48 protein-coding genes, 17 tRNA genes and 1 rRNA gene (1 of these 66 running past the window's edge) are annotated in these 57,671 nt (G+C 48.3%); 20 read left to right on the top strand and 46 right to left on the bottom strand.

The genetic code is table 11. The features are described from left to right. On the bottom strand, positions 1 to 15 hold the beginning of the coding sequence (locus ACFTRD_RS24375; protein WP_379385228.1) for a DUF6359 domain-containing protein. 1,491 nt of this gene lie to the left of the window's left edge; only the first 15 of its 1,506 coding nucleotides appear in the window; it begins with the start codon at positions 13 to 15; its stop codon lies off the left edge, out of view. A gap of 219 nt (positions 16 to 234) precedes the next feature. On the opposite strand from ACFTRD_RS24375, the gene ACFTRD_RS24370 reads away from it, so the two are divergent. The 3 genes from ACFTRD_RS24370 to ACFTRD_RS24360 all read left to right on the top strand — a co-directional run bounded on the left by ACFTRD_RS24370 (position 235) and on the right by ACFTRD_RS24360 (position 1,454). Next, on the top strand, positions 235 to 528 hold the full coding sequence (locus ACFTRD_RS24370) for a hypothetical protein (protein WP_379384557.1): 294 nt from the start codon (positions 235 to 237) through the stop codon (positions 526 to 528). A gap of 153 nt (positions 529 to 681) precedes the next feature. Next, on the top strand, positions 682 to 828 hold the full coding sequence (locus ACFTRD_RS24365) for a hypothetical protein (RefSeq protein WP_379384555.1): 147 nt from the start codon (positions 682 to 684) through the stop codon (positions 826 to 828). A 95-nt stretch (positions 829 to 923) separates the two neighbouring features. Further along, on the top strand, positions 924 to 1,454 hold the full coding sequence (locus tag ACFTRD_RS24360) for a GNAT family N-acetyltransferase (RefSeq protein ID WP_379384553.1): 531 nt from the start codon (positions 924 to 926) through the stop codon (positions 1,452 to 1,454). A 173-nt stretch (positions 1,455 to 1,627) separates the two neighbouring features. On the opposite strand, the gene ACFTRD_RS24355 is transcribed toward ACFTRD_RS24360, so the two are convergent. Then, the gene (locus tag ACFTRD_RS24355) at positions 1,628 to 2,404 is read right to left on the bottom strand and encodes a Crp/Fnr family transcriptional regulator (RefSeq protein WP_228469040.1); all 777 of its coding nucleotides are present in this window, start codon (positions 2,402 to 2,404) and stop codon (positions 1,628 to 1,630) included. A 376-nt stretch (positions 2,405 to 2,780) separates the two neighbouring features. Here ACFTRD_RS24355 and ACFTRD_RS24350 point away from each other — a divergent pair, with 376 nt between their 5' ends. From ACFTRD_RS24350 to chrA, 6 genes are all read left to right on the top strand, one after another. Then, positions 2,781 to 3,212, top strand: a complete 432-nt coding sequence (locus ACFTRD_RS24350; protein ID WP_379384550.1) for a GAF domain-containing protein — start codon at positions 2,781 to 2,783, stop codon at positions 3,210 to 3,212. A gap of 160 nt (positions 3,213 to 3,372) precedes the next feature. Next, positions 3,373 to 4,023, top strand: coding sequence for a response regulator (locus ACFTRD_RS24345; protein WP_379384549.1), 651 nt, complete (start codon positions 3,373 to 3,375; stop codon positions 4,021 to 4,023). Continuing rightward, positions 4,016 to 5,128 carry a PAS domain-containing sensor histidine kinase gene (locus tag ACFTRD_RS24340; protein WP_379384547.1) on the top strand — a complete coding sequence of 371 codons (1,113 nt, stop codon included), beginning with the start codon at positions 4,016 to 4,018 and terminating at the stop codon, positions 5,126 to 5,128. Before ACFTRD_RS24345 ends, ACFTRD_RS24340 begins: the two co-directional genes overlap by 8 nt. A 321-nt stretch (positions 5,129 to 5,449) precedes the next feature. Next, a complete protein-coding gene (gene chrS / locus ACFTRD_RS24335) occupies positions 5,450 to 5,944 on the top strand; it encodes a chromate efflux transcriptional regulator ChrS (RefSeq protein ID WP_192262543.1) in 495 nt (164 codons plus the stop codon). 11 nt (positions 5,945 to 5,955) lie between these two features. Next, positions 5,956 to 6,543 (top strand): chromate efflux transporter ChrB, encoded by a 588-nt coding sequence (chrB, locus tag ACFTRD_RS24330; protein WP_379384545.1) that lies wholly within the window; start codon positions 5,956 to 5,958, stop codon positions 6,541 to 6,543. A 3-nt stretch (positions 6,544 to 6,546) separates the two neighbouring features. Next, positions 6,547 to 7,092, top strand: a complete 546-nt coding sequence (gene chrA, locus ACFTRD_RS24325) for a chromate efflux transporter ChrA (RefSeq protein ID WP_062322378.1) — start codon at positions 6,547 to 6,549, stop codon at positions 7,090 to 7,092. Positions 7,093 to 7,298: 206 nt separating this feature from the next. Here chrA and ACFTRD_RS24320 read toward each other — a convergent pair whose 3' ends face one another. The 4 genes from ACFTRD_RS24320 to ACFTRD_RS24305 all read right to left on the bottom strand — a co-directional run bounded on the left by ACFTRD_RS24320 (position 7,299) and on the right by ACFTRD_RS24305 (position 15,189). Beyond that, complete coding sequence (locus tag ACFTRD_RS24320; protein ID WP_379384543.1) at positions 7,299 to 9,671, bottom strand: Ig-like domain-containing protein; 2,373 nt, start codon at positions 9,669 to 9,671, stop codon at positions 7,299 to 7,301. A 424-nt stretch (positions 9,672 to 10,095) separates the two neighbouring features. Continuing rightward, entirely contained in the window at positions 10,096 to 11,238 is a 1,143-nt protein-coding gene (locus tag ACFTRD_RS24315; protein WP_192262537.1) for a glycoside hydrolase family 88 protein, read from the bottom strand. 12 nt (positions 11,239 to 11,250) lie between these two features. After that, positions 11,251 to 13,146, bottom strand: coding sequence for a glycosyl hydrolase (locus ACFTRD_RS24310; RefSeq protein ID WP_379384540.1), 1,896 nt, complete (start codon positions 13,144 to 13,146; stop codon positions 11,251 to 11,253). A gap of 114 nt (positions 13,147 to 13,260) precedes the next feature. Beyond that, on the bottom strand, positions 13,261 to 15,189 hold the full coding sequence (locus tag ACFTRD_RS24305; protein WP_379384538.1) for a heparinase II/III domain-containing protein: 1,929 nt from the start codon (positions 15,187 to 15,189) through the stop codon (positions 13,261 to 13,263). Positions 15,190 to 15,520: 331 nt separating this feature from the next. Between ACFTRD_RS24305 and ACFTRD_RS24300 the strand changes: the two genes are divergently transcribed. Beyond that, entirely contained in the window at positions 15,521 to 15,838 is a 318-nt protein-coding gene (locus tag ACFTRD_RS24300) for a hypothetical protein (protein WP_379384536.1), read from the top strand. 109 nt (positions 15,839 to 15,947) lie between these two features. Here the strand turns inward: ACFTRD_RS24300 and ACFTRD_RS24295 are convergent, their stop codons facing one another. The 5 genes from ACFTRD_RS24295 to ACFTRD_RS24275 all read right to left on the bottom strand — a co-directional run bounded on the left by ACFTRD_RS24295 (position 15,948) and on the right by ACFTRD_RS24275 (position 19,143). Further along, positions 15,948 to 16,235: a KGG domain-containing protein gene (locus ACFTRD_RS24295; RefSeq protein WP_379384534.1), complete on the bottom strand. Its 288-nt coding sequence runs from the start codon at positions 16,233 to 16,235 to the stop codon at positions 15,948 to 15,950. 175 nt (positions 16,236 to 16,410) lie between these two features. Next, a complete protein-coding gene (locus ACFTRD_RS24290; RefSeq protein WP_379384532.1) occupies positions 16,411 to 17,067 on the bottom strand; it encodes an SGNH/GDSL hydrolase family protein in 657 nt (218 codons plus the stop codon). A 182-nt stretch (positions 17,068 to 17,249) separates the two neighbouring features. Then, on the bottom strand, positions 17,250 to 18,053 hold the full coding sequence (locus tag ACFTRD_RS24285) for an NAD-dependent epimerase/dehydratase family protein (RefSeq protein ID WP_192262528.1): 804 nt from the start codon (positions 18,051 to 18,053) through the stop codon (positions 17,250 to 17,252). Positions 18,054 to 18,148: 95 nt separating this feature from the next. After that, on the bottom strand, positions 18,149 to 18,478 hold the full coding sequence (locus tag ACFTRD_RS24280) for an AzlD domain-containing protein (protein WP_192262527.1): 330 nt from the start codon (positions 18,476 to 18,478) through the stop codon (positions 18,149 to 18,151). Beyond that, on the bottom strand, positions 18,469 to 19,143 hold the full coding sequence (locus ACFTRD_RS24275; RefSeq protein WP_053780112.1) for an AzlC family ABC transporter permease: 675 nt from the start codon (positions 19,141 to 19,143) through the stop codon (positions 18,469 to 18,471). The genes ACFTRD_RS24280 and ACFTRD_RS24275 overlap by 10 nt, the downstream gene beginning before the upstream one ends. Positions 19,144 to 19,561: 418 nt before the next feature. On the opposite strand from ACFTRD_RS24275, the gene ACFTRD_RS24270 reads away from it, so the two are divergent. Then, positions 19,562 to 21,562: a methyl-accepting chemotaxis protein gene (locus ACFTRD_RS24270; RefSeq protein ID WP_379384529.1), complete on the top strand. Its 2,001-nt coding sequence runs from the start codon at positions 19,562 to 19,564 to the stop codon at positions 21,560 to 21,562. 67 nt (positions 21,563 to 21,629) lie between these two features. Here the strand turns inward: ACFTRD_RS24270 and ACFTRD_RS24265 are convergent, their stop codons facing one another. Both ACFTRD_RS24265 and ACFTRD_RS24260 read right to left on the bottom strand, forming a co-directional pair. After that, positions 21,630 to 22,847, bottom strand: a complete 1,218-nt coding sequence (locus ACFTRD_RS24265) for a DUF2087 domain-containing protein (RefSeq protein WP_379384527.1) — start codon at positions 22,845 to 22,847, stop codon at positions 21,630 to 21,632. 362 nt (positions 22,848 to 23,209) lie between these two features. Further along, positions 23,210 to 25,183 (bottom strand): methyl-accepting chemotaxis protein, encoded by a 1,974-nt coding sequence (locus ACFTRD_RS24260; protein WP_379384525.1) that lies wholly within the window; start codon positions 25,181 to 25,183, stop codon positions 23,210 to 23,212. A gap of 208 nt (positions 25,184 to 25,391) precedes the next feature. Between ACFTRD_RS24260 and ACFTRD_RS24255 the strand changes: the two genes are divergently transcribed. Then, complete coding sequence (locus ACFTRD_RS24255; protein ID WP_379385226.1) at positions 25,392 to 26,849, top strand: serine hydrolase domain-containing protein; 1,458 nt, start codon at positions 25,392 to 25,394, stop codon at positions 26,847 to 26,849. A 442-nt stretch (positions 26,850 to 27,291) separates the two neighbouring features. Here ACFTRD_RS24255 and nagZ read toward each other — a convergent pair whose 3' ends face one another. The 7 genes from nagZ to ACFTRD_RS24220 form a co-directional block, all read right to left on the bottom strand. After that, positions 27,292 to 28,977 (bottom strand): beta-N-acetylhexosaminidase, encoded by a 1,686-nt coding sequence (gene nagZ, locus ACFTRD_RS24250; protein ID WP_379384523.1) that lies wholly within the window; start codon positions 28,975 to 28,977, stop codon positions 27,292 to 27,294. A 68-nt stretch (positions 28,978 to 29,045) separates the two neighbouring features. Next, the gene (locus ACFTRD_RS24245; RefSeq protein WP_379384521.1) at positions 29,046 to 30,212 is read right to left on the bottom strand and encodes an exo-beta-N-acetylmuramidase NamZ family protein; all 1,167 of its coding nucleotides are present in this window, start codon (positions 30,210 to 30,212) and stop codon (positions 29,046 to 29,048) included. Next, entirely contained in the window at positions 30,212 to 30,922 is a 711-nt protein-coding gene (locus tag ACFTRD_RS24240; RefSeq protein ID WP_379384519.1) for a hypothetical protein, read from the bottom strand. Before ACFTRD_RS24240 ends, ACFTRD_RS24245 begins: the two co-directional genes overlap by 1 nt. Positions 30,923 to 31,324: 402 nt before the next feature. Beyond that, on the bottom strand, positions 31,325 to 32,434 hold the full coding sequence (locus ACFTRD_RS24235) for an ABC transporter ATP-binding protein (protein WP_379384517.1): 1,110 nt from the start codon (positions 32,432 to 32,434) through the stop codon (positions 31,325 to 31,327). A 51-nt stretch (positions 32,435 to 32,485) separates the two neighbouring features. After that, positions 32,486 to 33,319 (bottom strand): carbohydrate ABC transporter permease, encoded by an 834-nt coding sequence (locus tag ACFTRD_RS24230; RefSeq protein ID WP_379384515.1) that lies wholly within the window; start codon positions 33,317 to 33,319, stop codon positions 32,486 to 32,488. A 261-nt stretch (positions 33,320 to 33,580) separates the two neighbouring features. Beyond that, entirely contained in the window at positions 33,581 to 34,504 is a 924-nt protein-coding gene (locus ACFTRD_RS24225; protein ID WP_192262486.1) for a carbohydrate ABC transporter permease, read from the bottom strand. Between the two features lie 55 nt (positions 34,505 to 34,559). After that, the gene (locus ACFTRD_RS24220) at positions 34,560 to 35,912 is read right to left on the bottom strand and encodes an ABC transporter substrate-binding protein (protein WP_379384512.1); all 1,353 of its coding nucleotides are present in this window, start codon (positions 35,910 to 35,912) and stop codon (positions 34,560 to 34,562) included. Positions 35,913 to 36,272: 360 nt separating this feature from the next. Here ACFTRD_RS24220 and ACFTRD_RS24215 point away from each other — a divergent pair, with 360 nt between their 5' ends. From ACFTRD_RS24215 to ACFTRD_RS24205, 3 genes are all read left to right on the top strand, one after another. Continuing rightward, the gene (locus ACFTRD_RS24215) at positions 36,273 to 37,235 is read left to right on the top strand and encodes an N-acetylglucosamine kinase (protein ID WP_379384510.1); all 963 of its coding nucleotides are present in this window, start codon (positions 36,273 to 36,275) and stop codon (positions 37,233 to 37,235) included. A gap of 22 nt (positions 37,236 to 37,257) precedes the next feature. After that, positions 37,258 to 38,163, top strand: coding sequence for an N-acetylmuramic acid 6-phosphate etherase (gene murQ, locus ACFTRD_RS24210; RefSeq protein WP_379384508.1), 906 nt, complete (start codon positions 37,258 to 37,260; stop codon positions 38,161 to 38,163). A gap of 368 nt (positions 38,164 to 38,531) precedes the next feature. Continuing rightward, positions 38,532 to 39,635: a hypothetical protein gene (locus ACFTRD_RS24205; RefSeq protein WP_379384506.1), complete on the top strand. Its 1,104-nt coding sequence runs from the start codon at positions 38,532 to 38,534 to the stop codon at positions 39,633 to 39,635. Between the two features lie 812 nt (positions 39,636 to 40,447). Here the strand turns inward: ACFTRD_RS24205 and ACFTRD_RS24200 are convergent. Beyond that, complete coding sequence (locus tag ACFTRD_RS24200; RefSeq protein WP_379385224.1) at positions 40,448 to 41,287, bottom strand: MurR/RpiR family transcriptional regulator; 840 nt, start codon at positions 41,285 to 41,287, stop codon at positions 40,448 to 40,450. 123 nt (positions 41,288 to 41,410) lie between these two features. Further along, positions 41,411 to 42,640, bottom strand: coding sequence for an anhydro-N-acetylmuramic acid kinase (locus ACFTRD_RS24195; protein WP_379384504.1), 1,230 nt, complete (start codon positions 42,638 to 42,640; stop codon positions 41,411 to 41,413). Between the two features lie 295 nt (positions 42,641 to 42,935). Between ACFTRD_RS24195 and ACFTRD_RS24190 the strand changes: the two genes are divergently transcribed. Genes ACFTRD_RS24190 through ACFTRD_RS24180 form a run of 3 tightly spaced genes read left to right on the top strand, consistent with a single transcriptional unit; the run spans position 42,936 to position 45,796 of the window. Continuing rightward, positions 42,936 to 43,760 (top strand): hypothetical protein, encoded by an 825-nt coding sequence (locus ACFTRD_RS24190; protein WP_379384502.1) that lies wholly within the window; start codon positions 42,936 to 42,938, stop codon positions 43,758 to 43,760. Positions 43,761 to 43,784: 24 nt separating this feature from the next. After that, entirely contained in the window at positions 43,785 to 45,200 is a 1,416-nt protein-coding gene (locus ACFTRD_RS24185) for an N-acetylmuramoyl-L-alanine amidase family protein (RefSeq protein ID WP_379384501.1), read from the top strand. Between the two features lie 41 nt (positions 45,201 to 45,241). Beyond that, complete coding sequence (locus ACFTRD_RS24180) at positions 45,242 to 45,796, top strand: GerMN domain-containing protein (protein ID WP_379384499.1); 555 nt, start codon at positions 45,242 to 45,244, stop codon at positions 45,794 to 45,796. 157 nt (positions 45,797 to 45,953) lie between these two features. On the opposite strand, the gene ACFTRD_RS24175 is transcribed toward ACFTRD_RS24180, so the two are convergent. From ACFTRD_RS24175 to ACFTRD_RS24160, 4 genes are all read right to left on the bottom strand, one after another. Then, positions 45,954 to 47,516 (bottom strand): MBL fold metallo-hydrolase, encoded by a 1,563-nt coding sequence (locus ACFTRD_RS24175; RefSeq protein WP_379384497.1) that lies wholly within the window; start codon positions 47,514 to 47,516, stop codon positions 45,954 to 45,956. Continuing rightward, positions 47,513 to 49,198 carry an ABC transporter permease gene (locus tag ACFTRD_RS24170; protein WP_379384495.1) on the bottom strand — a complete coding sequence of 562 codons (1,686 nt, stop codon included), beginning with the start codon at positions 49,196 to 49,198 and terminating at the stop codon, positions 47,513 to 47,515. The genes ACFTRD_RS24175 and ACFTRD_RS24170 overlap by 4 nt, the downstream gene beginning before the upstream one ends. Positions 49,199 to 49,313: 115 nt before the next feature. Continuing rightward, positions 49,314 to 50,390: an ABC transporter substrate-binding protein gene (locus ACFTRD_RS24165; protein ID WP_192272603.1), complete on the bottom strand. Its 1,077-nt coding sequence runs from the start codon at positions 50,388 to 50,390 to the stop codon at positions 49,314 to 49,316. 266 nt (positions 50,391 to 50,656) lie between these two features. Further along, positions 50,657 to 51,673 (bottom strand): ABC transporter ATP-binding protein, encoded by a 1,017-nt coding sequence (locus ACFTRD_RS24160; RefSeq protein ID WP_379384492.1) that lies wholly within the window; start codon positions 51,671 to 51,673, stop codon positions 50,657 to 50,659. 361 nt (positions 51,674 to 52,034) lie between these two features. Here ACFTRD_RS24160 and ACFTRD_RS24155 point away from each other — a divergent pair, with 361 nt between their 5' ends. After that, a complete protein-coding gene (locus tag ACFTRD_RS24155; protein ID WP_379384490.1) occupies positions 52,035 to 52,943 on the top strand; it encodes a LysR family transcriptional regulator in 909 nt (302 codons plus the stop codon). Positions 52,944 to 53,088: 145 nt separating this feature from the next. After that, a complete protein-coding gene (locus ACFTRD_RS24150; protein WP_379384488.1) occupies positions 53,089 to 53,949 on the top strand; it encodes a CYTH domain-containing protein in 861 nt (286 codons plus the stop codon). 174 nt (positions 53,950 to 54,123) lie between these two features. Here the strand turns inward: ACFTRD_RS24150 and ACFTRD_RS24145 are convergent, their stop codons facing one another. The 20 genes from ACFTRD_RS24145 to rrf form a co-directional block, all read right to left on the bottom strand. After that, positions 54,124 to 54,729, bottom strand: a complete 606-nt coding sequence (locus ACFTRD_RS24145; protein WP_379385222.1) for a short chain dehydrogenase — start codon at positions 54,727 to 54,729, stop codon at positions 54,124 to 54,126. Between the two features lie 341 nt (positions 54,730 to 55,070). Next, complete coding sequence (locus tag ACFTRD_RS24140; RefSeq protein WP_379384486.1) at positions 55,071 to 55,709, bottom strand: pentapeptide repeat-containing protein; 639 nt, start codon at positions 55,707 to 55,709, stop codon at positions 55,071 to 55,073. 87 nt (positions 55,710 to 55,796) lie between these two features. Next, positions 55,797 to 55,867, bottom strand: a tRNA-Gly gene (locus ACFTRD_RS24135). A gap of 9 nt (positions 55,868 to 55,876) precedes the next feature. Continuing rightward, a tRNA-Pro gene (locus tag ACFTRD_RS24130) sits at positions 55,877 to 55,950 on the bottom strand. 16 nt (positions 55,951 to 55,966) lie between these two features. Next, a tRNA-Arg gene (locus ACFTRD_RS24125) sits at positions 55,967 to 56,043 on the bottom strand. 6 nt (positions 56,044 to 56,049) lie between these two features. Next, a tRNA-Gly gene (locus ACFTRD_RS24120) sits at positions 56,050 to 56,124 on the bottom strand. A gap of 9 nt (positions 56,125 to 56,133) precedes the next feature. Continuing rightward, positions 56,134 to 56,220, bottom strand: a tRNA-Leu gene (locus ACFTRD_RS24115). Between the two features lie 9 nt (positions 56,221 to 56,229). Beyond that, a tRNA-Lys gene (locus tag ACFTRD_RS24110) sits at positions 56,230 to 56,305 on the bottom strand. 9 nt (positions 56,306 to 56,314) lie between these two features. After that, a tRNA-Gln gene (locus ACFTRD_RS24105) sits at positions 56,315 to 56,389 on the bottom strand. An 11-nt stretch (positions 56,390 to 56,400) separates the two neighbouring features. Further along, positions 56,401 to 56,476: transfer RNA gene (locus ACFTRD_RS24100), tRNA-His, on the bottom strand. Positions 56,477 to 56,573: 97 nt separating this feature from the next. Then, positions 56,574 to 56,649: transfer RNA gene (locus ACFTRD_RS24095), tRNA-Thr, on the bottom strand. A gap of 29 nt (positions 56,650 to 56,678) precedes the next feature. After that, a tRNA-Asp gene (locus tag ACFTRD_RS24090) sits at positions 56,679 to 56,756 on the bottom strand. A 27-nt stretch (positions 56,757 to 56,783) separates the two neighbouring features. After that, positions 56,784 to 56,857: transfer RNA gene (locus tag ACFTRD_RS24085), tRNA-Met, on the bottom strand. Positions 56,858 to 56,877: 20 nt separating this feature from the next. Next, positions 56,878 to 56,953 (bottom strand) — tRNA-Val (locus ACFTRD_RS24080). Positions 56,954 to 57,078: 125 nt separating this feature from the next. Next, positions 57,079 to 57,150, bottom strand: a tRNA-Glu gene (locus tag ACFTRD_RS24075). 17 nt (positions 57,151 to 57,167) lie between these two features. Continuing rightward, positions 57,168 to 57,259: transfer RNA gene (locus ACFTRD_RS24070), tRNA-Ser, on the bottom strand. A gap of 3 nt (positions 57,260 to 57,262) precedes the next feature. After that, positions 57,263 to 57,338: transfer RNA gene (locus tag ACFTRD_RS24065), tRNA-Asn, on the bottom strand. Between the two features lies 1 nt (position 57,339). Then, positions 57,340 to 57,415: transfer RNA gene (locus ACFTRD_RS24060), tRNA-Ala, on the bottom strand. A 28-nt stretch (positions 57,416 to 57,443) separates the two neighbouring features. Further along, positions 57,444 to 57,517 (bottom strand) — tRNA-Ile (locus tag ACFTRD_RS24055). Positions 57,518 to 57,576: 59 nt separating this feature from the next. Next, positions 57,577 to 57,671: ribosomal RNA gene (gene rrf / locus ACFTRD_RS24050) — 5S ribosomal RNA — on the bottom strand; the annotation flags it as partial.

Here is a 57,671-nt window from a genome sequence, read left to right as displayed (position 1 = left end):
CAATGCCGTTGCCATCAGGATAAAGACCAGGAATGCCCCGATCCAATGCTGCCATATCGCTTTCTTCATACGTCCCTTCTCCTCCTCATAATTACCTGATAATGGGTTATCTCCTTTAATTTAATCCTTCATATGATGAATTCCTCTTTCTTTTTGTAAAATGTTTGAAAAAACTTTTGGAACTTCCATGACTTGCCCATACTGGTTAACAAAAGTATCCCAAAGGAGACCTGTATGATGAAGCTTCTATTTCTTCTGCTCCTGCTGATTGTTCCACTTATTATGGCTTTTGTTGCGCTTCGTTCCCGGGTGGTGACCCGCATTTTCCATGTACTTGCCCTGCTCTGCTTTTATAGTGCGGCCACTGTCATTGCAGGCGACGTATATGCTACAAACGCCCATATGACGACATTCACCACAGAAATTCACCATTTCCTGCTGAATGGGTGGTTCCTTTATCCTTCCGCATATCTAGGGGTGTACATTCCCTATGTATTGTGGATGAGCCTTTTTTCGAAAAAAAGTTAAATTCATTCGAGCCTTAGCATTGCATTTTGCCATCGTTCGTTGCATAATGAACATATAACTATGATAATGATTATCATTATTGAGCTTGTCTCTCATCTTCTGTTTACTGTACATGACTTAACGATTTTATAGATAAAGGGGAACGAACATCAAATGAATACAACTCTGCAAAAGGCTGATCTGCAGCTCGACGATTACTTGGATCTTCTGAACCTGGCTACCAATCTGGGTGATACGAAATGGCAAAAGGAAATTATCCGCAAGCTCGCTTATACTTATCCCGCAGTTAAATGTAAATAATCACAATAACATCACTATATGTAGATAGCCCAATAACCCATTCTTTACATGAATCGGTTAATGGGCTATTTTTGTTTTATTAGGAGGGAATAGCTATGCAATTGGAGACCGAACGACTCATCATCCGGGATATTCGGGAGACAGACCAGGAACGTATACATACCTACACATCCATGACAGAGGTTACGCAGCATACCGCATGGGGACCGAATACGGAAGAAGATACGCGGGCTTATGTGGAATATGTACTGAATTTACAGCAAACACAACCACGAGAGGGCTTTGAACTGGCGATATGCTTGAAAAAGGAGGGCCTCCTGATCGGCGGTGTTGGCCTCCATATGGAGAATACGAACGCAGAGATCGGTTATGTTCTTAATCCAATTTACCAGGGAAAAGGATATGCTGCCGAAGCAGCCCGAGCAATGCTTGGTTTTGGATTTAACACACTCGGCGTACATCGTATTTATGCGAAATGCCGCCCGAATAACAAGGCTTCCGAGAAGGTAATGCAGAAGATTGGCATGCGGCGTGAAGGTCTGATGCGAGAGCATTGGTTTTACAAAGGGAAATATCATGATTCGTGTCTATATTCCATTCTTGCAAAGGAATATGCAGGTGAGTGAATGCCCCTCGGCATGATTGCTTCCAATATTTTTTTACCTGTAGGGTCTATCATATAAATGTTAACCACGCCAAAAAAGCTGACCCCGAGTAAATCGGACGTCAGCTTTTGATTTCTCCGTAACGACCCCAATCGCCATCGAAGGTGTTTCCTTCCCTATTCAACTTGCTTTCATTACAATCGGCACAGCTCTACCGGGCAGCTTGGAAATGTGGGACATCCGCACATACAGCGCAAGGCTGCCAGGTCCCGAATCATCAATTTCCCGTCCATGGTGTCCAGCGTCCCCTGTTCTTTCCAGGCTCCCAACATACGCGTCACACTCTCACGCGTTGCACCAATCATCTCTGATAACTCGGTATGATTCAGCTTCATGTCCAGCACGATGCCATCCGGTGTCACTCTGCCGTACGAGTTGCTGGCGCGAATCAGCGTCGATGCGAGCGCCCCTGCCTTGCCGTAGAGCAGCAGGTCACGGAACCTTGACTGGGTTATACGCTGGGCAAGCGCCATCCATTGCAGGAATTTCAAGGCAAGATCACCATGTTTGCTCAGCACGCTTTCCAAATCACTGAGCGAGATGATCCCCAACTCCCCTTTGCCTGACATCTCGGCACTATAGCTATGGGTCAATCCGCCGATGCCGCCAAACTCTCCGATCAGATCCCCGGTTTGCTGAATCGACAAAATGATTTCTTTGCCGTCCTCGGTCGACTTGGTCAGCTTCACTCTTCCCGAGCGAATGTAGTACAGATATCCGGCTTCATCACCTTCCAGAAAGAGACTGTACCCCGACTTTACCCGTTTCGGTTGCATCTTGGCCTCGATCAACCCCCACTGTTCAGCTGTAACAAACGAAAGGATTCCACCTGTTTCTCGTGTCATCTTGCTCGCCTCCGTCTGTTCTTGTTGTGCCGCCTGGGTTGTTCTTTCTGTGAATACCGTACTCATTACCATCGTCCCCCTCGGTGTTCCTTATGTATCTATCATACCGCGAATATAGCTTGGGGGTTATCGGGGGATTACCTGAACCTGAGCGGGAAACTCCCTGAATTTGCTGTGAGATAAGTCACACTTATGAGCTCCCTCTACGACTCCTTAATCGAAAAAAACCTTGGCATTGCTGGCCTGAGGGCCTGTTTATACACAGGATCAGCAAATTGCAGAACGGAAATAGGGGTTTTCCCTGAATTACAATGCGAGGGAAAGAGGCTACAATAGAAACAACAGCGTAATACCCTTATATTAAGATGTTCCCTGACCACAGGATAATGATATGGATTAGAACGTAACGTACCGTATGATCCCAAAAAGGAAGTGTCCTCTCATGCATGATGAACTGCCATCTGGCATTCAGGAGGTAATCGACAGCCTGCGCCTGAACACCTCAAGCGATTTTTGTGGACTGGCTTGTCTGTCCGGGACGATGCTGCGTTGGAAGTATACCTCCGGTGCCAGCAACGAACGGGTGAAACGCATGGAAATGCGTCCAGGACAAGATTTGGTAGGCACAGCGCTCCGAACCGGGCGAACCGTTCTGACTGATGTACAATCCACCGGAGAACATACACCTGGCAGATGCCCGCTAATGCTGGCAGAGCGGCTGGTTTGTGCCGTAGCGGTCCCTGTGTTTCAGGATGGAAGTGTGCCTGGCGCCATTCTGCTCGTTGGCAGCAGACTGCCTTGCACCTTCTCACCGGAGAAAATCCGGCAGGCCGAGCAGGTTGCTATACAGTTGGAATCGAAAGTATATGGATAAAGATATCTTCTGTAAAACTCTAAGAAGTCTTGTTATTTCCATATGGAAGTAGCAGGACTTTTTACAATGAATCTAAGCCATTCAGAGATTAACCTCTGAATGGCTTTCTTTTTTGGTATGATAAAGAAAGAATGGTTGAAGCGGACAGGAGGAAGATGATGTGATTCAATTATTAGTTGTCGACGACCATGTTGTCGTACGCTCCGGGCTGATCGCCCTGCTCGACGGAAAGAATGATATTCATATTGTTGGAGACGCGGCAGATGGAGACGAAGCTATTGCCAAGGCACAAGAATTGAACCCCGATGTGGTCCTGATGGATTTCAGCATGCCGCCAGGCAAGGACGGCTTGACAGCTACCGCTGAATTGAAGAAATTGATGCCGGATGTCTCCATTTTGATACTGACCATGCATGATGATGAAGAATATCTGTTCCGCGCCATCCACGCGGGAGCTTCAGGATATATCCTTAAGAGCGCGCCGCACGAAGAATTGCTCGCCGCTATTCGCTCCGTAGCAGAGGGAAGCGCCTATCTGTACCCAAGTGCGACCAAGCGGCTGATGAGTGAATATTTAGACAAAGCCAAGCAGGAGAACGCCGGACCCTATGACACGTTATCCGAGCGGGAGAAAGAGATATTGTCCTGGATCGCCAAAGGATATGCCAACAAGGAAATTGCTGAACATCTGGTCATCAGTGTCAAAACGGTCGAATCTCACAAGAGCAATCTGATGGAGAAGCTCGGCCTGCGTACCCGACCGGAATTGGTGAAGTTTGCAATGAAAAAGGGGTTGTTAAACTTTGAGTAGCACACGCGAAAACAGACTTAGCGGATTTGCTGATCAGCCTGTGCGTCAGTTACTGAAGGATATTGACGGTCACATTACGGATACAGAATTCCGCAGCAGGCTGAAAGGTTCTCTGCATCAGCTTAGTGACCTGAAGTTTGCCCTGGATGAGTCGTCCATTGTTGCCCTCACGGATCGTAAAGGAAAGATCCAGTACGTGAACGATAAATTTTGCGAAATCTCACAATATAATCGGGAAGAATTAATTGGTCAGGATCACCGGATCATTAATTCCGGTTATCACGGCAAACATTTTATGAAAACGTTGTGGGAAACCATCTCTTCCGGACGAGTCTGGAATGGAGAGATCCGTAATCGCGCCAAGGATGGCAGCCATTATTGGGTGAATACCACCATAGTACCCTTCCTCGATAATGATGGAGAGCCTTATCAATATTTGGCAGTACGGAGTGAGGTCACCAAGCTGAAACAGGTTGAAGGCGAGTTGCAGACGATGATGACCCAAGTGATGAATATTCAGGAAGAGGAACGGCGTCGCATTTCCCGCGAGCTGCATGACGGCATTGGGCAGAGCCTCTTCTCCCTCGTTATTCAGATGGATCGGCTGCTGGCGGACCAGCCTCAACCTGGTGTAGAGGCACTGCGGAAACAGGTGACGGGCATTATGGAGGATGTACGCGGCATGGCTTGGGAGCTCAGGCCGTCTGTACTGGATGATCTGGGCGTTGTTCCCGCCATTCGTACCTACATTGAGAACTACACCCGCCATTATGGAATTGAAGTGGAATTGGAATGCAACCTGCGAAAACGACTGGATATGAATCGGGAGATCGCCATGTACCGTATTATTCAGGAGGCGTTAACCAATGTGGCCAAGTATGCCGATGTGTCAGAAGCCCTTGTGACGGTGGAAGATTCGGAAGAGACCACCGTTGTGAAAATCGAGGACCACGGCGCAGGGTTCAACAGTGCGACGGCTGGTAACGGTGTTGGTCTATTCAGTATGGAGGAGCGAGCCCGCGGAGCCGGAGGTACACTAACCATCTCTTCGGAGCCAGGGGAAGGAACTGTCGTTACCCTTTGCCTACCCAAATCTGTTCATTAACTTGATGATGTACGGGAAACTGAATCCCCCGCTCGTCGTGTTGCCATTATAGACTTCAGCATCCCTGCAAAAAGACTGCTTACGGAGGTACTCGTGAGTAGTCTTTTTTTCAATTCAAGTCTGCAGCCCACTTTCGTTCCTCGTATCCGTTTGGCTTAAATGACAAAATGAAAGCTTGGAATCAGATAAATTCAACATTCACGATAAATCTATTGACTCCCATTACGATTCGTCATTAGAATATGAATGCCACATACCAATTGTATGTATCTTCAATCGTAATACCTCATTCTATATAGTGAAAGAAAAGGATGGTTAACCATGTCAGAGAAACGCTCCTCCAAGGGTGGAGAAATTCCGCAAATGTACAATCTGGACGAGATGGATCGCAAAATCATTGCCGCGCTTCATCAGAATAGCCGGATATCCTACACCGATCTGGGTACGCAGATTGGCTTGTCACGTGTGGCCGTTCAGGCCCGCATTAATGCTTTATCCGAAAAGGGAATTATTGAACGATTCACCGTGGTCATCAATCCGGGCAAGGTCGGACTCCAGGTCTCTGCTTTTTTTAATGTCGATGTAGAACCGCTATTTCTGGACGAAGTGGCCGCTAAACTGGACGAAGAGCCAGCGGTGACCAGCCTCTATCATATGACAGGCCCCAGTACCCTGCACATGCATGGTATTTTTGCAGATATGGAAGAGATGGAGCAGTTCCTGCTGGAAAAGCTCTACAAGATGCCGGGCATCGTCAAGGTAGAGTCACAGCTGTTGTTAAAACGATATAAAAGCCGAATGGGCATGAGACTCTAGGAGGAAACAGCATGAGTTGGAGAGATTACAACGGTCTCGTCATTGGAATGGTACGAACCGGAGTTTTGGGATATGGGGGCGGCCCTTCGGTTATTCCACTGATCCGTTACGAAGCCGTTACCCGTTATAAGTGGGTCAGCGATGAGGAGTTTGGTGAGATTTTGGCCATTGCCAATGCCCTGCCTGGTCCCATCGCGACCAAGATGGCCGCGTATCTCGGGTATAAAACCAAGGGCGTGCTGGGCGCTATTGTGTCTGTACTGGCCCACATTTTGCCAACGAGCATTGCCATCATTGCGCTCCTTGGTTCCATGTACGCACTGCGCGAATCTAAAGTCGTAGCAGGCATGGTCGCAGCCGTACGCCCGGTCATTTTCGTCATGCTCGGCATGATGGCTTACGAATTCGCCAAGAAAGCATGGAAGGGACTCGGCTCGACCTTTGCCACCCTGTTCGGTGTCCTTGCGTTTGTGCTATTGCAGCTGCTGGACATTCACCCCGGTATTGTGATTGCCGTCTTCCTCGGATATGGCGTCTTTCATCTGGATATGGTCCAGCGTTTTAAATCCAGGGGCAATTCCGACAAGGGGGTGTCCTAAGCGATGCTTCAGACATGGTGGGAATTGTTTTGGGGATTTTTTGTAGCCAACATCCTGGGATATGGGGGCGGCCCTGCCTCCATCCCGTTAATGCAGGAAGAAGTGGTGAACCACTACAAGTGGATGACCACCGAACAATTTGGTGATGTACTCGCCATCGGCAATGCACTTCCCGGTCCGATCGCGACCAAAATTGCGGCATTTGTTGGCTATCAGGTGGCTGGCTGGTTTGGCGCATTCATTGCCAGTTTTGCCACGATTGTGCCCTCAGCCGCTGCACTGATCCTCCTGCTCCGTTTGCTGAACAAGCATCGTACTTCACCCAAGGTGAAGGGCATGACCTTGCTCGTACAGCCAGTAATCGCTGTACTCATGATTCTGCTTACCTGGGAGTTCGGTCAGGTATCCACCGATTCCATCGGTATCTGGCAGACACTGATTATTGCAGGGATCTCATTATGGGTCATGACAAAAACCAAGCTGCATCCCGCTATTTTAATTGTCATTGCTTTTGCATACGGTGCGCTGGTTCTGTCTCACACGATGTAATTCATCCGTCATCACATTCGAGGAACGGCCTGGAACAACGTTGATGTACATTCTTTGCAATTTGCGAAGGTATGCACAAGTTCTGGGGCGTTTTTCCCCTATTCAAGGGATGAATGCTATTCCAATAAAAAAAAACGGTGATGCCAGCATTTAAGCTGTCATCACCGTACATAAAATTGCTAGTTTTACCTGCTTACTTGAAGATATTACTTCGCTTCAACAACTACAGTTACTTTGGTTTTCACACCTGCATAAGACACGGTAATCGTCGCTTTTCCTTTACCGTTGGCCTGGATAATACCATCCTTCACCGATGCTGTCGCAATACGGGAAGATTTCCATAGCGCCGGTTTGGATACGTTCTCTTCACTGCCATCCACATAAGTTGCCGTGGCAACGACCGTTACTTTGTCCCCAGGCTTCATGGTGAGGGTTACTTTATCGGTTTGCAAATATTTCAGCATATCTACATCTACAGCAATGGTTACAGACTTGCTGCCATACTTGGCTGTAATTTTCGCTTTGCCTGAACCTGTAGCTTTCACTTTGCCTTTGGTTACCTGAGCTACTTTGTAACTGTTGGTTTTCCATTCCGCTTTATCCGTGACATCACGCTCACTGCCATCGCTCAGATACGCAGTAACCGTAAGATCAGCGGTATCCCCTGATTTCAGGGAAAGCACCGGCTCGGATGCTTCAATACGTGAAATGACATCCACTTCAACCTGAATGGTCACTTTCTTGGAACCATATTCAGCCGTAATGTTGGCTTTACCGCTGCCGACCGCAGTAATAATCCCTTTTTTCACATCTGCTACACGTGAATTGCTTGATTTCCATGTTGCTTCGGAGGATACATCCTGGGACAAACCATCTTCATCCGTTGCTGTAAGTACAATTTGCTGTGTTTCCTTGGAGGACAACACCACAAAGTTTACGTCCGCCTCAAGCCCACTAGCCATGCCTACTTCAACAGGCAGAGTTAATGTTTTGCCTTCGATTTTCGCTGTAATGGTAACTTTACCTGTTGCAATACCCGTTACAATACCCTTGCTGTCCACTTCAGCGATTTTCTCACTGCTGCTGCTCCACGCTGCATCTTCGGATACATCTTTGGACGTATCACCGTAGACAGCCAGCACTTTTACAGACAATGTACCCTTAACAGCTACCGAGGCTTTTTTCTTGTCCATTTCATACTTGTCCGGTACGTCCACATTCACTGTAAATTTGACGGTTTTGCCGCCGTATGCCGCAGTGATCGTAGCTGTTCCCGATTTATATGCAATCAGTTCACCGCCAGATACATATACAACATCCGCATTGCTGGACGTCCATGTTGCTTTGGAGGTTACGTCTTCTTTGCTTCCGTCAATATATTCAGCATTAGTTACCAGTTTCTTGGTTTTGTTATCACCCGTAACACTCATGGACAGTTTATCATCGATACCCGCAATATCCAGGTATCTTGCCGTATCCACATCGACAGCGATTTCCACTGTTTTGCCGCTATACGCTGCCTTGATTGTTGTAGAACCCGCGCCAATCGCTGTAACTTGTCCCTTGAATACTGTCGCTACCTTCTCATTGCTGGATGTCCATGTCGCTTGATCCGTTACATTCACATCAGCGCTGTTCGGGTAAGAGGCAGTTAACACTACATTTGCTGTTTTGCTGGACTCGCTTAGACGGAAGAAAATGCTCTGTTTCTCCACACTCAGTTTGCTTGTCAGATCGACATCCACATCTACGGATACGGACTTCGTTCCATATTTGGCTGTGATCTTGGCAGAACCTGCCGAGTATCCTGTGATCTCACCTTTTAACACATCTGCTACTTTTTCGTTACTTGACGTCCACTCGGCCAGATCCGTTACATCTTTGGTTGTGCCATCTGGATAGGTGGCTGTCAATTTCACACTTTCGCTTTTGTTCAATAACAGATTGACTGTTTTCTTGTCTACATCCACACGTTTAACAACCTCAACGTTCACATCCACAGTCACACTTTGGCTGCCTACTTTACCTGTAATAACGGCCGTACCGGCACTCTGTCCCGTCACTTTACCATTCACAACCGTTGCCACTTTCTCGTCATCGGATGACCACTCGGCAACTTTGGAGGCTTCGGCATTCGTCGTGTTATCACTGTAGGTTGCCGTCAAAATAATGTCTTTGCTATCTCCTGTACGCAAGTCCAGCGACTGCACGTTTTTGGACAGGGCTTTGACCTTTTTGGTTACATTCACCTGAACCGTCTGACTCTGAGTCAGATACGAAATTGTAATGGTTGCTGTCCCTTCCTTTTTGGCAGTAATGGCACCATTATATACAGTCGCTATCGAAGTATCACTGCTACTCCAGGATGAACTGATCGTTACGTTTGCCGATGTATTATCGGTATATACTCCTGTCACCGTGACCGAACTGGAATCACCCACTTCGAGCGACAACTCATTTTTGGAAACTACAATTTTGGACAGTTCTTTATCTGCCGCAGCGGCCAAGCCTACGTTGGAAATACTCAGCACCAATACCAGCATCATCACCATGTACTTGGTCAATCTTGGCTTTAACATCATTTCCCTCCGATTCTTTTCATTTATTTCTTAGGTTTAATGTCGGCAAGTTCTTTCCAGATGTTTAGACTTTCAGGTCATTTTCAGGAAAAATAGTGGAAATCTGTTCCGCTATCTGGCTGATTTTAATCGATTCATACCCGCATTTATTCCGCATAATCTATGTATAGCCACTATATTGAATTGCATTTCATATGATCGGAGGACCCCAATGACTCCTTTGGTCAGAAAATACAGCATCTAGTCTAACGATCTGTAATCTTTATACTGAAGTGTGCTCCGCCTCCAACAAAGGAATGTGAATTCCAACATGGAGGCAGGCACACTCGGACAGTTGTACCGTTGTAAGGCAAATGGCATACTCAGGCCCGCGCATATACACTATCCGGTGGTGCTGTGTGTGAAGTTCCTGTTCTCAATCCGCTTAAAATAAACCTGGACGGCCACGCAGCTTCGCCAAGGCCTCCATATAGAAATAATCGCCATAGATAATCGGCACATTTAAGCCACGACCCTCTGGATAGTGAACGGTACCCTGCATGATCAGTCCTTCCTCCGCTGCCGTGTCACCGGAGCTGTAGTTCTCATGCAGCCCGCGGAGGATACGCTCTGCCGCGGCTGCATATTCTTCACCGCGCGGCGACAGCTTCGCCAACTCCAACAGGCCGCTTGCGGCAATCGCCGAAGCGGACGAGTCCCACGCCACCTGATGTTCTGCAGGTGCGCGGAAATCCCACACCGGCACGATCTCTTCGCCAAGCATGGCGAGGAAGAAATCGGCCGCCCGCTCCGCTGTCTCCAGATAACGGGCTTCGCCCGTATACCGGAAAGACAGCGCAAACCCGTGCAACGCCCAGGCGGTACCCCGCGCCCAGGCAGAACCTGGAGCATGGCCTTGCCCGCCATGCTCCCGCAGCTTCTGCCCCGTGAGTGGATCGAACTCCACCACGTGGCAGATGGACCCGTCAGCGCGGACGAATTCGCGCGCCACGGTGTCCGCGTGCGCTTCCGCCAGCCAGCGGAAGCGAGGGTCGCCGCTCTGCTCGGATGCCCAGTAGAGCAGCGGCAGATTCATCATGCTGTCAATGATGGCTACGCCGCGCGTATCCATCGTTGACGAGCTGAAGTTCCAGGCGCGGATGAATTCACCGCGCACGTTGAAGCGGGCAGCGAGCAGATTCGCAGCGAGCATTCCTCGCCGCCGGCCATCCGCGCTGCCTGTCTGGCGGTAGTTGGCTACGCCGCTAAGCAGCCAGATGAACCCGAGATCGTGATCGACCGATTCGGGATCACGCAGACAGCCCTCCAATTGCCGCTCACAACTTTCGGCATAACGGTATAACGGAGCGACAGCTTCGCTCTTTGGCGACTCACCATAGACAAGCCATAACAATCCCGGCCAGAAGCCTGCTGTCCACCATTCGGGATCATTCTGATCATACGTGCCCTGCGAAGCTGTGTGCGGAAATGTATCCTTGATGCGCTGCGCATTGCGAATGATTTTGGCTGCTCCTTGCCGCCATGCTTCTTCAACCCATGTTACCGATGTCGATGTATTCACGAGCATTGCCTCCTCTTTTCAAATCCTGCCCAGACGAACCGTAAACGTAATCCTCTGACTGCCGCTCACTATCATCCGTACTTCCTTTAATAAACCATTGCGAGAAGCCACGTTATAATCTTGAAGGTGAACTTCCCCTCCTTTATCAAGCACGGTCGATTCCACGTAAGCTCCACAATATTCACAGCGAACATGATCACCGGAGACCGTGATGACAGCCTGTTCCTCACCATCGCTGTACATCAGCGGGATCACAGCCCCAGCCGCTTTAATCTCTCCCTCGAACTCATATGTGACCGTTAACAAACCCGGCTGCTGCGTATAATACGTCCGAAGTGCCTTTAATCCGACCAGTGGGCCCACCCAGTCCACTGTGAATGTGTTGGTCGCCTGCCCCTGATCCTCCGCTACGTTAAAGACGACTGCTCCCCCTCCATCAGAAGGGTTGATTCCGGCATCCCGATTATATTCAACTCCGCAAGGAATACCTGCAGCCAGGCTGTGCCACTGCCCATCCGGTGTCCGCCAGGCCGGACAATAACTGATCGCCTTCGTCTCACCCTCCGAAAATTCAGTGAATCCAGACTCGGCATGCCCAGCAGCAGCGGGACCAATGAGTCCCGGAAGCCCCTGCTGATGAATCCGCACTAAACCGGGTACTGTATATGGGTCATTCAGAGCCGTATGTAACACGATTTGCTGGCCCGGTGCTGAAGCCGTGATGGTCTCAAACCAGCCATCCATTTGAAGGACTCGACTACCAATCTCGGACGGAATGGGCAATTCAGCCACTTCATCCCCGGGATCGCACAGATACGCATTGGCTAGTGCCGCAACCGTCCACAGGCTATAACACGTATGGTTGGTATAGATCTCGTATCCGTGGCGAACGGCCGGAGCATACCGATTCCGAACGATATTCAAACGGCCGTCCTCCATTTTCCACCGGTCCACGGCTGCAAAACACAGATTGGCCGCACGCGCAAATACGCCTGACATCACAAGATCACCGATCTGCTTTGCAGCTGAGGCATGACTGGAGAACACGTATGCAGCTGCAGCTTCATTCCATTGATGCTGTGAGCTGCGTCCTCGCGGAGGAATCTCGCCCAGCGGAGATAGCGTCAGGAGCGAAGTGAATGCCCCGCGCCGAATGTACTCAGCCAGGGAAGACGCACAGCTACCGTCATATCCGGCATCCAGCATAACACCCAAGTGATAGCGGGTAGCGATATCATACGCGAGCGGACTGTTTGGCCGATCCAGTGGACCATCCTGATACAGGCCAAGTGCTGTAAAACGCGGCAGGTGGAAGCTCTCCAGGTACTGATCCATCCATTCGATCCCTTCACTCGCCAGCTGCTCGCGGTAGCGAAGGTATTCTCCCGAGATCATGATGGCATTCCAGTTAATCATCCGGTTCGGGTTATTCATTTTGGACATTGTAAATACATAGGTTTCTTCCGGTTGAATCCGTTCCAGCTCTGCTGCCCATTGAGTCGCTTGCTCTGGCAATAGCGGCTGGAGCAGCATATAGGCTCTCAACATAAGTATGGGGAAAAAGTCGGCATGATTGTCCGGAACCTCGCCACGAACAACCAATGAGATGCTGTGAGTCAGAGCTGCTGCAGCCGAGGAGAGCAGATCGGTCCGCCCGTTCTTGACCAGAACCGCAGCTGCAAATGCATAAGCGGGCGTTGAATAGTAGCGCTCCCGATCAGAAAAGGGGTCCATAATGGCACCATTCTCCTGCTGATATACCGAGTAGGCACATACAATGTCTTCGATCAGTGCTATTTTGCGAGATCGATCCCATCCGCTAGGTTCTGCAAGTTTGGCCTGCGCTGCGTCGGTTCGGAACCTTTCCAGTTCACTTTTCCATGGATATGCTGAATCCGATGTATACGCTAACAAAGCAAATCACCCTCATTTCTGATCCCGACTTCCATCTGGGATTGAATTGGTTCGAGTCGTTTCTGGTTCCTGCTGCATTAATCCGTATTCACCGTTACTTCCGATTTTTTGTTCTTACTTTGGATGGATGGAGAATTTCAATCTGCACCATGTCTCTTTTACGGAGTGATTCCGGGAATTCCCCTCTTCATTTGCCGTTTGCCGCAAGAATAATGCCGTCCGATAAAATGTCAGGGGCAGGTGATCGTGATCCACCGTCTCTACCTCTTCCACCTGTGCATCCCAGAGGTCAGCATCATAATGCATCGTCACTACGGCCTTTCTCCCTTCCCACTGGACCCATGCTTCCTGTACTACAGGATGAATTCGACTCATAAAATGCTCAACGACTGGCGGCTTTTCGGTCAGGTGCTCTTCTCCACACGTATCAGAAGGTTGCTGCCACTGATAATAGTCTTCAAGGAAAAGCTCCGCTTCGGAGACTTTCGGCGGACAGTTCCAACTTAATCGCCGGGTATACTTCGCGAGTGTTGGAGCATCTGGGTAAGCCGACGTCAAATCAAATGCGGCCTCTAGTCCCTGCAATGATGATCGCTTGATGTGCAGCACCTTCGCCTCAGCTTGCTGTCCGGATTGCTGACTTGCTCCTTCGATGACCGGAACACTATGCCCCTGGGATCCAATTTGAAAAATACTTTCCCGTCCAGGTGCAAAATAGGCCTGAGTATACTTGCCTGAACCCGGGTCACAGAGAATATTTTCACCTCCGCCATGAAGAATAAAGTGTCCCAGATCATTATGATTATGGGGCTCTGCGTTATGACCGCCCTTTACGGCAAAGGCTACAGTCATTTCATTTTGTTCTCCCGTTGCCAGTACTCCTCGGGCCACCCCCCATGACAGGTCCTCCAGATAAACTGGGGCTGCCGGCAACTTCCTTTCACTTCCTCTTTTATATCCAGCAGGATTACTCCAAAGTATATTACGCAAAACATGGGCCCATCGGCGGCAGGGGTCCTCTGTCAGAAGCGGTATACGATGCTCCAAATCGACTTCAACCTGCTGTCGCTCGGCCAAAAGAGAAAGCAGGCCAGGCGGAATGGTCTCCCGCTCGCGACTGTCCGAAAAATTGACAAATACCCCGCCTGACAGGTGAATATTTCCGGGGAAAGCAGCGATCGCTCTCGTATGGGGATCGGATAGCATATCCAGTTTTCCTGAACTGAATATTCGCAGCATCTCTGCAAAATACGTATAAAAACCAAACCCGTAAACCCAGTAACCTACACCTTCAGCACATCCCCCATCCATCCCATACCCCTTCAAGAAAGCATTCATGGAATGAATAGTCTGCTGTACGGCCTTGGCCCTAAGATGCTCATCTTCCAACAGAAGGAGAGCCGCAATTCCACAGCCGCCGCTGCACACCGCTGACCAATTGTGCTCTGCGTTCTCCCAGCCGTATATCCGCTGCTCCCGGTACAATGGGGTGACTATCCTGCACTCGATCTCAGCCCGCACCATCCGCACCACACGTTGATCCAAAACGTCATTTAACATGATGATCATCTCTGCGAGCGTTTGCGCTGTTTCTGCAGCGAACAGGTCAATGTGTTCTCTTGCGCCCGCTTCTTTCCCTTCAGGTACATGAGCGGACAGACACCAGGTTGGTTCGTTACAGACACTCCAGATCAGGTCTTCCAGTAATTGCAGACGCTCAGCTGATGGCGATGCCGCAGCAAGTAATCCCAGTGCAGCGAGTCTCCCGCGCCGCTCGAAATATGCCAGCTCATACGCTTGGCGTTCACCTGTCTCCCTGAATTGGCGATATAGGGAAAAAGATAACTCAGGCAGGTTCTCCGTACTCGCTTTCTGCTCATATACTTTTAGATCTGACCAGAAGGAGGCATAGTCGGGATCATTCAATGTGTTAGCCAATCTATCTTTCCAACGGCAGATGTACTTCAAACCACTACCTGCATCATGCCTCATGGCCATCTCGATATCATCAGCCGTCCAATTCCATCCAGGGTGAATCGTCATGAGAATTCCTCCCTAATTTTGTAACCGATTTCATTTTAGCCCATCGTCTAGTAAAAATGAAGGGAGTTCCAATTAATGTTGTATAAAAAAATAAATAATGAAAATAAATGAAACTTTTCAAAGGTTTTTCTCGTAAAAGGGTTGTCGGACTCATAGCAAATGTAGTTCATTCCATTATGAGGACAGGTGAACCATACTGAATACTGAATTATTTAATCAGGCTGTAACTGAACTGCTGCATCGCTCCAATAGCCGTGTGTTTGTCCAGGTTGAGCCCCATTTTCCAGATAGTCGTCTCGTCGGTGGTAAATATCACATGGGAAGCCACACCGTGTATCTATATAAAAAAGAAATTGTGGAGCAATGCCGAATGCTGTTTGGCTCGCTCGCTCCATTAAAGGCCTATATTTATGTCATTCTGGCTCATGAACTGGGACATGCCGAGGATGTAGAATTGGTGGATTTGTCTAACCTTCTGGATGGACCCCATACGGCTCCTGAGCAAGCTAAAATTCGGCTGCGTATCGAAGAAAATGCTTGGCGTTATGCAGAATCCCTGCTCTTTGATATAGATCCCATTTTCTTGCGTACCATCATTGACGAATCCCTATACAGTTATCGTCAAGCGATCGAACCACATATTGCCTGACCTGTTAGTGCAACAACTCTCATAAAAAAACAAGGCCAGACTCACCCTTTTCCACAGGTGAGATCTGGCCTTGTTTGCTTGGACTATACAGTGTTCCTATATCAATGAATTAATTGTTCTGATTACGGGACCGAGCTTGTCCGCCCTTGCGTCCTGCCTCTTCACGGCTCATTTTGCCATCTTGATCATTGTTCCCATCATTGTTGTCACGGGCGCTTCCACCCTCCCGGCCAATCTCTTGATAGAATTCACGGTCGTGGGATTTCGATGTTGCTTCCCCGCCCTTGCTGCCAATCTCCTGGTAGAACTCCTGATCATGATTCCTGGAGGTTGTTTCTCCACCCTTACGTCCTGCTTCTTCACGGCTCATTTTTCCGTTTTGGTTATTCTGTGCCATTTTGAATTCACTCCTTATCGGGTATTGAATATAGTGTGCTACGCTTTTTAATTACCCTCTTATTTGGGATTAAAACATATATATTCTAAATATGTAATTTTTAATAAGATCATTTCTTTGTTATTTCGCTATATAAAAAAGAGCACAGGATCTGTACAGACCCCGTGCTCCATTTTTATTGAACTTTAAGTGGACTATCCTGTACTACAGACAACCACTGACGTGCGATAAGCTCATGACCCGCTGCCGTTGGATGCACACCATCCCACAACCAGTAAGCAGCGTCAGCCTTTTCAGTGGCCTGATTAAACACATCCTGCAATGGAACCAGCACAGCACCGAATTCTGTGGCAAGTTCACCAACAAGGCGCTGATACTGCCCGATACGCTCCTGCCAAGTGTCCCAACGCTCCACTGTAGCTCCGGTTTTAAGAATGAACGGCTCCATTAAAACCAGCCCGGTATTCGGCATCACTTCGCGTGTTTCCTCCAGCAAATGACGATATGCACGTCCAAGACGATCCGTCACTCCACTGGGTTCACCATTTATGGTGCGCCAGGCATCATTCACACCGATCAGAATGCTGATCAGATCCGGCTTCAAGCTGATAGTATCCTCGTTCCAGCGTGCATACAGATCGGAAGCGCGATCTCCGCTAATTCCTCTGTTGTAGAACGTTGGCTGCTTGGCTGCCAGTTCCACACCCAGTTTGCTTGAGATCAGATACGCATAGCCATGCCCGAGAAAATGATTCGGATCATCATTACGCGATCTTCCCCCGTCTGTAATGGAGTCTCCCTGAAAAAGTATAACGGATGAATGTGTACTCATAACCAAAACCGTTCCTTCCTGTATGTAAAATGAAAACCTCAACCCTTGTGTCTCCATTTTATCCCTTTCGGACGCAATAGAAAATAGCGTTTTCAGAACGAAACTTTTTCAGTTAACTCTCCGCGTTGTACTTCCTGCAATGTCACCTACAGTTCTCCGCGTCTATAAGACGTTTCAGATCTTTAAGATTTTGGTTCCTTCGCGACATATCCTCCACCCTGATATTCCGTCTCATCCTGCTTATCCGGCGCTCCCTTGCGCTTCGCCTCGTCCCATAACTCTGCTGCATCGTCCTCCGGGCGGTACCCAATCTTCTGTTCCAGATATCCAATATCATAATAATTATCCGTATTGGCTGAAGTCCCATATAGATTAACATATTTCATGCTTGAATCTGCCTCAATGCAGCACTCGGCAAGCTGCACCATGTCCCTTGGCGAAATCCAAATGTGTGCAGAACGCTCAGAATGCGGATGCGCATCGCCCGAGAAGTTGCCAATTCGAATATTGAATGACGACAGATCATATTTATCCACGTAATATCGTCCAAGCAGCTCTATATAACATTTGCTGAGTCCATAAAAACTGTCTGGCCGATAGGGATCATCCACTTTGATATCCTCCCCTGTTGGATAGAACCCTGTCGCATGATTTGAACTCGCAAAAATGACCCGCTGTACACCGTTCAAGCGTGCAGCTTCATACACATGGTAGGCCCCTGTTACGTTGATGGGCAGGACTTTGCCCAGAAAATCTTCTTCATCCTTGGCCCATGCAATGTGCAGCACCGTCTGAACACCCTGCATCAGCTCTTTCAGTCGTTCTCCGTCTGTCACATCCATTGCGACAATGCCTGCTTGAGGGTCATCATGAAGATCAGCAGCCACGATCTCATACTTGCCCTTTTCTCTCAGTCCCTCCAGCAGACTGCGGCCAATGACTCCCGCTGCTCCCGTTATCAACAGTCTGTGCTTCGGTTTATCCATGGATCTAACTCCCTTCGCTCCAATTAAGAGTTCCTAATGAACATTATTAACCGATAGAGCGAAGGATTTACCTGATCCACATAGACCCCGGTTAGTTATCCCATCAAGTACCGCAAAATCATCATCGCAACAATACCGACAAGTACGGTTCCAAGCAGACTGCGGGTCCAAATTGCCACGGCAATGGTAGGCAGCGCTGCCCACAGGGCCGCATTATGCGTAATCGGCACTACCTGGTTGTCCGCCATAAACAATTCCTGACCGATCAGGGCCGCCATGACTGCCACAGGTACATATTCAAGCCAACGTAACAGCCACATCGGAATCTGTATTTTACTGAACAGCATGAGCGGCAATACGCGCGGGATGAACGTTAACAAAGCTGAACCCATAATAATCCAGAATACATCCCATCTTACTTCCATCGTTCCATCACTACTCCCATCGTTGCCGCAATGACCGCAGCCACAATGACACTCATGCTGCCAAGCGAAGCCATGCTGGCGAAGATTACACAGACAACGGCAATGATCGCCACATTGATGTGTAATTTTTTATTTTTGCGCTGCATCAGCTGAAGCACAACCAGACCAATAAACATTGCAGGCAGGGCAAAATCAAGCCCCAGCCGCTCGGGATTGGTTATCCAGCGTCCAAAGTAAGCTCCCGCCATATTCGCCACAAACCAGTTCAGATATGCTGTAATGTTCAATCCGTGCATCCAGCGCTCACTCAGCGTTTTCCGGCCAATCGCTCGTGTCATCGCCACACCAAAGGACTCGTCGGTAAGCAGCGAGCCGATCCACATATTTTTAAGCGGCGTCAGATGACGAAAATACGGTGATACGGCTGCACTCAGCAGCAGATGGCGAAGATTCACGAAGAATATGGTGAAAATGATGGCCGTCGCTGACCCGTTCGATGCCAGCATGCCTGCGGCAATAAACTGGGCCGATCCAGCATATAGAATCAGACTGAGCAAAGCCGTCTCCGCCAAACTTAGACCTGCGGTCATTTCAATTACACCCGCTGCAAAGCCAATACTTAGATACCCAAGCAGTGTCGGGATACAGTCCTTAACTCCCTGCATAAATGAAGCTTTATCCTGTACCTCTTCTGTGCCCGCGGGTCCAGATATCAGTGGTATAGATTTATCCAAATCCCGTGCATCCCCTCTCCAGTTCATTCCGCATATGGCAGAACCAAATCCATTCTCTGTATGAATGCAACATGCCCATGTACATCCGTGTTCGTTACATTAATTCAGAAATATACCACAAGATGAGGTATCCGTGGAGAGACAGATTTCCTTTTACAAAACAGATGTGATCCAAAATACCTATGTATCCCAAAAAAAATTTTCATAAAACCCATAATTAATGTTGAATAAACTCGAATTTTGTCATACGATAGCACCAGAAACATCTGGAAAGGATGGAATGTACTATCTGTTTCCAGATGAACCTGTCCATCAGACTAGGAATGGGATCTATCTAGGGGGAATGTGTATGAAGAAGATGCGTAACCGCGTGACTGCAAGAACGTTACAGATGAGAGAAAAGCTGATTTTGTCCTTTGCCATTGTATTGCTGATTCCGACAATCAGTTTGGGCATGATCTCGTTCCGAACAGCTGAAGCCAAGGTTGAAGAAAAAATGTACGAAAACGCCATCAGCAGTGTGAATGTACTGAATCAGACCATTGATCAGATCATTGGAGCCACGCGTAAAAATGTTGATTTCCTGGCTAGCCAGCTGGATGCCGGGAACGTCGGACCGAAACAGGGGGATGAAACAGAGACGATTCGCACCCTGCTCGATGCCTACAAGGAAACACATAACGACGTAGAACTGGCCTCGATTGGTACCGACCAAGGCGTCTATATCAATTCCCCTGTAACAGCGGTGAACAAGGCTGGATATGACCCACGCGAGCGCCCTTGGTATCAGGCTGCTACGCAGAACAAAGACATCCCCACTGTAATCACTCCTTACATATCAAGCAATACCGGCAATGTTGTTGCATCGGTAGCCCAGACTTCAGCCGATGGTCATGGCGTTGTCTCTGTGAGCCTGTCCCTTGAAAGCCTGTCCCAAACGGTTAACACAACCAAAATCGGGAAAAAAGGATATATCTATATCATCGATAATGCCAATAAAATCATCGTACACCCTACCGAAAAACCGGGAACTGAAGGCACGATGGAACCTTATAAAACCATTTTTGAACAGAAAAATGGAAGTTTAGATTATTCGCTAAATGGCACCCAGGAACATGCTTTTTTCGCAACAAATGAAACAACGGGCTGGACCGTGGTAGGTGTCATTGATAACAATGAAGTGACCGAATCCGTCCGTCCTATCCTGTATACCACACTTGTCGTTGTAGCAATTGCTATTGCTGTAAGCTCCATCATTATTTTCTGGATTGTGCAGTCGATCACCCGACCACTGAAACGTCTGGTGACTGCGTCCAACGAAATTAGCAATGGTAATCTGGCCATTGAGGTCCCTGTTACGGGACAAGATGAATTCGGAAAACTCAGTACCAGTTTTAATAAAATGAGCCAATCTTTGCGTAACGTCATCCACGATGTGCGTCATACGGCGGACGAGTTAACCGCATCTTCCGCACAACTGGCTATCAACTCGTCCGAGACGACTAAAGCGACAGAACAAGTTGCCTTGATCACAGAAGAATCGGCAGCAGGTATTGAGAAACAAGCCACAAGTTTGAAGCATACGTCGCAGCAGATGAACGAATTGGCTGGAGGTGTTGGACAGGTAACGAACAGCACACAGCAAGTATCCGAAGCCGCCATGCAAGCAAGCGAGCTGGCGGATAAAGGGAATGCCACGATGCAGACAGCCGTATCCGAGATGGGTTCAGTGAGTCGCTTCGTACAAAGTATGGTAGAGACCGCTGAACGACTTGGGCAACACTCTGCATCCATTGGTGAGATGGTATCTGTTATTACAGACATCGCTGCACAAACCAATCTGCTAGCCCTTAACGCATCCATTGAAGCGGCAAGAGCAGGCGAGCATGGACGCGGATTTTCCGTTGTTGCCAGCGAAGTTCGCAAGTTGGCGGAACAATCCAGCTTGTCTGGACAGAAAATTGTGGAGATGGTTGGAGCGATTCAACAGGAAATTTTGCGAGCAAATCAAGATGCACAGGTTGGAAAACGGGATGTGAGCAACGGGATTCGAGCCGTTCAGTTTGCAGACGAAGCCTTTGCCCAGATTAGCCAGGCTGTTGGAGTCGTAAACGATCAGCTTGAGACCATCGCAGCCGCGTCACAGCAAATGTCTGCCAGCACAGCAGAAGTGGTACAATCCATTGAGCAGATTCATACCATCTCGGAAACCAATGCCGATGGAACGGAGAATATCTCTGCTGCTACCGAGGAACAGGTTGCTTCCATGCAGGAGATTTCATCGTCTGCCGATTCTCTCGCCCACCTGGCTCATAAGCTGCAGAAACTGGTGGAGCAGTTCAAGCTATAAACAGGACCCAAGCAAAACTCCCTTTGCCCAACCAGGGCAAAGAGAGTTTTTTAGTATAAAGTTAAGCTTATTGACCAGATTCCTTTTTATCTCCATGGTATCCTTTATCGCCATACGGCTCCAGCTGATCGAACCAGCGGTCTACCAATTTGGCTAATGCGTCCTTGGTATCGAAGTACGGGCTGTCTTCTTTTTTCAACTTCTCCAGCACTTCGATGACGAAGGCATCGTCCCCGTATTCATTCCATTCCGCTTGCAATTGACGATTGAGGTGGCTGCCCATTTGCAGCATAAACTTCTGACCATTAATGGTTTTCAGATTAAGTGTGCTATCGAGAAACACTTTCCCGTTGCGTTCATTGCGGATCTGATAGACTCCCGCCTCTGTTTTGATCTCCTTGGCCTGTTCCTGCAGTTCTTTGCGACGATTCATTTCTTTGTCCTCCCTTTTTACTGCTTCTGTCTCCGTTTCCGATCCTTTATGTCCGTGCTTCTTTCCTTTACCATTGTGGTCAGCATCGTTCGCCAGCCAATATCGGCTCCCATCTTCCTTGCGCACCAGCAGCCCGAAGTCGATCATATACCTGCGAAGCTCCACATAATCGCCATATGTCTGTTTCAACAGCTCATTGACCTGTTTCTCGGTATATTGTTGTCCGGGTTCAAATCGTTTGGCTATCTCGGTCAGCACGATCCATTTATGTTTTTGCTGTATGTGAAAAGTCGTCAACGGTCCCTCTGTACCCTCGGGGAAATATTTGCGCAGCACCTTCTCCCGATCCTGTTCTGTTATTTCGAATTGATTCCGGTTGATGGTCTTCACATGCCTTGTCACAGGCAGCACCAGTTCCGCAGGCGCATGAGTATCCTTGCTTTTGAGCAGTTCCATCAGTGCCAGAAAAATTTTGGCCTGCCGCTCTTTCTCCTTCAGCACAAACCGATGATTGCGGATGGTGGAAGCACTCCCGATTCCGAGCGCCTTCTGCACCTCGGTGTCTTTCTTCCCTTCGTAAAATTGACCCAGCAGGCCCCGCTGAACATCGGACAATCCGGTAATACTTTTGTCCAGCTCCAGCAAATATTCGAACACCGACCCGTGAGTCTTCTCAATATGAACGCGCATATAACGCTCTGCTTCGTAGAGTACGCCTTCTTCAGGGTATATGATGCCTAATTCCGTTCTATAGCCACAGCAGATACATATGAATGCAGGTTCTTCCTTCACATATCCGCACTTGATCTCTTCGAGTGAGGCGGTTTGCAACAAGGATTCCGATGATTTCATTGAATTGGCTCCTTTGATTGGATTTAATAGGTTTAATGGATGTATAGATGTTGGCATTGATACCAATGTATTAACCCTTTACACCTAATTACATTATTTTTACGTTTGTTTATTTATAGACACAATACATTTTTGTTTGTTATTTGTCAAGAAGAAGTGTCCTATGTATGTTATCCATAAAAATAAATCGAGAACACCCCAATACAAAAAGGGGTTGTCCGAAGTCATCAGCATGACGTAGGACAACCCTTCTTCTTTAGCTATTTTACTCTAATGAGCCCGGTACAGGACTATTCGATCTGATTTACCCAGGTCCGAGATCTTCTGTCTTTTAAGACGCAGCAGATTCGTTAGCGCTTCTGTTATAACTTGAAACGCTCAATCATGCTTTGCAGGTCTTCAGCCATACGGGACAATGCCGCCGAAGAAGCTGCGACCTCTTCCATGGTAGCGAGCTGCTCCTGTGCAGCAGCTGAACCATCTTCGGTTCCTGAGGCAATCTGATCGGATAGAACAATCGTGTCATTGACTGCCTTGGTCACATGACTCATGCCCCCATCAATCTGACGGGATGCTGCCGACACTTCACCAGCCTGCGCTGCAACCAACTGTACAGAATTTCGAATATCCCTGAATGCCTCGCCAGCTTCCGTAATCATTTGCGAGCCCTTGATCATTCCTTCTCCTGTACGGGCAAAGGTAGACTGCACTGCATTTGTTTTCTCTTGCATTTCGCGCATCAGTTCATTAATTCGTTCAGCAGCGCTGCCCGAATTGTTGGCCAGCGACTTCACTTCATTGGCAACGACGGCAAACCCGCGTCCCTGCTCACCAGCTCTTGATGCTTCAATGGAAGCATTCAAGGCAAGGATATTGGTCTGTTTGGCAATAGCCGTAATTTCGGCCACGATGTCTAGAATCTCTTCATTTTTGGCTCGAAGATCCTGAATGACCGCAACCATGGCCTCACTCTCATCATTCACCTGCTGAATATGAGTCACTGCCTCTTCCACCGTAACCATTCCCGCTTCTGACTTGGTAGAGGCTTCAACAGCGATACGAGCGGTGTCTTCGGCACTTGATGAGATTTCCTTGATTCCGATGGACATCTCACCTACAAGTTGGCCAGTTGCAGCAAGGCTATCGTTTTGTTTAGTCGTCCCTGCTGCTGCATCCTGCATCAGTTCAGCCACCTGCTCGGTTGCTTTGGATGTCTGTTCAGAACTCGCCATCAATTCCTCAGAAGATGCAGCCAATTGGCTCGACGTATCGTGTACTTCTCCAAGAACGTCTCGGAGCGAAGAAGTCATGGTATCAAAGCTTTCCCCGAGTAACCCGAACTCGTCCCGGCGTTGTAATCCTACCCGAACAGTCAGATCGCCAGCACTTACTTGGGAAGCTGCCTGCGTCAGCTGCAACAATGGACGGTGAATGCTGCGAATAATGAATACCAGCAGAATCAAACCAACGATCAGCGAACTCCCTACCAGTGTGAAGGCACGAATCAAGATCGGTCTCACCGCATCAGCCGCTTCGGAAGGAATCATCTCACCAACAATTTTCCAACCGGTCGCTGGATTCGTATAATACACAGCTTCCACTTCCTGTCCATCATACGTGTACTTCACGGTTCCGACATCTTTTTTATACATCTCATTAATATAGCTTTCATCGGACTGTACACCTGATTCGATCTTGTAATGGAACAGGAACTTTCCGCCGTTATCCAGCATATACAGTTTTCCCTTTTCACCGATATGTATCTTCTCAACGGATTCTTTCAAATGGTTGAGACTGACATTGGCACCAAACACCCCTTTGCCATCAGACAGCTTTGCGGCCGCAGTCACAACCCACTCACCCGTGGTTACTGACTGGAACGTGTCCGAGATAATGGGTTCGTCTTGTGACATACCCATCGTATACCAGCTGCGTTCGCGCGGATCATAGATCTGCTGACCTGGATCAGGTGATTTCATCCAGCTGCCATCTTCAGCACCCGCGGTTAATACACCCAATTCTTTGTGAGCCTTGGACATACGATCCATTTGTCTTTGAACAGCTGGTGATTTATTGATAATATCTGTTGAAGTAATACCCGCGGCAAACTGCGCTGCGTTATCCTTCTCCATATCCAGCATTTGAGTAATTTGCAGACTGAGCATCTCCGTTTTTGCCTGTGCGGAACGAATAATTTCTTCCCTGACTTGGTCTGCTGCTTTTTGATAAGATAACCACCCCACACTAATGCTCGGTACAATCAGGAACAGGAGCAGCGCAGCAATCAGGCGTTTCTTTACGGTTAATGTAAACCAATTGCGAATCCTTTTCTTCATTATAGCTATCCCCCATCAATATCTTCACCCTTCTTTTTATCGGACAGATCCGGTGAAAATATTATGTATGAATACTAAATTCATTCGAAATTTTATTATTTCTGTTAGGATAATAAAAGATTATGCTCTTTCCCCGTTTTGACCCTCTCTGCGAGATCGTTTACAATGCTCATAAGCTGGCGATCCATGAAACGATTGGAAGGAGAGGATTCGAATCTTACGCAATTCCCATCTGAAACATCCTGTTACCCCTATCTATTCATCCATTTTCCGCATCTTATTTGCACTCATTCTGGTTGCTGGTCCCGTTCTGGGTCAATTCGGTGCGGCAGCATCCGCAGCAACGCTGGAACAGACCGTTCATATTAAAGTTAATGGTGTACAACAATCCTGGAAGAACCAACCGCTGATCATCAAAGGAACCACGTTTGTACCGCTCCGGGATGTCGTTGATTCCGTTAAGGGTACTCTGAAGTGGAACGCCCCTACCAAAACGGCAACCATCACCTATGGTCGGGACAAGCTCGTTCATCAAGCTGGCAGCGAATCCATGAAGGTCAACCATGTCCACCTGACCTCCAGTGTGAGTTCCAGAACGGTGAACGGTATTTTGATGGTACCGGTAAGGCTGGTAGCGAACGCACTGAAAGCCGACATCAAGGTGCAACGTATGGCTTCAGGACAAATGAGCGTTAATATTGAAACAGATAAAGTAAGCCTTCTGGACAATGAAGTCGCCAGTGTAGACAGTTACTTGCGTGAAATACATTATCCAGGTATGGCACTGATCGCTCGCAAAGGTGAAGTACTTCTTCGCCAGGGCTACGGACTTGCGGATGAACAGACACTGAATCGTCCGGATCAGAAGACCAGGATTGCTTCACTAAGCAAATCCTTCACTGCGGCCTCTATTCTCAGCTTGGCGGAAAAAGGAAAGCTGGATGTCCAGGACCCTATCTCCAGCTACATTTCCGGTATACCGAAGGGTGACGAGATTACCCTGCATATGCTGTTATCCCAAACTTCAGGTCTTCCATCCGCCTTCGGACGGGGTGAAGGTACTCCATTGGAAGAAACGGTAGAGGAAATCCGGCACAAAACGTTGAAATTCAAACCTGGCAGTGCCTATCTGTACAGCAACAGCGGTTATGTTCTGCTCGCTTATGTCATTGAACAGGTGTCCGGCATGAGTTATGCCGATTATGTACAGCAGACTATTTTGAAGCCGCTGGGCATGAACAATTCCGGTGAAGCCTCCCGCAAAGTCCATACCATTAGCGGATTCGTTGCGAAGGATAACAAGTGGGTAACTGCCCCTTATTATGTTTCACAATCTGGTTCAGGAACGATCTACTCTACCGTGGACGATATGCTGAGATGGGATCGTGCGTTGTACAGTGATCAGATTCTGAGTCAGGATACAATTGAACAGATGTACAAGCCATATTCGGATAAAAACTACGGCTACGCTTGGATTCTCAAGAAAAAAAATGAAAATCGCACTGTCTTCCATAACGGTAGCGGCGGCGGTTTCGCTACAGCCTTTTCACGCAATCTATCTGATGATATTACAATTATTCTGCTCGGTAACCATGCAGGTATGGACATGACTTCACTTATGGATGACGTCGAGGCAAAGACAGCTGAGGCTCTGAATCTGAACTAATCACTATAAATCGTCTATACAGTGAAAGGGCTGTTCTTAAAGGGGCTATCTCCCGCTCCGAGTGCTAAAGAACCTACTGCACCTTAAAAGTCCGATTCTCAAGGAATGAAAAGTTTAACGAATCTCAGCAACGTTATCTCTTCATAAACCGGCGTTAGAACCTTGAAAATCGAAAAAAATGACGAGATAACGTCTCTACGATTCGTTACACCTCAGACCTGTACGAATGGGAGCAAATAGGACGCGTTTGATTCTTTAAACATAACACCAAAAAGGCTGACCCCGTCATGCTCATGACTTATGGGACAGCCCCTACGTATGATTAGGTCAACCAGAGAATGCGGGTTGGCTTTTTTTATAGCCGTTTTTTGTCGCTCGTATCTTTATGTTCCAAACTCCTGCTATCGTTTCATTGGCTTCATTCGTTTCATTCAAGAACCTTCTATTTAACGGACACTGGAAGCTTCCCGACAAAAGGAATACGCCCCATCAGCGCCCGAGCGGCGCTATCCATGGCAAGCGGTCTGCTCTCGTACGCAGCCACATAGACCTGCACCTCCGGAATCGCCAGCAGATCATAGGGACTGCGGAGCGCCACAACAGCCAGCGGCTTGCCCAATTGCTGTAGCCAGCCGATTAACCTGCACTGCGGATCACCAGAGACACTGCCTGCATTATACGTCCCCACGACAATCTGGCGAATGTCATCCTCTTCCGCAGCTTGAAGCAGGCGGGCAGAACGAATAGCAACTTCCTCTGGCGTGACCGTTATATCCACAACATCCAGTCCGCAATGTGACAAAGCCGAGCCCAGGGTAACCACCTGAGTCAGCTGTTCGTCGGCAATCGTCGTCACCGATGTGGCAACCGTAATGACCAGCGTACGTTCCGGTTTCAAAGGCAGCATATTCAGCTGATCCATCACTAAAGTGATACTGTTCTCGCTGATTCGTCGGGCCACCTTTTGGTGTAACGTATGGTTACGCTCTGGGGACTTGAATGGAGCTGGACCTTTTGACGCCTCAGGGGAGAGGGGAGTCGATACCCCGCCTCGCACTTCATTATCATGTGCATCCATTCCATGATCCAGCAGACCACGCTTTGCCTTATACATCAACAGACGGGTTACCGATTCATCGATACGCCTCTCGCTGATTCGTCCGCTCTGGACGGCTGCTACCAACGCTTCAAAGGCTCCTGCCTGGAGGTTGGCTGTGTGACTGATCAACACCAGGTCTGCACCGGCCTCCACCGCCATCACGGCTGCATCGACAGTCCCATAGTTGACAGCAATCGCGTCCATCTCCATACAATCCGTCACAATCATACCTTCATAACCCAGTTCCTCACGAAGCAATCCGCTTAAGACAGCTCGCGATAGCGTAACAGGCAGACGCTCCGGTTCCAGAGCCGGAAAATAAATATGCGCTGACATCATCGCATCGACACCTGCCGCTATGGCAGCCCGAAACGGAATCAGTTCCATACGCTCTACCCGTTCCCGATCATGGGTGATGACCGGGAGATCCAGATGCGAATCAGTATCCGTATCCCCGTGTCCCGGGAAATGTTTGGCCGTCGCCGAAATGCATGCATCCTGTAATCCCGCTACGGTTCTTGCACCATACGCTGCCACGGACTGCGGTGATTCCCCAAATGAGCGCACACCGATTACCGGATTGGCGGCGTTGTTGTTTATGTCCAGGACCGGAGCAAAGTTCATGTTAATCCCCAGAGACCTCAGCTCCACACCGCTGATATAAGCTGCCTGGTATGCATCTTCGATGGAACCTGCTGCGGCAATCGCCATCTGTCCCGGCATCAAGGCAATCCCTTCGGTAATCCGTGCTACCATGCCGCCCTCCTGATCAATGGATATCCAGAGCGGCACATTACCGCTATCGACAGCAATCCGTTGCAGCCCCGACGATAGCCGCTCAACCTGATCCGGTGACTCCACGTTGCGCGCAAAATAGATTACGCCGCCAATGGGATACTTTCGGAGAAAAGCATCCACATCCCCGGCAGCCTCGGTACCCTGGAAGCCGCATAGCAGCATTTGCCCGATTTTCTCACGCAGGGTCATTTGCTTCAGCTTTAACTGGTATTGCTCTTTTTGCCCACTCATTCCATACCTCCTCCCGATGACAACATCAACCGTACATGACGTAATAATCTATTGATGAACATTTCTCTTTATGGGTATAGCAAAAACGGCTTCCGCCGCTCCTTCCATTCCTCTGCCTGTACATTCCATGCTTTTATCAACCGAACTAATTCTTCCCGGTCATGAATGACATCTCTGACTTCCCTGCCTCCGGTCAGCAGATCAATAAAATAGCGGGAGCCCGGCTGCGGCGGCTCAAGCCAGCAGAATTGCTCCGGGTAGAGCGATGCCAGCTCATGCAAAAGCACCAGCCCTGTGTCTACCGCCCGGAATACGCTGCTGTCTGTCACGAAAATCCTCACACCTCCGCATAGCTCACCTGCATATTTGGAGAAGGTTGGCGACATGTACACCGGATGCACATGTACACCCTCCAATTGGTGATCACGAAAGCGTTCCGCCAGTTGTTCACCATCTACCCAGGGTGCTCCAATCCATTCAAATGGGCGAGTCGTACCTCTGCCTTCCGATACATTGGTGCCTTCAAACAGACACGTACCCGCATACACCCGTACACTGTCTAGGGTGGGCATATTGGGAGAAGGTAACATCCAGGGAAGCTGGCAATCTATAAACTCCATGGAACGCTGCCACCCTTCCATTGCGAATACGTCCAACTCACAGGGGACGTCCATCTCACTGTTGACCAGCAGGGCCAGCTCACCGACCGTCAGTCCGGTGCGGACAGGAACACGCCAGGCACCAACGAGTGATTCATACCCCGCGCTCAACAAGCCGCCCTCCACCACATCCCCGCCCAGCGGATTGGGACGGTCCAGCACCAGCAGTCGTTTGCCCGTTTCAGCACAGGCCTGCATCATGTGAAACAAGGTCGATGCATAGGTGTAATAACGGACGCCGACATCCTGGATATCAAACAGCACGGTGTCCACTTCGGCCAGCATCGCAGGCGTAGGCTTCTTGTGTAACCCATAAAGACTGAATACCGGAATACCTAACTTTGGATGCAGCGTGTCCCCGAACCGTACGCCCGCCTGAAGCTCACCATTTAATCCATGCTCACAAGCATAAAGCGCAGTAAGCTTGGCATCTGCCAATCCAGCACAAACTTCCACGGTAGAGACGAAATCAGCCGTAATACCCGTGGGGTTTGTCATCAGGCCAATACGTGTATCCGTTAACCATGGGTGGGAGAGTCCTCCCGACAGAAGATCAACTCCAGTTCTTACGCCCATCACACGTTCCCCTGACTTATCCACCCGCCATGTTGGTGGTCATTGCCGCCGGATGGGACAGGTTCCTCTTCAGGTTCGAGCACATTAAGGGCGACCTTATGCTGATAGATGGCAAACATGCCCGCGAACAACGCTCCGAAGCCAACAACCGTCAGCATCAACAGGGCCGTTAGACATAATGCCTGAAAACAGGCTCCCATCGTGTACCCCGGATGACGGAAGAATAGCTTCACACTTTCCCCCATCGCCTGAAAGATGCCCATGTTCTTTTGCAAGACAAGCTGCCAGGTATAGAACTGCGACATCAACGCCATGAGGACAAAGAACGTTTGGAACATGCTCACCGCTGTACCTGTAATCCCGCCCTGTCCGCCGTAATACCACCAGGTTGACCAGAGAATGAAGCCAAGCAAGGCGAGAAGCACACCTACTGCCCCTCCCGGGATGAATCCTTTCATCGTTCCGTTCCAAATATCCTTAAGCCCGTTGCGGCGTTCCTTGCGTTCCAGCCTGTGATGTACGGCATAGCTGACACCGAACAGGAGTGGCATATAAATCACGGCCAAAAGCAGCACCGCGATTGGCAGCGGAGCAAACATGAGAATGGGTACCAGCACGATGGAGCTGACAACACTGTACAGGGCCACCGGAATAATATCCCGATAGATTTCCGCCCCCGACTTGACCAACACTTCACTCAGCTTACGCATTTTTATTCTCCCTTCTATATAAGTTGGACTGAACTTTTACACGATAACGGAGAAGACAGAACCAATCTGGAGAAGCGAAGCGTTAGCCCAAAAGGGCTGTCACAAAAGGGCTTCCCATTTCGGTTGGCTTGGCCGCAACGCTGGTCAGTATGTTGTACCAAACTTACAACGTGCTAACGAATCTACCGCACCTTAAACGAAGGATTTCCGAGGCATGCAAATTTTAACGAACTTCAGTGCCGTTATTTCGGTACAAACAAGGCATCAGAGCCTAAAAAACAACGTCATCGAGTAAATAACGTCTCTGTGATTCGTTACATTTCAAACCGGTGCAAATGGGAGCAAATAACGTGTGTAAGGTTCGTTAAAACTTCACGCTCATTGCTTATAGGACAGCCCCGCTTATTCCCGGCCAATTGCCAATTCCGTCTCCGGGTCAAAAAAGTGCGCCTTACGCAGGTCCAGTACAAAATTTTTGTCCATTCCTACATAAGCATGTGTTTCCGGGTGAACCTTGGCCGTAACGGTACGGGCACCCGAATGGAAATACACCAGATTCTCGGAGCCCAGGTGCTCTACAACCTGAACCCGTGCCTGCAGCATATGATCTGTCGGGATATTCGGAGCGACATCGTCACCAAAAATATGCTCTGGACGCAGGCCCATAATCACCTGCTTACCCTGATAACCCTGAAGACGAGCGAGTACATCCTCTGGCAAGGTGAAGGATGCACCGTCCACGACAACCTGCGTGCCTTCAATCCGGGCATCAATGAAATTCATTGCCGGGGAACCGATAAATCCGGCAACAAACATATTACGTGGACTCGCATATAATTCTTTCGGTGAAGCCACCTGCTGGATATCTCCATGATTCATGACCACGATGCGCTCCCCGAGTGTCATGGCCTCCACCTGATCATGCGTGACGTATACAATTGTGGCACCGAGCCGCTTATGCAGCTCGCCCAACTCCACCCGCATCTGCACTCGCAACTTGGCATCCAGATTGGAGAGCGGCTCGTCGAACAGAAACACCTGCGGATCACGGACGATCGCCCGGCCCACCGCCACACGCTGGCGCTGACCACCGGACAGCTCGCGCGGTTTGCGCTCCAGCATCGCCTCCAGCCCCAGAATGGAGGCCGCATTCTGCACCTGTTCATCAATATAAGATTTTGGTTTTTTGAGATTTTTCAGGCCAAAGGACAGATTCTCACGTATCGTCATGTGCGGATAAAGTGCATAATCCTGAAATACCATCGCAATATCCCGGTCCTTCGGATGAAGGTCGTTCACGACCCGTTCCCCGATGACAATATCGCCACTCGTCTGTTTTTCCAGTCCCGCAATCATCCGCAGTGACGTCGTCTTGCCACAGCCCGAAGGACCCACAAAGACCACGAATTCCTTATCTTCTATAACAAAGTCCGAGCCGGCTACAGCCGTGAACGTTCCTTTATGATCGTCTTTGAATTCTTTGCGCACTTGGCGAAACTCCACGCGTGCCATAGGTAGATCCCCCTTTACGTTGTCACTTGTCCTGAACTATATAAGTTCAACTTAACCTTTTACCGCACCGATCGTAATGCCCTGTAGGAAATAGCGTTGCAGCGAGAAAAACAATATAATCATCGGCAGCGCACCAATCGTTGCCCCTGCCATCATGGCGCCGAAGTCCGTTGATTCGGCAAATACGAACGAGGCCAGCCCCACCTGAACGGTCCGCATCTCGTTGGAATTGGTAATGAGGAACGGCCAGAAAAATTCATTCCACGAAGCGACAAACGTGAAAATCGCCAGTACTGCAATCCCCGGCTTTGCCATTGGCAGAATCACTTTCCAAAAGATGCCGAATTCGCTGCAAGCATCAATACGTGCCGCATGAATCAGCGATGTGGGCAGTGTCGACATGAACTGTTTCATTAAGAAAATATTGCCCACACTGACGGCAGCAGGCAGAATAATGGCCGTGTACGTATCCCCCAGGTCAAACACGTTGACCATCAGAATGTACAAGGGAATCAGTGTCACCTGTGCCGGAATCATCATTGTCCCCAGCAAGGTCCAGAATACCGCCTGACTTCCCGGGAATTTCAATTTGGCGAACGCATATCCAGCCAGGGAGGCGAAGAACACATTCGTCACGGTTAAAATGGCCGAGATGAGCAGCGAGTTGTACAGCCAGTGCCAGGCATCAGTTTTGGCAAAAAAGCGCTCATATGGTGATAATGACAGCTGCTCCGGGATCATCTGCGGCTTGAAGGAGGCTGACATCGCGCTATCCTGTACCGAACCGACCAGCATCCAGTACATCGGAATGACCGTCACCAGTGCCCAGACCACCAGCAGAATGGATGCAACGACAAGCAGTGTCTTTTTCTGAGTTGATTTCATGGATTTCATTCACCCCCGGATGCTTAATGCAACATGCTCTAATCGTACGTGTTCAAAAAGGTCGGTTTTCAGTACCGAGAAGATGGGATGAAGCTAGAAATGGAGTAGCGGAGCGTAGGGAAAACTACGTGAGCAACCAAAATGTTTCCTTTGGAAACATACTTCGTAAGCCTCCCGCTTATTTCGGCTAAATTCCATATTCGATGCTGATGACGCCGCTAGGCATCCTTCGTAATCAAAAGCGGACTTTTTGAACTACCTCTAATACTCAATATCGCTGGAGAAATATTTAAACTGGATGACGGAGATGACAATGATGATAATCGCCAGTACGAACGACTGTGCAGAAGCCAATCCGAACTCATAAAACTTGAATGCCGTCTCGTAGATCAGGTAAGCAATCGTTGTGGTCGCAAAGTTCGGTCCACCCTGTGTCATCAGATATACCGAGATAAACACCTGGAAAGACGTGATCACACCTGTCACGAGCAGATACAGCGTCGTTGGTTTGAGTAGCGGCCATGTAATCTTGCTGAACTGGGTCCAGCCGCTGGCATGATCAATATCCGCCGCTTCGTACAGCGATTTTGGAATACCGCCCATGGCAGCCAGGTACAGGATAATACCCGCTCCGTGCGATCCGAGCCAATTCATCAGGATGAGTGAAAAGAGTGCCGTTCCCGACTGGCCCAGCCAGATCACCGGATCAAGGCCGAACAGGCCGAGGAAGCGGTTCAGCAGTCCCGAATCTGTCGGGTCAAAGATCGCCAGCCATACGATGGAGATGGTTACCCCCGATGCTACCGCAGGCAGGTACAATGTTGCTTTGAAGAACGTCTGCCACTTGCTTTTCATCTGGAAGATGAAATAGGACAGTACAAAGGTAATGAGAATATTGACCGGTACCGTACCTACAGTAAAGATGAGTGTATTTTTAATCGACTTCCAGAACGTCTCATCTTTCACCAGTCGCTCGTAGTTATCCAATCCAACCCACGTTGAGTTCATAATGTTGTATTTCTGGAAGCTCATCACGAGAGCCGTCAGAACGGGATACAGTGTGAAAATGAGAAACAGCAGGACAGGCGCCAAAATAAACAAATACGCCCACCCGTAGTCTCGCCAAAACCGGGCAGCCCGGGAAGTCCGGGGCACAGACGGTTTTGGCGCAAGGGCGGTCTGCATGGCGAATCCTCCTCTCCTAATCAGTGTGGTTTTGCGTTATGTTTTATGGTCCGAGTTATTGTCCAAACATCTGCTGGCCTTTGTTCTTGAAGTCTTCTGCGATCTGCTCCGGTGTTTTCTCACCTGAGAACAGCGCCTGAATGTTAGGCTTCACCACTTGTTCCTTGAATTGTTTTTGCTGTGATGCTTTTTCGATATCCAGTTCCAGCACAACCGGCATCGCAATATCCTCTGCCATGACTTTCGCAGCAGCCAGATTATCCGCTTGACCAAGTTCTTTTCCTTTAAACAGATCCACCTGGGATTGTCTTACGAATGGAAGAGCCAATTCATTGGCGGAGTTCCCTGCTTTGGCACCACTGAGCGCCTCCATCACCAGGAACGTATTTTTGGCATGCTGCTCGCCTTTGTCCTTCTTTTGTTTGAAGGCTACGTATCCTTCGCCGCCCATCGTTGTTGCCGCAGGTTGATCGTCATTATGCGGTACAGGCAGCAGGACAAAATCAATTTTCTCCCCCTGTACTTTGCCGTCATCAATATCCTTGTTGCGGTTCTGAATCATCACATCATAATAAGGAATCGCTTTGGAGATGATCGCCGTTTCACCCGCGTAGAACATATCCGTCCGTTTCGCTGGAGCAAGAGCCGCCGTTTCCTTCGGCATATAACCTTGATCCATCAGGTTTTTGATAAAAGAGAGAGTGTCCAGAATGCGGCCATCATTCCATTGGAACGTGCCGTCTTTGTCAAGAACGTCAATCATGCCGTTGTTCCGGGACAGCATTTCAATGAAATCAAGCGAGGTTCCGTCGGTAACCAGTGCATATTGTTTAGCCCCGCCATCCAGCGTTTTGGTCAGCTTGGCTGCGGCAGCGCTGAATTCGGACCACGTCCAGCCATTTTGCTGAATGGACTTCCAGTCAATGCCCGCTTCCTCCAGAATGCGTTTGTTGCCACCCCATGCCCATTGGAATTGATATAATGGCAATCCGTACTGTTTCCCTTGGATCTGACCTAATTCAAGCGTACCTGGCAGATAGTCATCTTTGATCTCAGGTGTCAGGTAGCTGTCCAGCTCAAGTGCCAATCCTGTATTCACATACGTGCCGTCTACACTATGAAAGTAAAGATCCGGCGGGTTGCCCGCGTTCAGAGCGACATCGAATTTTTTGGGTCCTTCCGCCCAGGAGAGCATTTCCGTCTTCACGGTAATGTTCGGGTGTTCTTTATTGAAATCAACGATCAGATCCTTCAGTTCATCTTCATATGTTCCATGCACAGGATAAGTCCATACCGTTACCGTATCTTCCGCATTGGGATCATCTGATGCAGCGCCTCCGCTATTCCCGCAGGCAGTAACCATGACCATCATCAACAACATTGCCCACACTAGACCCTTCTTTTTCATCCCTTCATCTCCTTCGCGTGTCGTCTCCCGATAATTGCATTGCCTAACCATGCTACCCCTTTTGAAATCATCCATCCTTAAACGGCTTAACAGACTATTGAGCGTGGCAGTAAGGAAAATGCACCTCCCTTATGGATTAGACCTGAACGTACGCAGGATTAATCTCTTAAATGCAATATAACGTCAACTTAGTTGACATTAACAGTATTAATTCCTTCCAAAATTGTAGATTGAGTTCATTATATGAGCTATGAAATAAAAATTCAACATTATTTTTTATTATAAAATTTAATTTTACTTTTTCATTTTATGCCTCTATACTATGTAAAAAGAAAACTCAAGCAATCGAGGTGAGCCACTTTGCGAGTATATGTTGGCGTAGATGGAGGCGGTACCAATACTGATGCAGCAATCATTTCTGAATCTGGCGAAATTCTCGCCCGGCTCAGCGGCGGTCCCACGAATCCTCACAGCGTACCCCTGGAACAGGCCCTTTCCGAACTGCAACGAGTGCTGGAACAGCTATTCAATCTAAGAAGTGATTTATCGACAAATTGTGAAGGTATATGCCTCGGCATGTCAGGTGTAGATACAGTTCAAGAACGGCAACTTATATCCGACGCAGTAAATAACTATATGAAGAGTCGTAATCGACAGGGATCAGAAAGCTGCCCTGTCTGGGTTGTATCCGAAGGAGAGATTGCCCTGATGGCCTCTCTCGGACATACTCACGGTGTATTGTGCATCTCTGGAACAGGGTCCATCGTGTACGGATTTACGCTGGAAGGAGAACGATACCGGGCAGGAGGCTGGGGTCATCTGCTCGGAGATGAGGGGAGCGGCTATCGTATTGGACAACGTGCACTTCAAGAGGTCATGCAGAGCTATGACGGTGTTCTTCCTCCAACCCATTTAACCCCGCTTCTTCTAAAGAAACTGAACCTTCGGGATATATCGGAGCTAAAGTCGCTGGTCTATCAGACGAATTGGGGCAAAAGCGAGACAGCATCCATCGCCCGCCTTGCTATAGAAGCAGCTGAATTCGGGGACGAGGCCGCCCGGGCACTGATCATCGATGAGGCCGCACAATTGGCGGATACCGCCAAAGCGCTGATTGCCCGTCATCCCAAATTTGCATCTACTCAGGTTGTCCTGTCCGGGTCACTGTTTCGATACGCTGCACTTTTCCGAAATACATTTATCCAGAAGTTATCGGGATATTATGGAGAGTTGGAATTTGTATATCGTGAAGATGCCCCTGCTCCAGCGGTAGGTGCAGCACTACTGGCAAGAAGACGCCGTTCCCTGAATGTATCATTCTAAAAGAGAGAAGGAGGCCATACAGATGAATCACATGCTGAACTCATTATTAACGGAACAACCCAATCCACTAACAGATCATATAGATGAATTGCCATCGGCAGAAATTATGGAACTGATCAATAAGGAAGATCAACGGATTGCAGAGCTTATTCAGCCCCTGATTCCGGTCATTGCCCAAGCGGCGGACCGGATCTTGGAGGCCTTTCAGTCTGGCGGCAGGCTGTTCTATGTAGGTGCAGGCACCAGTGGACGATTGGGGATACTTGATGCTTCGGAATGCCCGCCTACCTACGGAACCCCTCCCTCCATGGTGCAGGGTATTATTGCAGGGGGATTCCGGGCAGTGAAGGACCCGGTTGAAGGTGCTGAAGATAGTGAGGAATTGGGAGCGGCGGACCTTGATGAACATGGATTAGACGAAAACGATGTCGTGGTTGGCATTGCCGCCAGTGGACGAACACCATATGTCCTGGGTGCCATGAGACACGCCAGGGAGATCGGAGCTACTGTGATCAGCCTGAGTAACAACGCAGGTACGCCGATGACCCTTTTGGCTGATGTAAACATCGAGGCTGTTGTCGGTCCAGAGGTTGTCATGGGTTCAACACGTATGAAGGCAGGCAGCGCCCAGAAAATGATTCTGAACATGCTGACCACTACCGCCATGATTCGGTTGGGCAAAGTCTATCGTAATTTCATGGTCGATCTGAATCCTTCCAATGAGAAGCTTGTCCATCGGGCCAAACGCATGATTCATCTGGCAACCGGAGCGAACGAAGCGGATATTGAACAGGCTTTTGCTGGCGCAGACGGTCATGTAAAAACGGCAATCGTCATGCTGATGGCAGGCGTGGACGCGGTGGAAGCCCAGCGCAGACTTGATCTGGCTGATGGATTCGTTCGCGCCGCCATTGTGGGGCCTTCCTGAGTCGTACAGGGGGTATTTCAAGCGGTTGAAAGAGAAGAGCCCGACATTAGTCTGGGTTCTTTTTTTGACTTTTTTATACTAAAAGCGGATATAGTCCGTCAAAAAACCATAAAAATCCCCTCCTGGGAGAACCGTCCGATAGCTTGCTTGCATTTCCCGCTTTCGCACAGTCCATCTAACTTTATTTAAGTTGAATTGATAATGAAAAGATAAAAAGCTATTTATTTAGCAAATAATATGGTATTATTTTGTTATATATGGTAGAAAGAGGTGATTAATGGTTGGTAATTGGATGATTTTCCACTGATATGGTGATTTTTAGTTGTCTACCTACCTATTTTCAAAAAAAGATATTGGAGGTTTTAATATTGATTAAAAAGACTCTAAGTACTTTTCTTGCGATTACTTTGCTTTTTGTATCAGTAACAGCTCCTGCTACCTACGCGCAAACTTCTGAAAACACTGTAGTAAACGTGGAATCTTATACTATTGAAACGTTATCAGACACCCAAAATGAAGAGGGTTTTTATGAGCCAACAGGATACAAGAATGTAAATTCGATAACTGAAATTACAGATAATGGTATAGAAATCGAAACGAAATTAAGTGTAATTGAAGACTACTATGATACTAACAATACTTATAAAGATTCCAGTGTTGTATACGAGGAATTCAACAACAATTGGAACACTGGAGAGGCTACTCAGTTAAAACAAACTGAAACATTCTTAACTCCACTTGTGGAAACTAAAGTTGTGCAGCTTAAACTCAATTCTGATCCTCAAGATAAAATCAAATTCAATCAGGCGAGTTTGACTGCTAAGGAAGAAGCAAATGTTCGTAAAAAAGTGGAGAGCCTTACGTCCAATTTATCTTCTAATGCTCCACATACCAGTGCTCAAGGTATCACTAAAGCTCAAATAGCAGAAATCAAAAAAGTTGCCTTAGAAGTTGAAGAAGCCATGGCTCTCGCTTCAACAACTGAAAGAGCTGGTGCATACGATAACTTTTTCAATCATACTCTAGATACCGGTGACTTTGTTGTACAATCATTAAGCAGCGGTGCAGCACACAAATATTTGAAGTACACTGGCACAACCAAAAATAATACTACACAGGCAAGTTCACTGGTAACCTACAAAGGTTATATCAACAATTATGAGAAGTATGTAATACAATACATGGAATCGGCACTTTGGCCAGAAGTTACAGGTTGGATTTTTGCATTAGCAGGTCTTATTACAATGGTAGCTGGATTTGCCGCTGGCCCTGCTGGATGGGTTGCAATTGTTTCAAACTATATAGGTGCTCTATCCACTTTTGCGGGATTAACTACTTCAGCATATGCTACAAAATCAAGAATGGATTTAAGTAAAACAGCAGCACAATATCAGAATAATGCAATGACAATGAATACACACGGAGGAACATACTGGCCCAATTCCAGTTTTACCCTTGTAAATGGGTACTAATTAGTAAAATATAGTGACGGGAGGGATATGATCTTGAAAAATTACAAACTCCGTCTCGCTTGGATTATTCCTCTTATATTTCTAGTGATTCTTGATATCTCTATAATAATTTACACTGTATTGAATTGGGATGAGCTAGGTATGATAAGTAACATGGCTTTTTTATTATTATCAGTCCTAATGTTAGCGGTCATTTTATTTGGTTTCTACAGAATAAGAAAATGGATTAGGTCTGGAATAATATAATATATACCAGGCAGTTATGGAATTCCTAATCAATACCCAGGCTGTGCAATGCTTCTCACCGTGAAGTTTTTTCTTCATCGAGTAGCTTCATCGGCCAGGCTGAACCCGGAATGTTATTTTCATTCCGGGTTCAGCCTTTTTATTGAAACTTAGGACCCGCCGTGTGGCAGGGTTTCCTTATGGTGAGACAATCAGCTTTAATCTAAAACTTAAAATTCTTGTCAACCAGAAAAGAGCGGCACATTTATTCAAGTCTTTTAAAGGTTCGACACTACGCCGATAAAAGTTCATTCACTTCTCAACAATTTTGACGCAATTTAGTCATATTCCTCGCATCGGAGATCGTTGAGCAAGTGAACAATGTAGCATGCACCACACTCTGCCATTGGGATGTATATTTCCCATCTTAACTTCATTGCTTGAGTCAAATGGTGCTCCTAAATGATACACAAAGCTTAGTTTCCATTCCACATCTTTAGCCTCAGAGAAGACGTCAGACATATCAGTAACAACCTCATAACTTTCAATGTCCTGTACCCATAGAGACTTTTCCATATGGTTCTACTTCACTTATGCTCCAGAATAGCCTGCCGGCTCTTCTCCAAATATTCCACCGACTGGTTGTAGTCGCGGCTGGCAATCGCCAGATACAAAATGTCGATCACGTTCAACTGTGCAATCCGTGATGAAGTTGCTCCGCTACGGATATCGCTTTCGGTGGACGTAATCATCAGGGGCACATCCGCCAGACTGCTGAGCGTATTGCTCCCCCACTTGGTAATGCTAATCGTTGCAGCGCCGCCTTCACGAGCATGCTTCAGACAGGAGATCACGTTCGATGTCTCTCCTGAATACGAGATACATACCACCGCGTCATCTTCGCGAAGCGTCGTTGCGGACGAAATCTGCATATGCGGATCGGCGAACGAAAAGCTTGTGCGATTGATTCGCATGAACTTGTAGTGTGCATCCAGCGCAATCAGGTTAGAGGCCCCCACTCCGTAGAAAAAAATCCGGTTCGCCCGATGAAGCACATCCACCGCCTCTTCTACCAGACGCGGGTCCAAAATATGAACGGTATCCTTCACCGATTGAATATTGTTTGCGGACACATGCTGAATAATGCTCTCCATGGAGTCCTGGGGACGAATCTCCGTATATTGGTATTGCTCACCTGTCTGCAAATCTCCGGCAATCTTCAGCTTCAGCTCCTGAAAACCCGTTACACCCAGTGATTTGCAGAGACGGATAATGGCAGCCGGGCTGCCACCGCTCCGTTCGGACAGCTGTGCCACCGAGGACTGAACCGTCTCTTGGGGATGATCAAGAATGTAAGCTCCGATCTTCCGTTCCGACGGAGTCAAGTCATCCATTAATGCGCGTAAACGTACAAGTCCACCTTTCATGCCTTCCATCCGCTCCTCCTTTCTGTACTGCCTTCATGTACAAGCATTTTATCCTATAATTCCGATGGAGTCTAATTAATTAAATGCCATTGCATATCCAACTCATTCAAAAACCTTGCTGCACTACAGGGTCAGGTGGCCCGATATTACTTCGTGTTTCGCACCGGTTACTGCCGGGAGTGTGTTGGTTCTGCCCATAAGTGCCTCATGGCCAAGGAGGGCAAATCCAATCGCTTCGCGGGCATCATCCGGTATGCCATAGTCCGCTGTTCGCTCCAAACGGATGCCTTCCGGAAGTCGCTGACGGATCATCTCCATTAACGTGGCATTGGAAGTACCGCCACCGCAGGCGAGCATGGCCGATATTTGCACCTTGGGCAGGATAAAATCCTTCACTGCCCGCACGATCGTCTCCGCGGTCAAACAAGTGGCAGTAGCCAGCGTATCTTCCAGGGATAGGGAACGCACAGCGGCCATCGCCATCAGGCGTGCTGCATATGCCTCACCGTACACTTCACGTCCCGTGCTCTTGGGAGGAAGTCTTTTGAAATAGTCATCGTCCAAACATAGCTCCACCAGACCCTGATCAAACGTCCCTTGTGCGGCCATGCTTCCATTCGGATCATAATGCTGCCGCCCACCTGTCGCCTGGCGTACAATCGCGTCCATCACCATATTGCCAGGTCCCGTATCAAAAGCCGAAATACCCTCATTAGAAGACGCTGATGGAAGCACTGTAACGTTGCCAATGCCGCCGATGTTTTGCACCAGTCGCCCTTCCTTCGGACTGCGGAACATTAACGCATCGGCATAAGGGGTAAGGGGCGCTCCCTCCCCGCCAGCTGCCATATCCCGTGCCCGCAGATTGCCGATCACCGGCAGGCCCGTTCGTTCACGTACAACGGCGCATTCACCAATCTGCAGCGTGGACACCACGGGAAGGCTCTCGCCTGCTGGACCTGGAAAAGCCGAAGCAACGGGTGCGTGCCATACGGTCTGTCCATGCATACTAATTGCATCCACCTGCCCGGGTGAAATTCCTGACGACCGAATAAGCTCTCTGACACTGTGAGCATACCACTCTGATACACCAAAATGTGCAGCCGTCAGCTCATCCACGCGTGCCGTCTCCGGTGAACATAGTCGAATCAGCACTTCTCTCAATTCATTGGAGTAAGGTACGCAGACGAAGTCAACCAGATCGATATTTTCCAGTGCCCCGCTTTCATCTGTCAGAATACGCACCAATGCCGCATCCGTCCCGTCGAGGGACGTGCCTGACATCAGTCCAATGATGTAATGCTCCCGTTTCAAGCGATATTGCTCCCACATCGGATAGCTGCCTGTATCCATCCATTCACAACCTCCCGCCAGACCCGATGAACACGTCATCCTGCCATAATTTCACCCAGTATATGATATAAAATTTCACAAGTCAAATATATTATGAAATTTAATTACACTCCCTCCAGCCATTACTACTCTTTATCTGAATCGGCATGCTCACAGGATGCTTTCTATTAATAAATAGATAAATTGCGATCAAAAAGAAACATTTTTACAATTTTACCGTTTATATAATGAAGGTATATTTTGGAATCGACATGTTGAGGGTTATAAACTGTCACCAGCGGAAGGAGATACAAGGATGAACAACGCTGCTATTTGGTTTTCAACTGTGCTATTACTGGGGGGATTGGCGACTACATCGTCATCCGTTGTCGGTGCCCAACCAGCCACAACAGAACGAATTTCACAACGTTCCGTTAATGCGACTTCTGTAACTCCTTCCATCTATTCAAGCGTCAAACCGTTTAAAAAGAACAACAGTACCAACAACATCGTCTGGAAAGGAGGAAATATTACTTTAACGGCTACTACAGTGAAGTTGGAAGGTAAGCCCACATTTGAACAAAACGTAATTCATTCCATTGTCGTCACTAAGAGGAGCCAAAAACATACGATTGAAACGAGTGATTTGGAGGACAATTGGCTCGATATTACAAGTGTTGTAGCCTCCAAATCCAATACATGGCTTGCTATACACGCAGAACGCAGCGCAGGAAAAACTCTGATGCTGCTTAACCTTCAAACAGGTGAAGTGACGGAATTAAATGACCGATTGAAAAAAGCAGGCAAGAAGAACATAGAAACCATTGCCGCCTATAACTGGGCTCCCAACGAAGATCAGATCGCCTTCTCTTACGGAGATCCCGCCAAAAGCTCAATAGCCATCTACAATGTTCAGAAAGAGAGCTTTATATACCTGCCAAGGGCAACCAATTATATTAGTACCAATCTGATTTTGTGGCAAAAAAACGGAAAAATACTAGATTACATCAGTGAGTATCCGTCTGATCAAATGATACTTTATAGATACCGCATAGAGAGTAACAAGGTGAAGCCTGTTAAGAAAATCAGTCGTAATGAGTTTGCCGAATGGTTCAAGCTGGATAAGTATCCCATACAGTAACGATCTAAATAGTAGAGGTGCATAATGAAAAAAACGATAATACTCCTGTTCCTGAGTCTGTTCTTTCTGGTTGTCCTCCCTAATCAGGGAAATGCAGCTGCAAACACGTCGAAAATCTTCCTGGACGGTGAGGAATTAATCCTCCCAAGTGACGTTCAGGTGACCATCGTGAATAAGAACGTTATGATTCCGATTCGTGTCGTTGCCGAGAATTTGAAGTTCAAAGTCGATTGGAATCAACAAGCACGCAATGTAAAAATCCAGCAAGATGACCAGACAATATCTTTAACCGTAGATCAAAAACAAGCCATGGTTGCTGACAAGCAAGTTACCCTGAACACAGCCCCACTTATTTTGAATAAATCTCTGGTGGTGCCCATTCGATTTGTCAGTGAACAAATGGGGCTTTCGGTGAAATGGGACAACAAGGAGAAAGTCGTATACTTAACGAACACCAATAAGGAGCCTAATAGCGAACCTGGCAACAGTTCAGGGAACGGCAACCCAACTTCGTTAGCCCAGGTTACCGATATCCAATTTGCTAACAATCAGCTCGTCGTGTCTATGGATGGTGAATCCAAACCCGTGATGACGACTTTGAAGAATCCCGATCGTCTGGTCGTGGATCTGCCCGGAGCAGTGTTTGGTGATCTACCGCAGCCTTTAAACCAAAACATGAATGGCAAATTGGATATGGACGCATACCCCAATGTAAAGGAAGTTAGATACTCTCTTTTTAAACAAGACCCTGGTCAAGTCCGAATTGTTGTTGAATTGAATCATGTGAAGGATGTCCAATACAGCCAGAACATCATTGCTGATAAACTGATTATTGATCTGAATGTTGCGGGAGACAACGTCACACCTGTTCCTGTCATTCCTGGAGGTGATTCAGGACGCAAGGTTGTTGTCATCGACCCAGGTCATGGGGGTAAGGATCCAGGTTCAACCAGCATCACCAACAAACCCGAGAAGGAATACAATTTGGCATTGGCTCTTAAAGTACAAGCACTGCTTCTCAATGAGCCGGATATCGAATTGGTGATGACCCGTGACGGGGATACTTATCCCACCCGCCCGGAGCGTGTTCAGCTCGCCAATCAATTAAACGCGGATGTATTTGTATCTATCCATGGCAATAATGTGGAGTCCTCACCCCAGGCGACAGGTACAGAGACGTTCTACTATCAACGCAGCAGCAGCAAGGAATTAGCCAATATCATTCATCAACGTTTGGTTAAAGCTCTGGGGCTCAAAGACCGTGGTGTGAAAAATGGCAACTTGGAAGTGATCAGAGATACGACCATGCCTGCTGTACTTTTGGAAGTGGGATTCCTGAGTAATGTTATGGATGAAGAACTGATGTCGTCCGATGTCGTTCAGATGAAAGCCGCTCAAGCGATAGCAGATGGGATTAAGGAATATCTCGGTATAAATTAAATGATAAAACATAATGTAAATATGCTGGAGGATGTGATCCATTGAAAACGAAATTGGGATGTGCGCTCGTCTTATCCTTCTTAATGATTGTTGGCATGGGTTGTGCTCAGAAGCCAGTCAGTGAATCCGGTTCGGCCGATCCGGCTGTTCAGGGGGGACCGTCACCAAACCCATCCGAAACAAAGGTGGATCTGGGCACAATGAACTTACAAACGGTTGATGTGTATTTCGCCGATTCACAGGTGCTGGAACTTGAGAAAAAAGAGCAGGAAATTGAATACAAGGACGATTCCGAGAAATATAAAAAAACATTTGAAGCTTTACAAAACAATACCGATTCGGGGCTCGTATCTCTCTGGGATAAGGTTGAATTGCTCTCCATACAGTACGGCGAGGGCAAAGTCACTTTGGATGTTCATATCCCGGATGAGGCCAAATTGGGAACCAGTGGCGAATTGCTTGCACTGGATGCACTGACCCAAACGATGTTTCAATATGATGAAGTAGAAAGTATCGATATACTGGTGGACGGTGAAGCCCTGGATAGCTTGATGGGTCATGCAGAGCTGGAGCATCCTATTCAACGCAAGCCCTAATCTAATTTTAAAAGACATCGGATGATTCTCTCCTTGAGTCATCTCCCATGCAGGATGAGAAGCATAGCTTTTCATCCTGCATTTCTTATAAAAATCCACATTCAAAAAGACGCCCCCACGGGCGCCCTGCATAATCCAATCCTTATAAAACTCCAACCTACAGATAGAGTTCATCTCCAGGAGATAGCGAATGCAGCATTCCCTTCCCCGAGAAACGTGGTTCTCTGAGTAACCCCGCTCTCAAACGATCCGTCTCTTCCTTGTCCGCATGCACAAGCACCGTATGCCTCGCAGGAACCTGATGCAGCATTTTCTCGACATCCTTCCAGCCCTGATGCACCTTATAACGAATTTTCCGCACCTCGCACGCTCCGTGTTTTGCAGGATTCTGCAACAATCTGTAAGCATAGGTGCCAGCAGAAACATGCCCTGTGAGCAGCACCAGATTATTTTCATTCTCCGCAAACTGGCTATAGTACCAGCGGCTAAGAGAGGACTGCATCATCCCGTCCGGAATGAACCACAAAGAGGCAGCATGTTGATGCAGCAGCCGCTCTCGCTCTTCCTTTGTCACAGGCATCTCCCATCCATGCCCCTCCAGAAAACGCCCAATTGCTTCCTTCACGGCACCTGGAATGTGTTCTTCCTCTTCCTTTAGCCAATATAGGGCACGTAGAAGCTGTTTCAACCCGTCCACCAGCCCTTGTTCCACTATAATCGAAACGTCCGGGAACTGCTGCTGTGCCCACAGCATGATTTCCTGACCACGGCCCACTGAGGGCATAGGCATTAGCACCTTTCCACCTCGAGCAATCGTCTCATGAATGGCCTGTTCCAGCTGCTCCAGTTTGTTGGCCTGCGTATCGCGGTCTGTACCATATGCGGCATCCATAATCGCCAAATCCAGCAGACCGATTGAAGATGCTTTGTTTACTTCTACTCCCTTGGATACGGCATAGGCATTCCCTTGCTCCACAGTTCTACCTGATGATACGTGCGATCGTAACACCCCTTCGGATGCAGCAAAGGGAAGAGTATGCGACGTGGATGGCTCTCCTGCCAAGACATGCCCACCATTCACGACGGTTCGTATATCCGTTTTCCAACGTTGACTAACTGGAGCATCGAATCCATGCCTGTTATGTGGTACCCTTGCCTGCCAGAATACATTCGCTGGACTATCCTCCTGCAAAAGCATGGATTCGGAGGTGTAATCACCGGAATAGAATATCCGCCTATCCTCCATTTCCAGTCCGAACCATACCGATCCTGCAAGGTGGCCACTACGCCCCCACACCACCGAGACGCCAGGGACCATTTCAAACCAGGTTCCACCCTCGGCTTCATCCTCCAGAAATCGGTAGCGAATCAGTTGTTCATCGCCTTCTTCATATGGGAGGGTGTGTCCTGCCCTCTCCATATTTCTTCGCCAAGCTCTGAAGTAGGTGTCTAATTGCTCTCTGGTTTCCCGCGTTGTCCATACTTCACCCTCATACCCCATCCTATAGAGCAACGGAATAGCGACAGAATGATCCTCATGGGCGTGAGACAACAAAACTACATCCAGCTCTTTAACGATTTCCGGTTCAATCAACGGGTACTCGCCGGCTCCTTCTTTTTTCACGCCACAATCCAGCAAAAGTTGAACCCGGCTCCCTCTCAGCAGATAGGCAGAGCGCCCGTGTTCCCCGGCACCGCCCCATACTTTTAGTTTGATCATGATGCATTCCACTTTCTCTTCGAATTCAGAACTTCGATGCCGAGCAGCATCAGTACCGTCATACCGACAGTAACCACGGCCATCGCCATCCCCAATGAGACCTGACCTTGTTCAAATTGAGCAAAAATATACGTGGCCGAGGTCTGCATTGATGGAGGCAAAATCAACAGTGAGCCTACCAGTTCCCGAGCAGCAATGGTGAATGTCATCATCCACCCGGCCAGCATCCCGGGAATAATCAGGGGGAGAAGAATGCGCCGCAGAATATACAACGGTCTTCCGCCAAAGACCTGACCTGCCTGGAACAACGTTCCGTCTATCTGGGTGAAGCTTGATTTGACATACTGCACTGTGTACGGCAAGAAGAGCACTACATACGTCAGAACAACCATTCCGTACGAGTTGTACAGGGTGAACGGCATCCATGGTGAATTCCAGAACAGAATGAGACCCACCACCATGACAATGCCCGGTACCGTATTTGGCAGCAGACTGAACAGGTCAATGACACGCTGCATCAAGGAAGACGATTTGCCAATCGTCAGGGCCAAACCTGTACCGATCATAACCGCAACCGTCGAAGCTGCCAGTGACAGCCCCAGACTGTTCCCGATCGCTTTCATGCTGACCGATCCCCAGGACAGCAACTCCCGGTAATGATCCAGCGTCAGATTGTCGAAGGACAATCCGGCCCCGCGCAGCTTCATCGTCGACGCAGCAATAATGGAGAAATACGGAATGCCCACCGACAGAATCAGCAGCAACGCGAGATACAACCCGCACAGCCAACCCGCTCCGCCGCGTAGGGAGTATCGTTTGGAGCGCTGCCCTTTTCCCCCCACCAGACGGTACGTGAACTTTCGACTCATGGCCGACTGCATGTACCACATCACCAGGCAGACCGACAGCAGCACGGAAGCGAGCGAAGTCGCCTTGCCAAAATCAATCGGCCAACTGGAGATATACTTGTGGATCTCGGAGGTCATGACATAATAGCCAATCTTGCGTCCGAAGGTTGCTGGCGTTCCGAATTCTGCAATCGTTTTGACGAAAACAAGCATGATCCCCATGCCGTAGGAAGACAACAGCAGTGGTAAAATAATGCGTCTAAACCGGTATCCCGCACGTGCCCCGTGCACGGCTCCCGCTTCTTCCAGATTGCCTCCAATACGAATGATCGCATCTCGAAGCAACAGGTACAGGAAGGGGAACAGATGCAAGCTCATAATGAGCACCATGCCCCAGAAGCTGAAGAATAACTCACTCCAACTTGCAGCGGAGGGCACCCATTGCTGCAGGTATCCCCCTTTTTGCATAAACAGAATCCAGCCCATGGAGCCGATATACGGCGGGGTCATGAACGGAATCATCAGGATCACGTCCACCCAGCGATGCTGACCCATGCGGGTCTTTGCCATCATCCAGGCCAGTGGCAATGCCAGCAACGTGGTTACAGCTACCACACAGATGCCAAGCCAGACCGAATTGAGCAGCACCCCGGATAAGTGATGGCCGGTAATCGTCCGAATGGGAGCCATCCAATCCCATTGCCCATTCGGATACACACTTTGCCAGAAAATCAGCAAAAGCGGTACACCAATGCTTATCGTCAGCAGAAAGAGGGCCAGAATCACGCCCACTCTCCGAAAAATACGGTTGTTGTCTACTACAACAGGTTTCACTATGCTTTCACCTCACATGACTTCCACAAGACACTCTCTATGTTGCTTACTTTTCATTACTCTCAAGATCCAGCCGTTATATCTAATTCAAAGATGCTCAGGAAAATAAATAATCTTATTTAAAAGTCTCGGAGAAACGTGCCGCTGTCTCATCTCCGTGTTCACTCATCCAGTTCCAATCCACTTTGAGCTGCGGGATATCTTTCAGATTCGCCCGGTTGGTCGCCTCGATGTCTTCACGTCCCGGAATCAAGTAAGCATCTGCAACGAGCTTTTGTGCCTCATCGGACAACAGGTAGTCGATAAATGCCTTGGCATTCTCTACATTCGAACTCGATTTCAGAATCGCGGCCGGTCTTGGACTGATTACAGTCCCTTCCTCCGGATATACGATGTCCAGCGGTTCACCTTTAGCTTTGGAGGAATACGCCATATAGTCCACACCTGCTGCTACGATGCTCTTCGCTCCGGTAATGACCGGGTCAAGCGCTTCCTGATTCGCTCCTGCCATTGCTACACCGTTCGCCTTGTAACTGTCCAGCAAGTCCCAGCCTTTATCTCCATTCACACTCAGGTATCCCGTAATGAAATCCAGCGCAGAACCAGACAGCGTAGGGTCCGGGATATTGACTACGTCCTTCCAGGCCGGTGTTGCAAGTTCAGCCCAACTGGTTGGTGGCGTGGACACCAGCTTGGTATTGTAGACAATGCCGAGTGCCGAAGCACTGGAGCTAAAATAGTTGCCTTCAGCATCCGACCACTCCTTGTTCAACTTGTCTGCATTCTCCGCGTCAGGATACGGGAGTGTCAGTCCATCCGCTTTCAGCGCTTGGGCTGAAGGCAGGGAGGCCAGGATAACGACGTCCGCTACCGGATTGGATTTTTCCGCTTCCATGCGAGCCAGTATTTTGCCTGTCGTGCCTTGGAACATCTCAACTTCAATGCCTGTCTTGGCTGTGAATCCGTTGATAATGTTATCCGCGAGCTTCTGAGGCCCTGCACTGTACAACACCAGCTTGCCACCGGCTGGTTTCGTCGTTTCCGCCGATGCAGCTGCCTTACTGCCTTCCCCCGCAGCTTGACCCGCATTCCCGGTGGTTGAATTACCCGTACTGCATCCGAACAAACTGATACTCATTACCGCTGATAATAACAGCATTGCGCTTTTTTTTCGTGTTTTCATACCCAACATCTCATTCCATCTCCCTTGGTTTCTGATTATATTCGTATTCAAGTTTCTGCAAACTCACGCTGTCTACGCCATTCCCGCTATGGTCTTTATAGTGCTATTCTCGCTTCTTCCGCCAACTTGTACCATTCCTTGGTTGAACAGAGCAATGTTGCTTTCCACAGCGACCCATTATTCCATAATCCTGTTCATGATTCTGTTGATGGTGCCGTTCACTATTTCATTCATGGGCGAGAAACCCTGTTCCCCGGATCACGCACTCATATTGGTTAGTTAGCTGCTGCTATGAATTCTCGCCGCTTCACATCCAGGCTTTCTTGCCCGTTCATGCGGCAGATTCGCTCAGGGGATACATAGAGCTGGACGTTTTCCCCGACACGCACTCTTCGATCCAGATAGGCTGTCCACACACCCAGCCCCTCCATCTGTACCCGAATTTCATAACGCTCTCCTACATAACTGACGCTGAGCACTACCGCCTGATAACACAGATCGTCATGGCCTGTCTTACTCCAGGAGACATGTTCCGGTCTTACCATGGACTGGTTAGGCGTAAGCCAGTTGGACTTTCCGATAAACGAAGCAACAAAGGGATCGCTTGGCGATGCGTAGATCGTTTCAGGGGTTCCCTTTTGTAATATCCGCCCCTTCTCCATCACCACAATCTCATCTGACATCGACATCGCCTCAACCTGATCATGGGTGACGTACAGCGCTGTCAGTCCCATATCCCGCACCAATGACATCATCTCAATTCGCATCTCTTCCCGCAGCACGGCATCCAACGCACTTAGCGGCTCATCGAACAGGATAATACCCGGTCTCACCGCTACCGCTCTGGCAAAAGCAACCCGTTGCTGCTGTCCTCCTGACAGCTGATGAGGATACCGATCCTCCATGCCTTGCAGGCGAACCATGCCAAGTGCTTCGGTCACCTTCTGGCGCAGATCCAATTTCTGCTTTCCGGCCTTCAGGCCGAACGCCACATTTTCGTACACCGTCATATGCGGCCATAGTGCAAAATCCTGAAACACCATGCCCAGATTACGCTTATGGGTCGGTACATCTATCCGCTTCGTTGCCGAGTAGAAACTCTTGCCATCCGCGACGATTTCTCCTGCATCCGGCTGCTCCAGCCCCGCCAGCATGCGCAGTAGTGTCGTTTTGCCGCAGCCCGATGGGCCGAGCAGTGTCGTAAACTGTCCATGCTGAAGCGTTAAATCCGTGGGCAGCAGCGCGGGAGTGCGATTGAATGATTTTTGAATTCCCCTAATTTCCATTTTCATAAGCATCCCTGCCTGTCTTCTTGTACTGTTCTCAGTCTAACGTCCGCTGTCGCGAGTTGTATGTTAGGAATGTAAAATTGGAATTAACTTTTTAGATGAATTCTGTTGATGTTCATAGATTAAATCTATATAAGGTGATTTAAATGAATTTTTCATTTTGTTACTCCGATTACAGCACCATCTTCCGATCGCTGTTATCCCCGGATTTCCTTGATTCCCTTTTCAAAGGGAGAAATCAGGGGATAAAGGCGAACGCTTCGCTTCTTCAGATTGGTCCTGTACTCTCCGTCATTATGAAAACAAGCATTAAATCATCTTATATTATGGAGGCCCTGTATAAGGGAGAGGAGTGTTGAGTTCGTTGAATCTGATTAAACTGCAAATTGTTGAACTCATGGATAAGCATCATCATATGACCAGTGTGGCCGAGCTTCTCGGGATCAAGCAGCCTACCGTTACCTTTCATATGAAGTCCCTGGAGGAAGAGATGGGGGTGCGATTATTCGAATCGCGTAGTGGAAAGACATTTCTCACCGAGGCTGGACAAGCCCTCTTACATTATTCCGTCAAAATTAATGCCCTGACCCAGGAGGCGCGCCGAGTAGTAAAGGAATATGACAGCCTATATCGGGGCACCCTGCACATTGGAGCGAGCTATGTACCTGCAACGTATCTGTTGCCACCTATTTTGAATACATTTTCTCAGGAATTCCCCGGTATTCGAATGATGTTATCGGTCAAACCTTCACCCGTTATCCGCGAAATGTTGATCCGCCATCAGATTGATCTGGGTGTAATCTCTTCCGAACCGTTTGTTGGTCCGGTACTGCAAGCAGAAACGTTGTGTAAGGATGATCTGGTATTAATCTGCTCTCCACAGCATGCCTTGGCTCAAAGGGATGCATTGAAACCCGAGCATATGGCACAGGTTCCTTTTGCGCTGCATGGGAATGAATCCAGTACTCGCCGTTTAACCAACCAATGGCTGGAGCAACATGATATTCGTCTGCGTAGCACCGTTGAGATGGACTCTCTGGAGGCGATTAAGCAGTTGGTTCTACTCGGCGGTCATATCTCGTTCATGTCACGAATGGCAGTAAAGTGGGAAGAGCAGCATGGGCTGATCAAGGTCCTCCCCATTCCAGGGGAGCAAGCTCCGCGGCATATTTACACCGTCCACAATAAAGATCGTCATCCTTCAGTTCAAGTCGATCGCTTCAAAGAAGTATTGCAGGACACGAGTCACAGCTTCTCTCTTTTCAGCTCATAATCTCCCGCTTCCCATATAAACTATCGCTTGGCATTCATCAAATCTATGCAGGATTAACGCAACGGGCCCTTCCATTTAATCGCTTTCACATACTCAGGGGATAAAGTGAGTCTGTACGTTAATCCAGCCTAGGGAGTGATTGGTTTTGAAAAAATGGAAAAAGGTGACTGCCTCATTCATGCTGAGCATCGTGACATTGGGAAGTGGACTGACGTTTCTGGAAGCACCACAGGCTTCAGCAGCAGCCAATGCCGTTCCAGCTTATGAAGTGAAGTTCCTGGCTAAGCCGGAACTGGTATTGAACACAGATGGGACACCACGCAGTGAAGTCATTCAGACACTCGGCCTGAGTTCCACAGCAAGAAACATTAGTGCAGAGTATTTTGATACCAATTCCCTGAATCTGAATCAAGCGGGATGGGATGTTCGTTTTCGGAAGAAGGATGACAAGAACAATTATGAATTGACTTATAAAAAGCGTTATCCTGTCATCAATGGAGATGTTAATGCAGCGCTGACTCTGGCTAACCAAGAGGGATTTGATGCGTCAGATGATAACTATGAAGCTGAGATTGACTGGGGATATGGCAAACAAACGTTGAGCTTCTCCAACACCAAAAAGGTGGATACCCAAGCCACAGGCGTTCAACTTCCATCACAGCAGGAAGCTTTGAGCATGTTATTGGACAAGCTGCCTGGCAAATTAAAAAATTGGTCCTCCTCCAACTGGGGTAAACAACAACTCACCCAAGCCCGCGCCTACGGCCCAATAACGTTCCAACGCTATGAAGGCACATGGAATGGGCAAGAGCTTACGCTTGAAGTATGGCCAATCCGTAACGCAGCAGGTACAGGTATTGAGAACATGGTAGAGATCTCCTTCAAAACCGATGATGCTGTAGCCGTATCCGGACTTCGTGCCCAGTTGCTGCAATTCCTCCAGAACAAAAACTGGCTTATACCTGCCGATGGCCTGAAAACACAAACGATTCTGGAAAGATACTGATAGCTCCAGAATGAATAATCTATCTATCCCAGGCCTCTTTTCCTGCATTAATTGTAGGAGAGGGGCCTGTCTGCCCCATAAATAACTCAAAGCCTCAGCTCTTTTTCATTCAAAACAAAAGGAGATCAACAGAACATTCTGTTGATCTCCTTTATATTTTACTATTCCTTATAGTTAATATATTTTGAAGGTCTGGGCTGTTTCGATCCCAAGTGCACTCTGAATAAACGTATTGGCGACCCGCTCCACAGGCACCGGATTAAATCCGATAAACACACCTTTATATTTCTCCGCCGATTCAACAAACAGGTTAGGACTAACGGAATTCAGACGTATCCCTCGGGGCAACTCATACGCTGCTGCTTTGGCAAACGAATCGATTGCACCATTAACCATAGCACTGGACGCACCTTTCAGAATGGGATGGTCCTGTATAATGCCACTGACCAGCGTAAAACTCCCCTTGTCGTTGATGTAGTGCTGCCCAATCAATACGATATTCACCTGACCGAGTAATTTGCCCTGTACACTAATCATGTTGTTCTCAGGTGTCAGTTCTTCCAATTTCGCATAATGGGTCTGGCCTGCAGCAACAATGACGTAATCAATATTAGTTACCGTTTCAAAGAGGGATGTAATACTCTCTGTCGAGGTCATATCCACCTGATAATCTCCGGATTGCCTGCCTGCTGTAACAACCTCAACGGAATATTCCTGAAGCTTCGCAACAACCGCCTTGCCTAATGTCCCATTTCCTCCAATAACCAGAGCCCTTTTCATCATACGCCTCCTTTTTATCAGTGAAAGCATGAAATTGTACATTCATTGATCTCTTCATTTAAACAAAGTTCACTCACATAATCAAACGGCTGACTGTAGAAATAGCCACTTGCTTTTGCATGAAGCTTGTTCTTGGAAAACTAGATATCGAATCGAAATTTTGCAAATTAGGACATTCCTTTAGCTGGACTTGTGTAAACAAGTTTTAATAAAACGGTAAATTGCATGAGCAAGTGATCGAAATGGAACGACTTTTGGCTTTGCCCAAGCAAAACAAGGGAAGTGACAGCTCGAACGCGAGCGAATTCCATCTCTCACTACGAGTTCATGCAGGGCTAAGGTTATTTTACAATTAATCCTAGTAACCCAACGAAAGAAGCGGCCTGTGCATCGGAAATCATACATCCATCCAGATCTTCAATATCCACATGTAAGCTCTCAAAGCTACAATCACTGAGGTCCATTCCCTTAAGCTTTACACCCGATAAAAAGGCCTGATCCATGTTGCATTCAGAGAACCCCAATTTCTGTGGTGTTGCTTGAAAAAAATCGCTGCTCACCAAAGAGCATTCCGTGTACTTCACCTGTTTAAACTTGGAGAACCGGAATAAAGAAAGATCCGCTACACAGTCTTGAAAGCTTACATTTTGAAACCTGCTATTTGCGAAATTGGTACCAAGCATTTTACAGTTTCTAAATTCTGTCCGATGAAGGAAAGAACCATTAAAGTTCATATTGGACAAATCACATTTATCAAAGATCACATCGGTAAGCTCCACTTCCGGTAGAGAGGACTCGCTGAATATCACATTCTCAAAAATCACTTTATCAAATGAAACCCTGCTGGCGCTCTGATGTTCAATCAAGATATTACTGAATCGCCCTTGCTTAATTTCTTCCTTGCTCTCCCACGCTTCTAAGGCTAACGATAAGTCTTCCAGCTCCAAGGGAATCTTTGGCGTTTCTATTTTATTTTTCATAAGCCCTCCCACTATTTTCTTATTTACAATTACTATATCAAAAAGAGCCCTTGCAGTAAGCAAGAGCTCTTTTTGATATTACCATGAAGCGGGTGATGGGAATCGAACCCACGCTATTAGCTTGGAAGGCTAAAGTTCTACCATTGAACTACACCCGCATATAAAGATCGGGATGACACGATTTGAACATGCGACCCCCTGGTCCCAAACCAGGTGCTCTACCAAGCTGAGCTACATCCCGATACTTATGAAAATAATGGCGCGCCCTGAGAGATTCGAACTCCCGGCCTTTTGATTCGTAGTCAAACGCTCTATCCAGCTGAGCTAAGGGCGCAAATATTGGAGCGGACGACGGGAATCGAACCCGCGACCCTCGCCTTGGCAAGGCGATGCTCTACCGCTGAGCCACGTCCGCAAAAATAGTTGGTGCGGTCGAGAGGACTCGAACCTCCACGGGGGTTAGCCCACACGGACCTGAACCGTGCGCGTCTGCCAATTCCGCCACGACCGCAAAATATAATGGTGAGTCATGAAGGGCTCGAACCTTCGACACCCTGATTAAAAGTCAGGTGCTCTACCAACTGAGCTAATGACTCAAAATAAAATGGCTGGGGATATAGGATTTGAACCTATGCATGACGGAGTCAAAGTCCGTTGCCTTACCGCTTGGCTAATCCCCATTAAGAAAACATGGGGCGATCGAGGGGAATTGAACCCCCGAATGCCGGATCCACAAACCGGTGCGTTAACCACTTCGCCACGATCGCCATAAGCTATCCCTTACATTCGCTGAGAGTATCTCAGTATTCCCTTCTGTACCTGTAATATACATTGTAGTATAGGTTCAGAGGCAAATGCAATAAATGGTGCCGGCGAGAGGACTTGAACCCCCAACCTACTGATTACAAGTCAGTTGCTCTACCAGTTGAGCTACACCGGCACGGTGTAAATGTGAAACTTGATTAAAAATGGCGGAACCGACGGGATTCGAACCCGCGATCTCCTGCGTGACAGGCAGGCATGTTAGGCCAACTACACCACGGTTCCAGATCACTTTCTTGAAAGAAAGCATAATTGCGGGGGCAGGATTTGAACCTGCGGCCTTCGGGTTATGAGCCCGACGAGCTACCGGGCTGCTCCACCCCGCGTCGTTATTCAGAAAACTATATGGTGGAGGCTGAGGGGATCGAACCCCCGACCCTCTGCTTGTAAGGCAGATGCTCTCCCAGCTGAGCTAAGCCTCCATATTTATGACCCGTAGGGGATACTCTCACTTCGTTCGAGACTGCGTAGCAATTGCTAACGAAGCTTATCCTCCGACGAACCTTTGGGATTCTCATCCCTTTTTTAAAGCTAATAGATATAGCTATGACCCGTAGGGGATTCGAACCCCTGTTACCTCCGTGAAAGGGAGGTGTCTTAACCCCTTGACCAACGGGCCTTGTTATAAAATTTATCTGGCGGAGAGAGAGGGATTCGAACCCTCGAGACGCTTGTGACGCCTACACGATTTCCAATCGTGCTCCTTCGGCCAGCTCGGACACCTCTCCATATGGCTCCCCGAACAGGACTCGAACCTGTGACAACTCGATTAACAGTCGAGTGCTCTACCAACTGAGCTATCAGGGAATGGTGGAGCCAAGCGGGATCGAACCGCTGACCTCCTGCTTGCAAGGCAGGCGCTCTCCCAGCTGAGCTATGGCCCCATATACTTTAGTATATCTGGTATTACTATGGGCCCTGGTGGACTCGAACCACCGGCCTCACCCTTATCAGAGGTGCGCTCTAACCAACTGAGCTAAGGGCCCTAATATGTATCCCTTTTTTCCTTACAAGGGGGGCAAAAAAAATACCCCAAAGGGAATTCGCTTGGCGGCGTCCTACTCTCCCAGGACCCTGCGGTCCAAGTACCATCGGCGCTAGAGGGCTTAACGGTCGTGTTCGGGATGGGTACGTGTGGAA

It is taken from the genome of Paenibacillus sp. NPDC056933, assembly GCF_042674385.1.
GTDB lineage: Bacteria > Bacillota > Bacilli > Paenibacillales > Paenibacillaceae > Paenibacillus.
Note: the sequence above shows the minus strand (reverse complement) of the source record. Positions and strands in the feature narration are given on the sequence as shown.

Bases quoted from the DNA above. Each gene is read 5' to 3' on its own strand.
- ACFTRD_RS24190 (WP_379384502.1), top strand. From the start codon at position 42,936: ATGAACAACGCTGCTATTTGGTTTTCAACTGTGCTATTACTGGGGGGA.
- ACFTRD_RS24185 (WP_379384501.1), top strand. From the start codon at position 43,785: ATGAAAAAAACGATAATACTCCTGTTCCTGAGTCTGTTCTTTCTGGTT.
- ACFTRD_RS24240 (WP_379384519.1), bottom strand. From the start codon at position 30,922: ATGCGTAAGCTGAGTGAAGTGTTGGTCAAGTCGGGGGCGGAAATCTAT.
- ACFTRD_RS24360 (WP_379384553.1), top strand. From the start codon at position 924: ATGCAATTGGAGACCGAACGACTCATCATCCGGGATATTCGGGAGACA.
- ACFTRD_RS24220 (WP_379384512.1), bottom strand. From the start codon at position 35,912: ATGAAAAAGAAGGGTCTAGTGTGGGCAATGTTGTTGATGATGGTCATG.
- ACFTRD_RS24195 (WP_379384504.1), bottom strand. From the start codon at position 42,640: ATGGATACAGGCAGCTATCCGATGTGGGAGCAATATCGCTTGAAACGG.
- chrA (WP_062322378.1), top strand. From the start codon at position 6,547: ATGCTTCAGACATGGTGGGAATTGTTTTGGGGATTTTTTGTAGCCAAC.
- ACFTRD_RS24320 (WP_379384543.1), bottom strand. From the start codon at position 9,671: ATGTTAAAGCCAAGATTGACCAAGTACATGGTGATGATGCTGGTATTG.
- ACFTRD_RS24370 (WP_379384557.1), top strand. From the start codon at position 235: ATGATGAAGCTTCTATTTCTTCTGCTCCTGCTGATTGTTCCACTTATT.
- ACFTRD_RS24145 (WP_379385222.1), bottom strand. From the start codon at position 54,729: ATGAAAAGGGCTCTGGTTATTGGAGGAAATGGGACATTAGGCAAGGCG.
- ACFTRD_RS24225 (WP_192262486.1), bottom strand. From the start codon at position 34,504: ATGCAGACCGCCCTTGCGCCAAAACCGTCTGTGCCCCGGACTTCCCGG.
- ACFTRD_RS24270 (WP_379384529.1), top strand. From the start codon at position 19,562: ATGAAGAAGATGCGTAACCGCGTGACTGCAAGAACGTTACAGATGAGA.
- ACFTRD_RS24365 (WP_379384555.1), top strand. From the start codon at position 682: ATGAATACAACTCTGCAAAAGGCTGATCTGCAGCTCGACGATTACTTG.
- ACFTRD_RS24280 (WP_192262527.1), bottom strand. From the start codon at position 18,478: ATGGAAGTAAGATGGGATGTATTCTGGATTATTATGGGTTCAGCTTTG.
- ACFTRD_RS24260 (WP_379384525.1), bottom strand. From the start codon at position 25,183: ATGAAGAAAAGGATTCGCAATTGGTTTACATTAACCGTAAAGAAACGC.
- ACFTRD_RS24165 (WP_192272603.1), bottom strand. From the start codon at position 50,390: ATGTTGGGTATGAAAACACGAAAAAAAAGCGCAATGCTGTTATTATCA.
- ACFTRD_RS24350 (WP_379384550.1), top strand. From the start codon at position 2,781: ATGCATGATGAACTGCCATCTGGCATTCAGGAGGTAATCGACAGCCTG.
- ACFTRD_RS24175 (WP_379384497.1), bottom strand. From the start codon at position 47,516: ATGATCAAACTAAAAGTATGGGGCGGTGCCGGGGAACACGGGCGCTCT.
- ACFTRD_RS24285 (WP_192262528.1), bottom strand. From the start codon at position 18,053: ATGGATAAACCGAAGCACAGACTGTTGATAACGGGAGCAGCGGGAGTC.
- ACFTRD_RS24295 (WP_379384534.1), bottom strand. From the start codon at position 16,235: ATGGCACAGAATAACCAAAACGGAAAAATGAGCCGTGAAGAAGCAGGA.
- ACFTRD_RS24200 (WP_379385224.1), bottom strand. From the start codon at position 41,287: ATGAAAGGTGGACTTGTACGTTTACGCGCATTAATGGATGACTTGACT.
- ACFTRD_RS24245 (WP_379384521.1), bottom strand. From the start codon at position 30,212: ATGGGCGTAAGAACTGGAGTTGATCTTCTGTCGGGAGGACTCTCCCAC.
- ACFTRD_RS24265 (WP_379384527.1), bottom strand. From the start codon at position 22,847: ATGAAATCATCGGAATCCTTGTTGCAAACCGCCTCACTCGAAGAGATC.
- ACFTRD_RS24305 (WP_379384538.1), bottom strand. From the start codon at position 15,189: ATGACGATTCACCCTGGATGGAATTGGACGGCTGATGATATCGAGATG.
- ACFTRD_RS24355 (WP_228469040.1), bottom strand. From the start codon at position 2,404: ATGAGTACGGTATTCACAGAAAGAACAACCCAGGCGGCACAACAAGAA.
- murQ (WP_379384508.1), top strand. From the start codon at position 37,258: ATGAATCACATGCTGAACTCATTATTAACGGAACAACCCAATCCACTA.
- ACFTRD_RS24140 (WP_379384486.1), bottom strand. From the start codon at position 55,709: ATGAAAAATAAAATAGAAACGCCAAAGATTCCCTTGGAGCTGGAAGAC.
- ACFTRD_RS24230 (WP_379384515.1), bottom strand. From the start codon at position 33,319: ATGAAATCAACTCAGAAAAAGACACTGCTTGTCGTTGCATCCATTCTG.
- ACFTRD_RS24290 (WP_379384532.1), bottom strand. From the start codon at position 17,067: ATGAGTACACATTCATCCGTTATACTTTTTCAGGGAGACTCCATTACA.
- ACFTRD_RS24275 (WP_053780112.1), bottom strand. From the start codon at position 19,143: ATGCAGGGAGTTAAGGACTGTATCCCGACACTGCTTGGGTATCTAAGT.
- nagZ (WP_379384523.1), bottom strand. From the start codon at position 28,977: ATGAGTGGGCAAAAAGAGCAATACCAGTTAAAGCTGAAGCAAATGACC.
- ACFTRD_RS24235 (WP_379384517.1), bottom strand. From the start codon at position 32,434: ATGGCACGCGTGGAGTTTCGCCAAGTGCGCAAAGAATTCAAAGACGAT.
- ACFTRD_RS24315 (WP_192262537.1), bottom strand. From the start codon at position 11,238: ATGCTCGTGAATACATCGACATCGGTAACATGGGTTGAAGAAGCATGG.
- chrB (WP_379384545.1), top strand. From the start codon at position 5,956: ATGAGTTGGAGAGATTACAACGGTCTCGTCATTGGAATGGTACGAACC.
- chrS (WP_192262543.1), top strand. From the start codon at position 5,450: ATGTCAGAGAAACGCTCCTCCAAGGGTGGAGAAATTCCGCAAATGTAC.
- ACFTRD_RS24160 (WP_379384492.1), bottom strand. From the start codon at position 51,673: ATGAAAATGGAAATTAGGGGAATTCAAAAATCATTCAATCGCACTCCC.